General features: G+C 36.7%; 48 protein-coding genes, 1 other RNA gene and 1 pseudogene (2 of these 50 only partly in view). 40 read left to right on the top strand and 10 right to left on the bottom strand.

Going from position 1 to position 57,671, the window contains the following annotated elements; genetic code table 11:
• Positions 1-278, top strand: partial view of an aldo/keto reductase gene (locus CEF19_RS22315; protein WP_100408089.1) — the 3' end only. Its footprint begins 706 nt before the window's first position; 278 of the gene's 984 nt are visible here — the last part of the coding sequence; its start codon lies beyond the left edge, outside the window; its stop codon occupies positions 276-278.
• Positions 279-432: 154 nt separating this feature from the next.
• Positions 433-2,610: a choice-of-anchor I family protein gene (locus CEF19_RS22310; protein WP_100408088.1), complete on the top strand. Its 2,178-nt coding sequence runs from the start codon at positions 433-435 to the stop codon at positions 2,608-2,610.
• A 204-nt stretch (positions 2,611-2,814) separates the two neighbouring features.
• On the opposite strand, the gene CEF19_RS22305 is transcribed toward CEF19_RS22310, so the two are convergent.
• Positions 2,815-3,471 (bottom strand): PDDEXK family nuclease, encoded by a 657-nt coding sequence (locus tag CEF19_RS22305; RefSeq protein WP_100408087.1) that lies wholly within the window; start codon positions 3,469-3,471, stop codon positions 2,815-2,817.
• Positions 3,472-3,632: 161 nt separating this feature from the next.
• On the opposite strand from CEF19_RS22305, the gene CEF19_RS22300 reads away from it, so the two are divergent.
• The 12 genes from CEF19_RS22300 to CEF19_RS22245 all read left to right on the top strand — a co-directional run bounded on the left by CEF19_RS22300 (position 3,633) and on the right by CEF19_RS22245 (position 17,156).
• On the top strand, positions 3,633-4,556 hold the full coding sequence (locus tag CEF19_RS22300; protein ID WP_100408086.1) for a DNA adenine methylase: 924 nt from the start codon (positions 3,633-3,635) through the stop codon (positions 4,554-4,556).
• 57 nt (positions 4,557-4,613) lie between these two features.
• The gene (locus tag CEF19_RS22295; RefSeq protein WP_100408085.1) at positions 4,614-5,414 is read left to right on the top strand and encodes a DNA-methyltransferase; all 801 of its coding nucleotides are present in this window, start codon (positions 4,614-4,616) and stop codon (positions 5,412-5,414) included.
• A 361-nt stretch (positions 5,415-5,775) separates the two neighbouring features.
• On the top strand, positions 5,776-6,645 hold the full coding sequence (locus tag CEF19_RS22290; RefSeq protein ID WP_100408084.1) for an ATP-binding protein: 870 nt from the start codon (positions 5,776-5,778) through the stop codon (positions 6,643-6,645).
• Between the two features lie 21 nt (positions 6,646-6,666).
• Positions 6,667-8,589 carry a vWA domain-containing protein gene (locus CEF19_RS22285; protein ID WP_100408083.1) on the top strand — a complete coding sequence of 641 codons (1,923 nt, stop codon included), beginning with the start codon at positions 6,667-6,669 and terminating at the stop codon, positions 8,587-8,589.
• 60 nt (positions 8,590-8,649) lie between these two features.
• Positions 8,650-10,593, top strand: coding sequence for an ATP-dependent DNA helicase (locus tag CEF19_RS22280; RefSeq protein WP_227522062.1), 1,944 nt, complete (start codon positions 8,650-8,652; stop codon positions 10,591-10,593).
• Between the two features lie 304 nt (positions 10,594-10,897).
• A complete protein-coding gene (locus tag CEF19_RS22275) occupies positions 10,898-11,149 on the top strand; it encodes a sporulation protein (protein WP_100408082.1) in 252 nt (83 codons plus the stop codon).
• Between the two features lie 107 nt (positions 11,150-11,256).
• On the top strand, positions 11,257-13,593 hold the full coding sequence (helD, locus tag CEF19_RS22270; protein WP_100408081.1) for an RNA polymerase recycling motor HelD: 2,337 nt from the start codon (positions 11,257-11,259) through the stop codon (positions 13,591-13,593).
• A gap of 17 nt (positions 13,594-13,610) precedes the next feature.
• Positions 13,611-14,453 (top strand): pirin family protein, encoded by an 843-nt coding sequence (locus CEF19_RS22265; RefSeq protein WP_100408080.1) that lies wholly within the window; start codon positions 13,611-13,613, stop codon positions 14,451-14,453.
• Between the two features lie 102 nt (positions 14,454-14,555).
• Positions 14,556-15,317, top strand: coding sequence for a TatD family hydrolase (locus CEF19_RS22260; protein WP_100408079.1), 762 nt, complete (start codon positions 14,556-14,558; stop codon positions 15,315-15,317).
• A 92-nt stretch (positions 15,318-15,409) separates the two neighbouring features.
• Positions 15,410-15,979: a nitroreductase family protein gene (locus tag CEF19_RS22255; RefSeq protein ID WP_100408078.1), complete on the top strand. Its 570-nt coding sequence runs from the start codon at positions 15,410-15,412 to the stop codon at positions 15,977-15,979.
• A 15-nt stretch (positions 15,980-15,994) separates the two neighbouring features.
• Positions 15,995-16,294, top strand: coding sequence for a 4a-hydroxytetrahydrobiopterin dehydratase (locus tag CEF19_RS22250; RefSeq protein WP_100408077.1), 300 nt, complete (start codon positions 15,995-15,997; stop codon positions 16,292-16,294).
• 70 nt (positions 16,295-16,364) lie between these two features.
• Positions 16,365-17,156 (top strand): HAD family hydrolase, encoded by a 792-nt coding sequence (locus tag CEF19_RS22245; RefSeq protein WP_100408076.1) that lies wholly within the window; start codon positions 16,365-16,367, stop codon positions 17,154-17,156.
• Between the two features lie 202 nt (positions 17,157-17,358).
• Here the strand turns inward: CEF19_RS22245 and CEF19_RS24060 are convergent, their stop codons facing one another.
• A complete protein-coding gene (locus tag CEF19_RS24060) occupies positions 17,359-17,490 on the bottom strand; it encodes a hypothetical protein (protein WP_264755149.1) in 132 nt (43 codons plus the stop codon).
• A gap of 228 nt (positions 17,491-17,718) precedes the next feature.
• On the opposite strand from CEF19_RS24060, the gene CEF19_RS22240 reads away from it, so the two are divergent.
• Both CEF19_RS22240 and CEF19_RS22235 read left to right on the top strand, forming a co-directional pair.
• Complete coding sequence (locus CEF19_RS22240; protein WP_100408075.1) at positions 17,719-19,218, top strand: alpha-L-arabinofuranosidase C-terminal domain-containing protein; 1,500 nt, start codon at positions 17,719-17,721, stop codon at positions 19,216-19,218.
• 65 nt (positions 19,219-19,283) lie between these two features.
• A complete protein-coding gene (locus CEF19_RS22235) occupies positions 19,284-19,685 on the top strand; it encodes a VWA-like domain-containing protein (protein WP_100408074.1) in 402 nt (133 codons plus the stop codon).
• Positions 19,686-19,957: 272 nt separating this feature from the next.
• On the opposite strand, the gene CEF19_RS22230 is transcribed toward CEF19_RS22235, so the two are convergent.
• Positions 19,958-20,221: a DUF6154 family protein gene (locus CEF19_RS22230; RefSeq protein ID WP_100408073.1), complete on the bottom strand. Its 264-nt coding sequence runs from the start codon at positions 20,219-20,221 to the stop codon at positions 19,958-19,960.
• Between the two features lie 156 nt (positions 20,222-20,377).
• On the opposite strand from CEF19_RS22230, the gene CEF19_RS22225 reads away from it, so the two are divergent.
• Positions 20,378-20,674, top strand: a complete 297-nt coding sequence (locus CEF19_RS22225; RefSeq protein WP_100408072.1) for a hypothetical protein — start codon at positions 20,378-20,380, stop codon at positions 20,672-20,674.
• Between the two features lie 67 nt (positions 20,675-20,741).
• Here CEF19_RS22225 and CEF19_RS22220 read toward each other — a convergent pair whose 3' ends face one another.
• Positions 20,742-21,239 carry a metallophosphoesterase family protein gene (locus tag CEF19_RS22220; RefSeq protein WP_100408071.1) on the bottom strand — a complete coding sequence of 166 codons (498 nt, stop codon included), beginning with the start codon at positions 21,237-21,239 and terminating at the stop codon, positions 20,742-20,744.
• Between the two features lie 106 nt (positions 21,240-21,345).
• Between CEF19_RS22220 and CEF19_RS22215 the strand changes: the two genes are divergently transcribed.
• Positions 21,346-21,693, top strand: coding sequence for a hypothetical protein (locus tag CEF19_RS22215; protein ID WP_100408070.1), 348 nt, complete (start codon positions 21,346-21,348; stop codon positions 21,691-21,693).
• 82 nt (positions 21,694-21,775) lie between these two features.
• On the opposite strand, the gene CEF19_RS22210 is transcribed toward CEF19_RS22215, so the two are convergent.
• Positions 21,776-22,204 (bottom strand): hypothetical protein, encoded by a 429-nt coding sequence (locus tag CEF19_RS22210; protein WP_100408069.1) that lies wholly within the window; start codon positions 22,202-22,204, stop codon positions 21,776-21,778.
• A 291-nt stretch (positions 22,205-22,495) separates the two neighbouring features.
• On the opposite strand from CEF19_RS22210, the gene CEF19_RS22205 reads away from it, so the two are divergent.
• The 4 genes from CEF19_RS22205 to CEF19_RS22190 all read left to right on the top strand — a co-directional run bounded on the left by CEF19_RS22205 (position 22,496) and on the right by CEF19_RS22190 (position 25,896).
• Positions 22,496-24,043 carry an acyl-CoA carboxylase subunit beta gene (locus CEF19_RS22205; protein ID WP_100408068.1) on the top strand — a complete coding sequence of 516 codons (1,548 nt, stop codon included), beginning with the start codon at positions 22,496-22,498 and terminating at the stop codon, positions 24,041-24,043.
• 63 nt (positions 24,044-24,106) lie between these two features.
• Positions 24,107-24,547 carry a methylmalonyl-CoA epimerase gene (mce, locus tag CEF19_RS22200; protein WP_100408067.1) on the top strand — a complete coding sequence of 147 codons (441 nt, stop codon included), beginning with the start codon at positions 24,107-24,109 and terminating at the stop codon, positions 24,545-24,547.
• 260 nt (positions 24,548-24,807) lie between these two features.
• Complete coding sequence (locus CEF19_RS22195) at positions 24,808-25,353, top strand: P-loop NTPase family protein (RefSeq protein WP_100408421.1); 546 nt, start codon at positions 24,808-24,810, stop codon at positions 25,351-25,353.
• Positions 25,354-25,473: 120 nt separating this feature from the next.
• Positions 25,474-25,896: a GNAT family N-acetyltransferase gene (locus tag CEF19_RS22190; RefSeq protein WP_100408066.1), complete on the top strand. Its 423-nt coding sequence runs from the start codon at positions 25,474-25,476 to the stop codon at positions 25,894-25,896.
• Between the two features lie 157 nt (positions 25,897-26,053).
• On the opposite strand, the gene CEF19_RS22185 is transcribed toward CEF19_RS22190, so the two are convergent.
• The gene (locus CEF19_RS22185) at positions 26,054-27,661 is read right to left on the bottom strand and encodes a DUF2339 domain-containing protein (protein ID WP_198510347.1); all 1,608 of its coding nucleotides are present in this window, start codon (positions 27,659-27,661) and stop codon (positions 26,054-26,056) included.
• A 161-nt stretch (positions 27,662-27,822) separates the two neighbouring features.
• Here CEF19_RS22185 and CEF19_RS22180 point away from each other — a divergent pair, with 161 nt between their 5' ends.
• The 13 genes and pseudogenes from CEF19_RS22180 to CEF19_RS22120 all read left to right on the top strand — a co-directional run bounded on the left by CEF19_RS22180 (position 27,823) and on the right by CEF19_RS22120 (position 41,469).
• Positions 27,823-30,096, top strand: a complete 2,274-nt coding sequence (locus tag CEF19_RS22180; protein ID WP_100408064.1) for a DEAD/DEAH box helicase — start codon at positions 27,823-27,825, stop codon at positions 30,094-30,096.
• 13 nt (positions 30,097-30,109) lie between these two features.
• Positions 30,110-31,372 carry a ribonuclease H-like domain-containing protein gene (locus tag CEF19_RS22175; protein WP_100408063.1) on the top strand — a complete coding sequence of 421 codons (1,263 nt, stop codon included), beginning with the start codon at positions 30,110-30,112 and terminating at the stop codon, positions 31,370-31,372.
• A 395-nt stretch (positions 31,373-31,767) separates the two neighbouring features.
• A complete protein-coding gene (locus CEF19_RS22165) occupies positions 31,768-32,274 on the top strand; it encodes a spore coat protein (RefSeq protein ID WP_100408061.1) in 507 nt (168 codons plus the stop codon).
• Between the two features lie 64 nt (positions 32,275-32,338).
• Positions 32,339-32,902, top strand: a complete 564-nt coding sequence (locus tag CEF19_RS22160) for an SLOG family protein (protein WP_100408060.1) — start codon at positions 32,339-32,341, stop codon at positions 32,900-32,902.
• Between the two features lie 86 nt (positions 32,903-32,988).
• Positions 32,989-33,300 carry a cell division regulator GpsB gene (gene gpsB, locus CEF19_RS22155; protein WP_100408059.1) on the top strand — a complete coding sequence of 104 codons (312 nt, stop codon included), beginning with the start codon at positions 32,989-32,991 and terminating at the stop codon, positions 33,298-33,300.
• Between the two features lie 26 nt (positions 33,301-33,326).
• The gene (locus CEF19_RS22150; RefSeq protein ID WP_100408058.1) at positions 33,327-33,722 is read left to right on the top strand and encodes a reverse transcriptase-like protein; all 396 of its coding nucleotides are present in this window, start codon (positions 33,327-33,329) and stop codon (positions 33,720-33,722) included.
• Positions 33,723-33,786: 64 nt separating this feature from the next.
• An RNA gene (rnpB, locus tag CEF19_RS22145) (RNase P RNA component class B) lies at positions 33,787-34,175 on the top strand.
• Between the two features lie 231 nt (positions 34,176-34,406).
• Positions 34,407-35,549 carry a THUMP domain-containing class I SAM-dependent RNA methyltransferase gene (locus CEF19_RS22140; protein WP_100408057.1) on the top strand — a complete coding sequence of 381 codons (1,143 nt, stop codon included), beginning with the start codon at positions 34,407-34,409 and terminating at the stop codon, positions 35,547-35,549.
• Positions 35,550-36,088: 539 nt separating this feature from the next.
• Positions 36,089-36,352, top strand: coding sequence for a DUF2564 family protein (locus CEF19_RS22135; protein ID WP_100408056.1), 264 nt, complete (start codon positions 36,089-36,091; stop codon positions 36,350-36,352).
• A gap of 141 nt (positions 36,353-36,493) precedes the next feature.
• Complete coding sequence (locus CEF19_RS22130) at positions 36,494-38,011, top strand: carboxypeptidase M32 (protein WP_100408055.1); 1,518 nt, start codon at positions 36,494-36,496, stop codon at positions 38,009-38,011.
• Positions 38,012-38,264: 253 nt separating this feature from the next.
• Positions 38,265-39,242, top strand: a pseudogene (locus tag CEF19_RS24450) (cache domain-containing protein); the annotation flags it as partial.
• Between the two features lie 132 nt (positions 39,243-39,374).
• Complete coding sequence (locus CEF19_RS24445; protein WP_454429352.1) at positions 39,375-40,460, top strand: methyl-accepting chemotaxis protein; 1,086 nt, start codon at positions 39,375-39,377, stop codon at positions 40,458-40,460.
• 124 nt (positions 40,461-40,584) lie between these two features.
• Positions 40,585-41,469, top strand: a complete 885-nt coding sequence (locus tag CEF19_RS22120; protein WP_100408053.1) for a LysR family transcriptional regulator — start codon at positions 40,585-40,587, stop codon at positions 41,467-41,469.
• A gap of 64 nt (positions 41,470-41,533) precedes the next feature.
• Here the strand turns inward: CEF19_RS22120 and CEF19_RS22115 are convergent, their stop codons facing one another.
• The gene (locus CEF19_RS22115) at positions 41,534-41,797 is read right to left on the bottom strand and encodes a DUF1292 domain-containing protein (protein WP_100408052.1); all 264 of its coding nucleotides are present in this window, start codon (positions 41,795-41,797) and stop codon (positions 41,534-41,536) included.
• A gap of 228 nt (positions 41,798-42,025) precedes the next feature.
• Between CEF19_RS22115 and CEF19_RS22110 the strand changes: the two genes are divergently transcribed.
• From CEF19_RS22110 to CEF19_RS22090, 5 genes are all read left to right on the top strand, one after another.
• Positions 42,026-43,018, top strand: a complete 993-nt coding sequence (locus tag CEF19_RS22110) for an aldo/keto reductase (protein ID WP_100408051.1) — start codon at positions 42,026-42,028, stop codon at positions 43,016-43,018.
• 75 nt (positions 43,019-43,093) lie between these two features.
• Positions 43,094-43,501 carry a CoA-binding protein gene (locus CEF19_RS22105; RefSeq protein ID WP_406565375.1) on the top strand — a complete coding sequence of 136 codons (408 nt, stop codon included), beginning with the start codon at positions 43,094-43,096 and terminating at the stop codon, positions 43,499-43,501.
• Between the two features lie 325 nt (positions 43,502-43,826).
• A complete protein-coding gene (gene parE, locus CEF19_RS22100; protein WP_100408049.1) occupies positions 43,827-45,797 on the top strand; it encodes a DNA topoisomerase IV subunit B in 1,971 nt (656 codons plus the stop codon).
• Between the two features lie 3 nt (positions 45,798-45,800).
• Positions 45,801-48,245 (top strand): DNA topoisomerase IV subunit A, encoded by a 2,445-nt coding sequence (gene parC / locus CEF19_RS22095; protein ID WP_100408048.1) that lies wholly within the window; start codon positions 45,801-45,803, stop codon positions 48,243-48,245.
• 140 nt (positions 48,246-48,385) lie between these two features.
• On the top strand, positions 48,386-48,736 hold the full coding sequence (locus CEF19_RS22090; RefSeq protein WP_100408047.1) for a hypothetical protein: 351 nt from the start codon (positions 48,386-48,388) through the stop codon (positions 48,734-48,736).
• A gap of 342 nt (positions 48,737-49,078) precedes the next feature.
• Here the strand turns inward: CEF19_RS22090 and CEF19_RS22085 are convergent, their stop codons facing one another.
• From CEF19_RS22085 to CEF19_RS22075, 3 genes are all read right to left on the bottom strand, one after another.
• Complete coding sequence (locus CEF19_RS22085) at positions 49,079-52,912, bottom strand: TIM-barrel domain-containing protein (protein WP_100408046.1); 3,834 nt, start codon at positions 52,910-52,912, stop codon at positions 49,079-49,081.
• Between the two features lie 73 nt (positions 52,913-52,985).
• Complete coding sequence (locus CEF19_RS22080) at positions 52,986-56,249, bottom strand: TIM-barrel domain-containing protein (protein WP_198510345.1); 3,264 nt, start codon at positions 56,247-56,249, stop codon at positions 52,986-52,988.
• A gap of 88 nt (positions 56,250-56,337) precedes the next feature.
• On the bottom strand, positions 56,338-57,671 hold the end of the coding sequence (locus tag CEF19_RS22075; protein WP_100408045.1) for a glycoside hydrolase family 31 protein. It continues 2,017 nt past the right edge of the window; 1,334 of the gene's 3,351 nt are visible here — the last part of the coding sequence; its start codon lies off the right edge, out of view; the stop codon is at positions 56,338-56,340.

The raw sequence follows: 57,671 nt of genomic DNA, 5'->3' as shown, positions 1-57,671 counted from the left end.
GTGAAACCTTCGCAGGGCTTCCTTTTGAAAAAGCGGTTGAATTAAGTGATGAATTGAAATGGATAGCAGACGGAAGAGGAAGTATGACTTCAGCGGCGTTGCGTTGGATTTTAGATCAACCTGAAGTTAGCTGCGTCATTCCAGGTTTTAAAAATGTGAAACAAGTTGATGGAAATTTGGAAGCTATAGACACCCCAAGTTTTTCAGAAGAAGAACTTAAGAAGTTAAGTCAATTTTACAAAAGTGACATTGTTCAACATATACGCGGAAAATATTAAGGAGAGAAGTCGAGCCAATGCGCTCGGCTTTTTTTGATTGTGGCTTCATAGTACCCTTTTACAAAGAAAACATATTATTTATAAATCCACTTTACTATTCCTTCACATTGAATATATATACTTTACCTTGAATGAATTTATAGGAGGGGAATATATGAAGTTTAAAAAGACATTACTAACGAGTCTTGCTTTTGGATTTGCATTTACTCAATTTCCACTGAACTCAGTACAAGCTACATATGAAACGCCATTTTTCCAATACAAAGGAGATACATTACAGATTAATCAAGTTGCTCAATATGACAGTCAGGTTGGAGAGGGCGGCACGGAAATTTTAGCGTATGACGAATTGCGCAAGAAAGCCTTCGTCACCAATGGAACGGATGAGGCACTGGATATTCTATCGTTTGAATCATTAAAGTCAGGTGAATTTCAAGAAATTACAACCTCAAAAAGAATTTATTTAAAAGATTTTGGAATATCAAATGTTGATGATATTACCAGTGTTGCCTCACATCCAACAGAGAACCTCATTGCCCTTTCAGTTGTAAGCGTTCCGAAAACGGACCAAGGGTACATATTATTTTTAACAAAAGACGGTGACTATATAACGAAAGCAGAGGTAGGTTCATTACCTGATATGGTCACGTTTTCTCCAGATGGTAAGAAGGCTATTGTTGCCAATGAAGGTGAGCCTAGTGACGATTACCTTGTTGATCCAGAGGGGACAGTATCAATTATCGATATTGAAAAGGATATGAAAGAAGACATGTCATTAACAGTACGTACACTTTCCTTTACTGAAGATATGCTTGATGACGAAGTGCGTGTTAGTTCTAAAGGGTCTGTGTTGCAACAGCTGGAGCCTGAATACGTGAGCGTAACTCCTAATAGCAAAACTGCCTATGTTTCCTTACAAGAAAACAATGCGATTGCAACGATTGATTTAGAGAAAGAAGAAATTACAAGTGTGAAGGGTTTAGGTGTAAAGGATCATTCGGTTGCTGGAAATGAGTTAGATGGGAAAAGAGACGGCGAAATAACTATTGAGAAACTGCCACTGCTTGGATTCTATATGCCTGATGCGATAGAGACCTTCCAAGTAGGGGATAAAACGTATATTCTTACACCAAATGAAGGTGACGCAAGAGATTACGATGGCTACTCCGAAGAAGCAAGTATTAAGGATATCTCAGACAACATTCAATTGAATGCTGATAATTACGAAGGGTATTCTCAAGCTGAATTAGATCAACTAGTAGAGGAGGGGTTGCTCGATACGTTGTCTAAAACTAAAATCACTTTAGAGGACGGACTCGTTGAAGGTAAATATGAAGCGTTATATTCCTATGGTGCAAGAAGCTTTTCGATATTTGATGCTGAAACCATGGAGCTCGTTTTTGATAGTGGTTCTGATTTTGAAAAACTAATTGCCGATGCGTTACCTACTTACTTTAATACTACGAACGATGAAATTGATTTTGACAAACGGAGTTCTGCAAAAGGACCTGAACCAGAAACTGTGGTGACAGGGCGCATTGAAGGAGTTACGTACGCTTTTATTGCCTTAGAGAGAATGAGTGGAATTATGGTTTATGACTTAAGCAATCCGAAACAACCTACTTTTGTTACATTCATATCTAGTCGTGATTTCACCGAGGATGTAAAGGGAGATGTTTCTCCTGAAGGATTAAGATTTATCACAGCAGAAAATAGCCCTACTGGCCATGCCACTCTAGCCGCCACTCATGAAGTTTCCGGAACAGTAGCAGTCTATGAATTCAAGGGAATTCCGTCATATACTGATGTGGACGAGTCATTTTGGGCCTATGATTATATCCACGATTTAACTCGTCAAGGTATCGTCACAGGGAAAGAAGATATGAGCTTTGCTCCTCATGAATCGGTAACAAGAGGACAGTTTGCTATTATGATTTCAAGAGCGCTTGGATTAGAGGCGACTTCACCTAACTATCAGTTCTCAGATGTAGGGGAATGGGCAAGAGACGAAGTGCAAGCTGCCTATGACGCTAATATCACAAAAGGAAGATCGTCTGGTTTGTTCTCCCCAAATGATCCCTTAACAAGAGAGCAAATGGCTACGATAGTTGTTAGAGCCATTGAACATAAGACTGGGACAAAGGTAGTTGTAGAAGGTGAGAATGAATATAAAGACAAAGATAAAATTGATGATTATGCAGTAAATGCAGTTCAAACACTTTATCAATTAAGTATTATGGAAGGCTCAAAAGGGTATTTCTTACCTAAACATACAGCTTCGAGAGCTGAAAGTGCAAAAGTACTTTCTTTGCTTTTACAAGAGATAAAATAGGTAAAACTATAGAGGCCGCTGAAAAACCCTTTGAAAGCATTTCGAGGAAGCAGTAATGGCTTCACTCGTTGTGCGCCCTGCTATGAGAAAACCACTCATAGCAAGGCTTTTCAAAACCGGGCAACGGCTCCGCGCATTACTAAGAGGGCACTGAAATGGGGAAATCCCCCTTTTTTCAGTGTCCTCTTAAGCTCTCGCGGCGTTTTAAATATCAGGATAGTCCACAGATTTTTTTAAGAGATCGGTCATAAAGGATTTTTTAAAATAAAATGCAAAATTCTTATTTGAGATAGGAGCGTTGTAAACGTGTGAATAGATAGGCCTATAGGGTTTTGAATCTTTCGTTCGGATTTGAATGTATTTTCCGCTTGACGTATGAAGCTGACCGTCTGTTTTAATATGATTTTTCATTTGTTCGATGATGGTATGGAAATCTTCTTCTAGTTGATGATAAAAGGCGTCTCCTTTTATCATTTCGAAATAAACTGGTTTTTTAAAGAACCAGTCAGTTGGTTCTCCCATTTTAACGACAGGGATATAGATTAATCGATTTATTTTCTGATATAATCGAGATTCCTCAAAACCTATATTATTTAATAAATCATCAACTTGGGTTGCCAGTTGGGTGATAAACATCGTTTCAATTGGAAGTCCATTTACCTTTGCTTTATTTGTTTTTAATTCTCCGTCTTCAAAATCGGTTAAGCTATTGCCATTCTGTAAACCTAAAAGAATTTCGAGAAGTTGTCCAATTCTTCCTTTATTAATCAAATCAATTGAGATATCCTTGAATAAAGTTTCAAAGGGGATATCATTGATAGTTTGATTTTGCATTTTATCTAATGCATCTAAAAGTTTCATTTATAATCACCTCATATTTTTTGACCAGACACTAAGTAATGAATATAGTTTTGTAGTACGTTTTTTTTGAAAATATCCGAAAATTAATTTCCCAATATAATTATATAGGTTGTAGGAGATTATAACTAGGGTTTATTTGTGATAAATGGAGGTTTGTATAGATGATAGCTGATACAAGTAAACTAGCTCGTCCTGTTTTAAAATGGGCTGGTGGGAAGACACAACTGTTAAATACCTTTGAAACATACTACCGGGACCTATTAAAAGAAAGAAATATTAAGAAATATGTCGAGCCGTTTGCCGGAAGCGGGGCCGTATTGTTCGATATTGTGCAAAAATATGAGATTGAAGAAGCCTATATTTGGGATATTAATCCTGAATTATATACAGTATATGAAGTGATAAAAAGGGATGTCGCTAGTCTTATCAGCATTTTAGAAAAATTTGAGCTAGAGTTTATTCCACTGGACAAGGAAGCTAGGAAAGAATACTATTACCAAATTAGACAGGATTTCAACTCAGATTTGTTGGAGTTTGATTTTAGGTCTTATCATGAAAAAAAGATGATACGTGCAGGGCAGTTTATTTTTTTAAATCGAACTTGCTTTAATGGATTGTTTAGAGTGAATAAAAAAGGATTATTCAATGTTCCGATTGGAGATTATAAAAACCCAAGAATTTGTGATGAAGATAATCTTCAATTAGCTCATCAATTCTTGCAGAGGGTTCACATCCATTTGGGGGATTATAGAGAAAGTAGAGACGTGATTGATACGGAAACGTTTGTTTACTTTGACCCGCCATACAGACCTTTAAATACATCGTCTAGTTTTACGGCATACAGTAAATTCGACTTTACTGATAAAGAGCAAGAAGAGCTTGCTACATATTATAGAGAACTACATGAAAGGGGTGCCTTATTAATGCTTAGTAATTCCGACCCCAAAAATGTGGATGAAGATGACAACTTTTTTGATGATTTATATGAGGGTTTTACGATTGAGCGAGTTAGTGCTAGAAGAAATATAAATTCAAAAGGCGGTAGTCGCGGAACAATAAGTGAGTTATTAATTACCAATTTCTAAAAAATAACTGAGACTAGGTATCGGACGTATTCAAGTACTTTACTAGGAGTTGGAATAATGATTGAGATTTTTCATGAACTAAATAAGGAGAATATCTTTTTTAAAGATGATGAGTTTCTTTTAGTGAAAGAAGATAGCTTGCAGTTATTAAAGAAAATGAATGATGAATCTGTTGATATGATTTTTGCGGACCCACCTTACTTTCTCTCTAATAACGGGATAACCTGCAGCTCTGGAAAAATGGTGTCCGTAAATAAAGGGAAATGGGATACGTTAAATTCACTTGAGGAAATTCATACGTTTAATACAAGTTGGCTGAAAGAATGTCAAAGAATTTTAAAAAAGGATGGGACGATTTGGATTTCTGGAACGTTTCATAATATTTACTCCATCGGCATGGCGTTAAATGAATTACGCTATAAAATATTAAATAATATTACGTGGTATAAAAGAAATGCTTCTCCTAATTTAGCCTGCCGATATTTTACCCACTCGACAGAAACCGTTTTATGGGCAAAGAAGAGTGAGAAAGCTAAGCACTACTTTAATTATAGTTTAATGAAAGAAATTAATAATGGTAAACAAATGAGAGATGTTTGGGACATCCCCACTACGAAAAAAAGCGAAAAAAAACATGGCAAACACCCAACACAGAAACCAATTGCTTTGTTAGAAAGAATTATCTTAGCCTCCACAACAGAAAATCAATTAATTCTTGACCCTTTTAATGGGAGTGGAACAACAGGCATTGTGGCAACAAAGCTAAACCGAAAGTATATTGGAATTGATTTGGAAGAAGAATTCTTATCCCTTACTGAAAAAAGGTACAAAGACGATGTTCAACTCAGTATTTTTTAACATAGACATTGTATTAGGCTAAAACTAAATGTAATGATAGATAAGATAGCATTAAGGCCACTGAAAAAGGACGATTTTCGAGGCCACTGAAAAACCCTTTGAAAGCATTTCGAGGAAGTAGGAATGGCTTCACTCGTTGCGCGCCTTGCTATGAGAAAATCACTCATAGCAAGGCTTTTTAAAACCGGGCAACGGCTCCACGCATTACTAAGAGGGCACTGAAATAGGAAAGCACTCTTTTTCAGTGTCCTCTTTCAAACTTCTCCTTCTAGACGAATAAGCAGCAAACGCATGTAATTGAGAAAAATATGGTACGATAGACAGTAAAGCGTTTGAACAATAAAGGAGATTATGGATAGCAATGGAACATATATTATCTAATGAAATTTTAACGTTAATTTCGGAAGAGAGATTGAAGTATTCCGATGAATATGAGCATTTAGTTGGAAAAGGTGGCTATGTGTCGCCTGATTCTGATTTGGTGATAGATGCTGTTGTCGCCTTAACAATGGGGAAGAATGTTTTGTTGAAAGGTCCAACAGGTTCAGGCAAAACGAAATTTGCAGAAAGCCTATCAAAACTATTTCAAAGACCGATGCACATGGTGAATTGTTCCGTCGATTTAGATGCAGAAAGTTTATTGGGCTTTAAAACATTACATTCCGTGGACGGTAAACAGACCATTGAGTTTGTATCTGGACCTGTAGTAGAAGCAATGAAAAAAGGGCATTTCCTCTATATTGATGAGGTCAATATGGCAAAGCCTGAAACATTACCATTAATTAATAGTGTGCTTGATTATCGAAAAACGTTAACCAATCCTTTTACTGCTGAGGTTGTTAAAGCTGAACAAGGCTTTGGTGTTATCGCAGCAATAAATGAAGGTTATGTCGGAACGGTCCCATTGAATGAAGCCTTAAAAAATCGTTTTGTGATTATTGAGGTACCTTATGTTGAAGGAACGTTGCTTGAAGGACTGATACGTGTAGAAACGCGATTAATAGATGAAAAAACGATTGAACAATTTGTTCGTTTGTCAAAAGACTTAATTTTAGCATCAAAACAAGGTAAATTGTCCGAGGATGCAACGTCGATTCGTGCATTACTTGATGCGTGTGATCTTGCCTCAATCATTCCACCATTAAGAGCAATAAAACGGTCTATTATTGATAAATTGGACGAAGATAGAGAAAAGGAAATCGTAGAAAATTTAGCAGATACTTTATTTTAAGCTTTGAGAAGAGGAGAATAGATGAAATTTATCTTGTTTAATGACTCAAAAGTCGATACAAACCTTTTTCTCCAGCTTCAGGATTTAGCCGGAGTGCTAGCAGAAAATGAGGAATTAGAATTTGACTATCATTTCGGGCACTATATTGACCAAGCTAAAAACCGAATAACAGCGAGTCACTTTTGGGACAATCGAAATAATTTGGAGATGGTTGCCGGTTATAAAACCGACCTTATTTTACGTGCGATTGGCACTAGAAAATATACGAATGAAGATGTTTTAAATAATTATAAAAAGTTAATGGAACCGACTCATCTTAAAAAATTTGCACAACAGCTGTTTACATTATTTGAAGATATTCGAATTGAGGAATTATGCAAGAAAGAACGACCTGGAACTGAGAAGTTATTTACGATTCGCAGAGAAACTTTAAAAAAATATTATCGCAGTCAAGCTCTAACCAATAAGACGATGAGCTATTTCATCGATGAGCTTTTTTGTTTGATTTTTTTAACGGTAGAAGCGACGACGTTTCATGAGAATTTCCAAGAGGCAAACGAGAAGCAATGCCAGTTACTTGATGTTCTTAAGCCGACTATATACGAAGTGTTTGAAGCAAGTAGCACGTCAGATATTGCACGAATTTGTGAAACCATTGTATTTCGTTTAACGTCAGATTATGAACGAGACTCGATGAATGAATATTTTGTCTATCCGTTTTATGAACAAAATAATATCTTAAAAAAAGAGACAAGCTTTGATGATTTAACGAGAAACGAAGAATTAAAAAATGATGATGAGGCAGCAGGTGACCAACAAGATAATGATAGTTCCGAGCAATCCTTTTCAACGTGGCACAGGGAAATTGAAGCAGATGAACAAACAAATCAAACCTTTCTTCAATTTGAACTAGAGAGTGGGACAAAAACAAATATGCTCGGGGATGGTGCACGGGAGAGTGAGGACGGTGACCAGGCCATGGCGTCAATTCAAGGAGCCTCCGGGAAAAGTAAGGAGAAAGATTATTCTTCTCTTGAAGCCTTGCAAGAAACGGAATCGAAGGAGCAAGCTGGTGCTTCTTCGAAATACGGTGAGGAAAACAAGTATGCAATAGGAGTCGATAAGCATGTGACCACACTGACAATGGACGAAATAAGTACGTATCAATCATTTGTAGAGGAGATCGATGGTTATCGTCGAAAGTTAGCATCAACGATTGAAAAAACGTTGGAGCATAAAAAAACGAATCCTAAGCGAGACTTACTCTATGGACGTCTCTCAAAAAAACTGTTACCAATTACATTTGAGGCCGTGCCGAGAGTCTTTTATAAAAAAAACAGTCCATCATCTGATATTGATGCGGTATTTACCTTATTGGTCGATTGCTCTGCTTCTATGCATAATAAAATGACGGAGACAAAAAAAGGAATTACATTATTTCATGAAGTCCTAAAAAAACTTAGAATCCCTCATGAAATTATTGGTTTTTGGGAAGATGCGAACGAAGTAAAAAAGGGATTTCAACCTAATTACTTTCATCGGGTTATTTCCTACGAACAGTCGATTCATAGCATAGGTGCGGAAATTGTTCAGTTACAACCTGAAGAAGACAACCGTGATGGCTTTAGCATCCGCGTTGTAACAGAAGAACTTATTAGACATCCAGAAAAACATAAGTTTTTGCTAGTGTTTTCTGACGGTGAACCAGCTGCAGACTCTTATGATCAGAACGGAATTGTCGATACACATGAGGCAGTGTTGCATGCTAGAAAGCAAGGGATTGACGTAATCGGCATGTTTTTAGCAGATGGGGACATAGAAGAAACCGATGAGAAAACAATGCGTAATATTTATGGGAAAGAGCATGTTCTCATTCCGAGTGTTGATAAATTACCTGAGCAATTTGCCCCTTTATTAAAAAAGTTGATTTTAAAGTCGTTATAGTCGAAACAGATGATTTATCTGATGAAGCAATTGCACATAGTAGATATGGAGGAAGATTGAGTGAGCAATTATGAGAAGTTACCTTTTAATTTTGACCCGAAACGTCCATTCTTTGAACAACTAAATGAATGGATTGGGGATGTGTTTTATGATATTTTACCCGAAGCAGGAATGGAACTGCGTGATGAGCAGATTTTTATGGCCTTTCAACTTGAGAAAGCATTTATTGAAAATAAAATAATGTTTGCTGAAGCAGGTGTTGGAACAGGGAAGACGATTGTCTATTTATTATATGCATTATGCTTTGCACGATATAAACGTAAACCTGCGATTATTGCCTGTGCTGATGAATCATTAATTGAACAGCTCGTAAAAAAAGAAGGGGACATTGCGAAAATCTCTAACTTGTTAGGATTGTCGATTGATGTACGACTTGCTAAGTCAAAAGACCAATATCTTTGCTTACAGAAACTTGACCAAGAAAGAGAAACAGAAGATTATCATGAAATTTATGACGATATGTATGTTTCATTACCACCATTCGTACATTCAAATCAAACGATGCAATCATACTATCATTATGGCGATCGGAAAGAATATCCAACGCTTACGAATGAGCAATGGAATAAAGTAGGTTGGGATTCGTTTCAAGACTGTTTCGTATGTGAGCAGCGACATCGTTGTGGCCAAACCCTTTCACGGGAACATTACCGGAAGTCAACAGATTTAATTATTTGCTCTCATGATTTTTACATGGAACATGTATGGACGTATGAATCAAGAAAACGAGAAGGACAGCTCCCGCTTCTACCTGAGGCAAGTTCAGTTGTGTTTGATGAAGGACATTTACTAGAAGTTGCCGCACAAAAGGCATTAACATATAAATATCGACATGACGTCCTAGAAGAACTTCTGACGCGCTTACTTGAAAATAATGTACGTGAAGAATTTGCTGTTCTTGTTGACGAAATGATTTCGCAAAGCCTTCATTTGTCATTTTTACTGCGTGATCATTCAAAAGTGGTCCAAGGTTCCAATCGAAGGGAGCTTGTCAATGAAGAGATCGTTATCTCTGAAGCAAGTCGTTTTGTCTCGTTAATCTCGCGACTAGAAGATGAGATTGTTTTTGAAAGTGAACTTTATACGATTAATGAGTATCAATTAAAAATTGTAGAAGAACATTTAGATATGATTCAACATGCGCTTTCTATTTTTGTGAAAAGAAATAATGTTATTTCTTGGGTGACTGAGGATAAGCAAGGCTTCACGCTAGTTATTATGCCACGTCTAGTTGAAGAAGTATTAAAAGAAAAAGTATTTTCAAAACATATTCCGTTTATCTTCTCTTCAGCAACATTATCAACAAATGAATCGTTTTCCTACTTAGCTGAGAGTTTGGGAATTGATAAGTTTCAATCATTTACTGTGGAATCACCGTTTGATTATGAAAATCAAATGAAGCTTTATGCACCAAATATTCAAAACGAGAAAGCTTTTGAACATAAGCTTGATTATACGTATAGTGTGTTGAAAGAAACCAATGGTAAAGCCTTACTTCTGTTTACAAGTGAAGAAGAATTAGTACAATTCAAAACTGCGGTAGGAAATACGGCATCTTTTAATGAATGGCGCTTTTTATTCGAGGGGGAGCAGGAAATTAGTGAACTTATCTCTAAATTTCAAGAGGACATCAATTCTGTCCTTTGTGCGGTTAGTTTATGGGAAGGTTTAGATATACCTGGAGAATCTCTCTCAAACGTTATTATTTGGTCATTGCCATTTCCTCCTAAGGATCCAGTGTTTGAAGCCAAGCGAAATGCAGCAAGCTCTGCCTATTGGGACGTGGATGTTCCGTACATGATGCTTCGTTTACGTCAAGGGATCGGTCGCTTAATTCGTACTCACGCTGACCGAGGAATCGTTTCAATTTTAGACGAACGAATACATGAAGATGAGAAGCTTTTAGGATTAATTAAAGAGATTGCCCCAGTGGGGATTTCTTAAATGTCTTAAAGACGAATAGTAATATTTAGAGGCCAATGAAAAAGGTGCGATTTTCATCTTTTTTCAATGGCCTTTCAGCAATGAGCGCAACGTGTGGAGCCATTAATTTGCTAAAAGGGACTTTTTTAGTGCCCCTCTAAGCAGTAAGTATCGCTGTATCTCTTCCAGAATTGGTTTCTATCTGAATTATTTTTTTCTGTTTAGTTATGTGGCGAAAAAGCAGTTAACTACTCCGATGTATATTCAAGATTAGATGTTCCATCCTAATGATGTAGGGATATAATAGCTGAGAGGATGGTATATATTGGACACGAATTTAGCTTATTTACGTGAATCATTATCAAACCATGTAGACAATCACGAAATCTGTCAACGAATCTATAACAGATTGGAGCAGCACTCGTACGAGAATGAGGAAGCTTTTGTAAATGGATTAGATGATGGAGAAGCAGAGATTTTAAATTTAATTCTAGAGAAAGAAATAGGTTACGCCCGTCAGGAAGAGGATGAACAAAGAATTGCGCAATTAAGTGGAGTTTATGAATTATTAATTTAAGGTATGAGTATAACGGAAATCGGGGCATTGTTTTTTTTGAACAATGCCCTTACTCTTAATGTAAGGAAATTTCCATTTCTATAAGAAGCAGAAAAGGGAGTTGACATATGGATAATAAAGATAGAAATTTGCAGGAGGAACAGGAACGGGTAGACAGCGTCGTTGCTCAAATTGGGGAACGAATAGAGGAACTAAAAGTGAAGGTCGGGGGAGTAAAAGAAGATGTTGTTGATATCCGAAAAAAGTTTTGGGATGATGTTACCGTTAATTTAGAGAATGCGGAAGAAACAGCTGAAACAGTTGCTAGTATTAAGCAACAGGCAGAAGTGTTATCTGAGCAGGAACGTCGTCATCAGCATGATGTGAAACAACTGAGAAGTTTACATAGGCTCAAGGATAAGCCATATTTCGGTAAAATTATATTTACCGAAGAGGATGAAACAGCAGGAGAAGCTATTTATATTGGAACGGCATCATTTGTGGATCGAAATGGCGTCGACTTTTATGTTTATGATTGGAGGGCACCTATCTCAAGTTTGTATTATGATTCAGGGCCTGGGACTGCAAGTTACGAGACACCTGTTGGGACTATTTCCGGTACGATTGATGAAAAACTGCAGTTTATCATTCGGCAAGCGAAGATAGAGCATATGTTTACGACTGGCATTACAATCGGTGATGAAATGCTTCAGGAAGTATTGGGAGAACAGGCTAATTCGCAAATGAAGAGTATTGTTGCAACAATACAGCAGGAACAGAATCAAATTATTCGTAATGAACGTTGCCGTATCTTAATTGTTCAGGGCGTTGCTGGAAGTGGGAAAACCTCAGCTGCTCTCCAAAGAGTGGCCTACCTTCTCTATAGGTATCGGACGACGTTACAAGCCGATCAGATAGTTCTATTTTCACCTAATCCAATGTTTAATAGTTATATTGGTAGTGTCTTACCCGAACTTGGGGAAGAGAATATGCAACAAACAACGTTTCAAGATTATATAGAGCATCGTTTAGGAGACGAGTTTTCTTTAGAAGATGGATTTTCTCAAATGGAATATGTCTTAACTGATTCGGAAAAACCAGAGTATTTTGCTCGATTAGAAGGAATTAAATTTAAATCATCGATTCGGTTTATGGAAGAGATGGATGTATTTGTGGAGAAATTAAATGAGGAAGGCCTTGCTTTTAAAAAGATAAATTTAAAAGGGGAAGTCTTGTTCTCAAATGAGATGATTGAAACTTGGTTTTATGAACTTGATCCAACTCTATCGATCCCAAATCGCATCAACCTTGTCTGCGAACGCTTACTTAAAGAGCTTAGAGAAATGGAAAAGCAAGAACGCAGAAAGGAATGGGTAGAAAGGGAAATAGAATTACTTGATAAAGAAAGTTATCTTTATGCGTTTAACAGAGTGAGTAAACAAAATGAAGACCTTAAAGACGATAGCTTTTATGATTACGATCGTGAGGAAGAAATCCTGAAAACGATGGTTATAAAAAGACATTTTAAAAAAGTCCGACATGCAATAAAAAAGATTCGATTCTTGGATGCCCCAAAAATATATATGACTTTTCTTAAAGAGATTAGTCAACTTTCAGATTTAAAAGATGGTAGGGAAATGTTTAAGCAGGCGACAAGTCAGATTGAAAAAGGTGTATTACCTTTTGAAGATGCCACGCCATTCTTATATTTAAAAGGGAAGATTGAAGGGTTCGAAATGAATACTATCATTCGGCATGTCTTTATTGATGAAGCACAAGATTATTCGCCATTTCAGTTTGCCTTTATAAAGAGCATGTTTCCTAGAGCAAAAATGACGGTTTTAGGAGATAAGCATCAGTCGATTTATACGCATTCACTATTATCTTCTTTTCAGTCATCTTTACAGTCACTATTTAAACACGAAGAGATAGAATCGTATGAGTTAACAAAAAGCTATCGATCAACAAAACAAATTACCGAATGCACGAAATCCATTATTGATGCGGACATTGAACCTTTTAATCGTGAAGGAAATAAACCTATCATTACACGTATTAAACAAGATGGTGATTTATATCAATGGTTGGTGAAAAGAGTAAGCCAATTAAGAGACGAACGAAAACGTACAGTTGCAATTATTTGTAAAACAGCACAAGAGTGCGTGCAAGCTTATGAACAATTAAAAGAATTGTTGTCAATCAGGCTCATGACAAAAACCTCCACCGGCTATGATGAAGGTACTCTCATCATTCCTTCCTATTTAGCAAAAGGAGTTGAGTTTGACGCCGTCATCGTCTATAACGCTTCGAGCTATGTCAAAGAAAGTGAGCGTCATTTATTCTACACGGTATGTACGCGAGCGATGCATAATCTAGATATTTGCTATAAAGATGTTTTCCCGTTTTTAAAAGATATTCCAAAAGAAACATATATAGAGGATACAAAACATGGTTTTACGAGTTAAACATCAAGGAGGTAACGATGGATAAGTTACAAAAAAATGAGCGTTCAATTAAATTTGTAAAGCGTGTAGAAATTCAAAAAAATAGTGAGACTCATTCATCAGGACTTGTGCTCGAACCGGGTAATTGGGGGGAATACGATCCGTTTCTTCTTTTAGCAGAAGATTATTTCAAGCGAGGAACGTTTCCGTTACATCCACATCGTGGAATGGAGACGTTCACCTACGTTATTGACGGAGTCCTTGAACATTCAGACAACCAAGCGGGTGAAGGAGTTCTTAATCCAGGGGATGCCCAGCTTATGACGGCTGGAAAAGGAGTCCTTCATAGTGAGGATCCTCTCGAAGGAGAAACTGTTCATTCACTTCAGCTTTGGTTAAATTTACCTAGTGGATATAAAATGACAGAACCTCGTTATCAAAACCTAGTAGGGGAAGAGATGCCAACAAAAGAAGAGCATGGAGTCAAAATCCGTGTTTTCTCGGGAAGGTCGAATGGTCTTGTGGCAGAGACGAAAAATTATATTCCATTTAATATGGTTGAAATTACAATGGAGAAAGGAACAAATTATATCCAAGATATCCCACCTGCTTACAATGGATTTGTATATGTCCTTAGTGGAAAAGCCGAAGTTGGGGAAAGCGGGCAAATGGTTCAAACAAGGGATGTGGCACTGCTTGATTCAGTAGAGGATACGACTTCAAGTCAGCTTACTATAAATGCGCTGGAGACAAGTCAACTATTGTTTTATGCCGGTAAGCCAATTAATGAACCCGTGGTTGCCAGAGGTCCTTTTGTCATGAATACAGAGGAAGAAATTTATCAAGCATTTGCTGATTATCGGGATGGGAAATTTAAGTAATGTTAATGTGAGTTATGATTACCCCTGAAGATATTTCCATCTAAGGGGGGAGGTTGATTAATTTGATTCTGTTCTAGCATGTGAATAAAATAGGAGGTCAAAATGATTGATGCACATCTTCATTTAGATCAATATAAGGTAGGTCAAATACAAGAGTGGGTTAAAACATGGCAAGAAGCAGGTGTTGAACGTGTTATGGCTGTTTCAACTAACTTAGCTTCTTCCTACAAAACATTAGAACTGCAACGATGTTTTCCTTCTTTTGTTCATGCTTGTGTGGGGTTTCATCCAGAATATTCACTTCCGCCGGAAAAGGATGTCCTAGAGTGGGAAAAGCTTCTTCAAATAGAGCGTAATCGGATTACTGCAATCGGCGAGATTGGCTTACCCCACTATTCGCTGGAAGCTAACTCATTAGAGAAGCACATTGATCTCCTTAAACATTATCTTGATATAGCATCCGCTCAGGAATTACCCGTTGCTCTGCATGCAGTTCATGAAAAAGCGCATCTCGTCTTACAACTAGTAAAAAAGAAGCAAATACAAAAAGCACATTTTCATTGGTTGAAAGCACCTAGAAATGTTGTACATGCGATCGTTGAAGCTGGATATTATTTATCTGTGACCCCTGAAGTTTGCTACCGAGAGCGTGATATGGAGCTAGTGAACGACGTCCCTTTAGCAAATCTACTGACTGAAACAGATGGACCTTGGCAGTTTGAAGGTCCGTTTAAGAACAAACCGACTTCACCATTACTATTACGTGATGTTTTGTTTAGCCTCGCAGAAATCAAACAAATGAATGTTCATGAACTAGAAATGCAACTTACATTGAACACGAAGAACTGCTATCAGCTTAGATGAAAGTGTTTTTCTTCTTAAGAGAAATAAGATGAAGTGGTTGCCATTAAGGAACCACTCTAGTTAAATAAAGTAAGATAAAGGAGTTGAAGCATATGAATGTTATGAAACTATTAAAATCGAGACGTGCGATTCGAAATTATGAACCTCGTCACGTAGAAAAAGAGAAAATTGAGCAATTATTAGAAGCAGCAACATTGGCACCAAACGACCGAATGAGAGAGCCTTGGAGCTTTTATGTGATTCAGGGTGAAGCCAAAGATAAGTACGTACAACTAGCGAAAGATTATTTAGAAGAACGATTCCAAGCAAAACCTAAATTAGTAGAAAGTTCATTAAAAGTAGTGACAACAACACCAGCCATGATCGTTGTTGCTTCGGATATTGTAGAAGGTGACGACGAAGCTACGAGAGATAATGAGTATGCTGTTTGCTGTGCCATTCATTCCATGTGGCTTATGGCGATGGATTTAGATTTAGGTTTCGTTTGGAGAACAAGAGGAGTCGGACTTGTCAGCGACGCACGCATGAATGAATTTATAGGCTCACTTCAAAATAAGAAAATTATTGGAACAGTTTACATAGGGTATCCTGATCAAGAAGCATTAGACAAATTAAAACCTAAAACTAGGATCCCATTTTCTGAAAAAACAACATGGTTATAATAAGGGGTGGTAGACATGGAGAGGCTTAACATAGAAGTTGTACAAAAACATCTTTCACAACTTTCAGGATGGGCAGTATCAGATGAAAAATGGCTTGTTAAAAAATATCGCTTTCGTTCGTATCTTAGCGGAATTGAATTTGTAAATAAAATTGCGAATCTTTCGGAAGAAGAAAATCATCATCCGTTTATTTCGATTGATTATATTTTGGTAACGATAAAGCTTTCTTCTTGGAAGGCAAACGGCATCACGAATCTAGATTTGAGATTAATAGAGGAATATGACCAGTTTTATGCTGAAAGAAAAGAAGGATAGACTATTTACTTATTGTTTAATTCCTTGTAATCTTTACATTGTGGGAATTTGAAAAAAGGGGACACATGAAATGATAAAAGCTGTTTTTTTTGATTTGGATGATACACTTTTATGGGATCAAAAAAGTGTCAAAGAAGCCTTCGTTGCAACGTGTAAGGTGGCACAGGAGAAGTATGGTTTTGATTTAGAAGAATTCGAAGAAGCTGTACGCCAGGAAGCGAGAGAACTATATGCTTCGTATGAAACCTATGATTTTACACAAATGATTGGAATTAACCCATTCGAAGGGCTTTGGGGAAATTTTAATGATGATGATGACAATTTCAGAAAAATGAAGGATATTGTCCCTACATATCGTAAAGAAGCATGGACAAGAGGATTAAAGGCGTTAGGAATTAATGATGAAGCATTTGGTGCTGAACTGGCTGAACGCTTTCCGAAAGAACGTCGCAAAAAGCCATTCGTGTACGAGGAATCATTTAGTGTGCTCAACAAATTAAAAGGGACGTATCAATTACTTCTACTTACTAATGGTTCACCAGATTTGCAAAATACGAAGCTTGATATTACACCTGAGCTTGTTCCGTATTTTGACCAAATCGTTATCTCAGGTGCATTTGGAAGAGGTAAGCCTGACGCAACAATCTTTGAACACGCGCTTTCTTTAATGAATATTGATAAAAGTGAAGCGATTATGGTTGGTGATAATTTAATGACAGATATTCTAGGTGCGTCAAGGGTTGGAATGAAGTCTGTTTGGATTAATCGTCATAACAAAGAAAGAAATGAAGTAATTCCTGATTTTGAAATTACACATTTAGATGAATTATTTCCTATTTTGGATGCGTTAAACCAGAAATAAGATTGTGGGGGTGTGTCATGACTTTATGGCACACCCTCCTTTGGAGAAAATCCAAGGTTGATTAGTTAATAACAAACCACATAAGAATGCACCCTTTATATATATAATTTCACATACCTTAATGTCTTCTTGAAGTTTAATTTAATTTATTTAGAAATTTCATTTAGAAATGGACAAAAAAAAGCCCATACTTATGGACTTTTTAGCTAGCTTCTTTATATCGATTTTCCCATTTATTTCTCCATTTATCTCGGCGTTCACATCGATTTCCTTTGTATAGATGCTTATATTTTTTCCAATGAGTTTTCCATTCATCTCTTCGTTTAGTTCTCATTCATCCAAACCCCTTTGCTGTCTTTTTTCGTCTCCTTCTAAGTATTCACTTTATAAGTCGTCGAACCCTTTGATAGATTTTAGCTAGTTCTGTCTTCTTTCGTCTAATGAAGATGAAAACAGGTTTTTTTGGATTTCCACTTTAAAAGGCAGGAGTTTGAAAGCGCTTTATTGAAACCGTAATAAAATACTAATTAAGTCTATTATATCTCAGAGAGGGGTAGTCATTATGAAAGCGCAGATTGAAGTTAATGCACACCGTGCCTTAGGAGTAAGAAATGTAATGATTTATGGTCATTTTATTGAGCACTTTCATCGTCAAATTTATGGTGGAATATATCAACCTGGTCATAAACTTTCTAATGAAGCTGGCTATCGAACTGATGTGATCGATGCGTTAAAAAACATCAATGTTCCAGTAATGAGATGGCCAGGTGGATGTTTTGTTTCGAATTATAACTGGAAAGAAGGTATCAGCATAAATCGAGTTCCTTTTTTTGATAAAGCGTGGCGGGTTGAAGAGAGCAATCAATTTGGAACAGATGAGTTTGTTGATTACTCTCAGCAAATTGGTGCCGAACCATATATTTGTACAAATGCTGGAACAGGTACCGCAGAAGATATGAGTGATTGGGTGGAATATTGTAATTTAGAAAACGAAGGAAAGTGGGCCTCTTTGCGGATAAGTAATGGAAATATTGAGCCATACAACGTAAAATATTGGAGCATTGGTAACGAGAATTATGGTGATTGGGAAATCGGGGCGAAATCATTAAATGAATGGGGACGTTTCGTTGCGGAATCAGCAAAAATGATGAAGCGTGTTGATCCTTCGATTGAATTATTTGCAGCTAGTATCCCCGATTTAGATTGGAACATTAACCTTATTCGAGAAGCAGGCAAGTATTTAGATTGGATTTCAATACATGGCTATTGGGATGTTTTAAACGAAGAAAATAATTTATCTGATTTTGAAACCTGTATGGCGTATACACTAGATATTGAACCGCCAATCTTACAAACAAAATACATTCTTGGTTCACTCGGATACCTTGATAAGATTCGGATTTCATTTGATGAATGGAATTTACGCGGTTGGCATCACCCACATGTAAATTCTTCAACAGAGGATTATTTATCTCCAAGGGACTTAAATGATGCAAATGAGAGCTATACAATGGCCGACGCTATCTTTTCTGCTTGTTTTTTAAATCAATGTTTAAAGCATTGTGATATCGTGCAAATGGCAAATTTCTCACCCACTGTAAATACGAGAGGAGCTATTTTTACCCATGAAGATGGGATCGTCCTACGATCAACCTATTTTGTATTCCAATTATATACAACATATATGGGAGACGAAGTAATTGATTCTTACGTAAGTGGTGGCGATACATTTCGTGTTGATAAAAAAGGAATAACCGTTGAAGTCCCTAGTTTAGACGTTATCACAACGCGTCATTCATTGACCGGAGATATTGCCATAGCGATTGTGAACAGGCACCCGAATGAGGCAAAAGAATGTGAACTCAACATCCGACAATATGATAGGACCAAGATTACTTTATATAGTCTCCAATCTGATTCCAAGGACGCCTATAATGACATTGATAACCCAACACGAGTTAGTATTAAAGAACAACAACTAACAGTCAATCGTCAACCCCATCTCATTTCTGTACCTCCTCACTCTGTTAATATGGTTTATTTAACCAGAAACAACTCATAACATAAAGTCGTTGCTTTTGAAGCATAATAATTCTTGCTTTTAACTATTTACTAGGAGCTGAAACGATGAAATGGCAGAAATCCTTATTATCGATGATTCAAAAGCAAGAGGGCAAAATAGTTTTGGCAATTGATACATCAACAAATGATACGGAAGCTCTTATTGAAAGCATAGTAAAGCTTTTTAAAGAAGTGAAACCAGAAACAACGTTAGTTCAGTCGGATTTTAAAATTAGAGACATTTCCCCAATTGAGAAACCGAACATTCACTATTTTACACATGGAAAATCGTCATATACAGAGGTGCTGGAATGGGGGAATGAAAATAAAATTGACACACTCTTCTATATTACAGATGTAACAGGCTACTTCTATGAAAACATTCTTATCGATTATGAAGTCGTCTGGCTTGTTCCAAACGATTTTATTCCTAAAGTACCTTTTGGAAAAACTTTAAAAATTGCATAATTTAAAGAGTCTAGGCCCTGTCTAGACTTTTTGAAAGTAACTGTTTTGTCTTGTAATCTTTTTATATGATGGATACATGAATGACAATAACCAATCTCCCCGTCAAATTCATACCAAGATTCACATCTTAAACATCGCTTATGTAATACATGGTTAATTACGAGGTCGTACCCATAGTATCTTGGTTTTCGTTCTATTCTCATAAGATAACCTCCATACATTGGCATAATTTATTTTATGCCATGTATAAAAAAAGGTGTGCCAATATTTCTTTAATGAAAATATTTGATGTCTCCTTGGTCATCTGCCATTTTTGTTTGACCAATGCCTTCTTCCGCCACTTTTAGTCTGAATTTCTCATACAAATATAATGAAAACATTTCAAATCGTTCGTGTTCACTCATGTCTTTCATTGTTTTTTCAATATCATTATCACTGAACTCTAGGAGGATTCCACGAATAATTACATAGGCATCTTCTTCGTCTCCAGTTAAATGGTTTTTGTATAATTTATATAAATCGTCAACAAATCGCATTCAAAGCACCTCTTATTCTAATATAGATATAGTTAGTTTGACTCCCTTAAGAACTTTTATGAAAAAGTTGTCCATGTTTCTCTACATATATATATAAAGAATGGTTACTCTATCCTTGTACTACAAAATTAACCATCTTTAGGAGGATGAAGTCGAATGTATCAAAACACAAATCTTAGTGGTCAGCTGCAGCAAATGCTTCAACAAATGCAACAAATGGAACAGCAACATGCATCTCAATTAAAGCAAGTAGCTAACCAGCTTCAACAAATGGGTCAACATGAAAATATGGCTGGTCAACAAATTCAACAGTTATACACAATGTGTAACCAATTAATTCAAGAAAATCAACATCTTAAACAAAGTCAAATGATGATGCAACAACAGTCTCATCAGCAACAGTCGCACCAACAAGGTCAATACCAACAACAGTCGCCCTCACAATTTCAATAATAGATAACAAGGGATCTCTTAAAGGGTTTATACCTTTTAGGGGGTCCCTCAGTATTCAAATCAAGATTTAGCTCTTATCGTCGTAAAAAATATGGTTAACACCAAGAGAATCCTCTATTGTAAGAATGCAATAAGAGAAGTAGGGCTGCCGACGTTTATCAGTAGCAGATCCAGGATTGATTAGGAGGATTGATTCAGCCTTTTTTAACTGAGGGATATGTGAATGACCATATATAATACAGTCAACCTGTTTGGAATCAAAGGCCCTTAAAGCGCGTTTCTCCGTTGTAGATTTCTCTCCATGACCATGGATTACCCCAATATTAAAACCATTTAAATGAAGCAATAATGTTTCCGGGAAATTATCTTTTATCTCTTGGGAATCTGTGTTTCCAAAAACTCCTTTTACTTCCGTATAACGACTCAGTTCATGAAAGACATCAAGTGTATTCCAATCACCTGCGTGAATGAGTAAGTCACAATTGGTTAAATCACGGAGCACTTGTTTTGGAATGGCCTTAGCTTTCTTTGGATAATGAGTATCAGATATAATCATCACTTTCATAAACTCATCCTTTTTGTTTCCATTATTAGATAGGTAAAAAGTTATCATAATTTCAGTGTAACGGAAAATACTAACATATAACAATGGTTTGCAAAAGGAGATGCTTATGAGGACAACGTCATATGTGCTATTAATACTCATTATATTGCTCACTCTTGGTGCTTGTCGGATGGACAATGCCGATCAAACAATTCCTACAGAGATTCAAGGAACATCCCTACAATCCATGCGTCCAACTACCGTCGCCGAAGAGCATGGACAATATTCCATACAACAGTCAGAAAACAATGTTCAGTTTTATACAAGACTAGAGATTGCGCAATTATTACCTGAAGGTGTAGAAGAAATGACGATTGAAGAGATTATGGCCTTAATTCCCAAAGGATCCATTCATTTGACTGAGGAAGAAGTTATTGAATTAATTCAAGAGGGTGGGGAGCCTCTTCCTTTTTAAGATGAGGCTCGCTTATAATCAAAAGCTGCTACAAGGTATCTATAGAATTATCCTCCCCAAATGTTTGTTGGGGGAGGAATTCTCAGCTTGATGAAACGAGATGTTGGAGGACTTTTTTGGTTTCGGTAATTTTTTGTTGATTTCCTACTTGCATATACCGATGTAATTGTATTAGATAGTAATCAATCTCATTATACTGTTCTTCTTTTTTGATCTGTTTTAAAGAAAATTCTTTTGTTTGGATGTAATAGCTAAATTGAATAGACTGGTCAAGTATGTCAATCACCTGCTCACTTTGTATTTCTGCTAAAATTAATTCTAGAAATCCTTTCTTGCGAATGAACATTAATTTATTATTCATTTTTTCATTATAAATATTTAAAATCATTTTCCCCCGATCAAATCCCCAAAAAATCGCAAACTTTTCTTTATATACATCCTGGATGATTCTATTTAATTGCTTCTTTGTGACATGAAAGGATAATGAATCATATTTATACGAATTTACCATAGATGCTCACCTCTTTTAGGATTCGAAAAGAATTAACAGAAATCAAATGCAGATAATGTAAGCGCTTAAATGAATTTTAAAGTGTAACTCCACTCTCTGCAATATTTAATTATAGAATGTTAATGGTAAAAAAATACTTTAAACGACTTTATATTTATATTGCGGTAAGCATATATATAGTATCAAATATTATTTGGACTACACCCATATTTTAACCGGCGAAAAAACCGAAAATTTCTTTCGTCTTTTTTCTTTATAGATAGTGAAAAAGATGGGGGGACTCTGAAACCGATGGACATCTATGAAAAAATCGAAGAAATGGAGTACCAACGAACGAAGATTCAGTCTGGAGGAGGAGAAGAGCGAATTCAAGCTCAGTATGAACGAGGAAAGCAAACAGCAAGAGAGAGAATTACAATATTACTTGATGATGATAGTTTTGTTGAACTGAATCCATTCATTCACGGTAAAAATGAGGAGGGTCATTCTGTTGGTGAAGGAGTCGTAACAGGCTACGGGAAAATAGGAGGCAGACTTGTCTTTTTATTTTCCCAAGATTTCACGGTATATGGTGGTGCGGTTGGGGAAATGCATGCTTTGAAAATTACCAAGGTTATGGATTTAGCAGTGGAGAACGGTGCTCCTATCATAGGTTTAAATGATTCTGGAGGAGCAAAAATCCAAGAAGGTGTGCTTTCACTAAATGGGTATGGACAGATTTTTTATCGCAATTCCATTTATTCTGGTGTCATTCCGCAAATTTCAGTCATTATGGGTCCTTGTGCCGGCGGTGCAGTATACTCTCCTGCTCTTACCGATTTTGTATTTATGGTTGAAAACACGAGTCAGATGTTTATCACTGGGCCCAAAGTTATACAAAGTATGACGGGGGTAAATATTGATGCGGAAGAATTAGGAGGGGCCAACGTGCATTCAACATTGAGTGGAAATGCACATTTTACGTCTCCCTCAGAAGAAGAAGTATTAAATAAAGTTAGACAGTTAGTTTCCTTTTTACCTCTAAATTACAAAGAAAAACCCCCACAAAAACATGTTAGTTTAAAAGAGACACAACTAGAGGTTGACTGCGCACGTCGATTGATTGATGTTGTTCCAATGGATGGAAAGAAACCGTATGATGTCCGAAAAGTTATTGAGTTAATTGTTGATGCAGGGGAGTTCATGGAGGTTCAAAAAGATTTTGCGAAAAACATTGTTGTTGGGTTTGGGCGAATACATGGTCGACCTATTGGGATTATAGCGAATCAGCCAAAATACATGGCTGGAGGATTAGATATTAATGCCTCAGACAAATGCTCAAGATTTATACGCTTTTGTGATTGTTTCAATCTTCCTTTACTAACATTTGAGGATGTGAGTGGATTTATTCCTGGAATTACCCAAGAACACCTCGGGATTATTCGACATGGCGCAAAAATTATCTTTGCATATTCCGAAGCAACGGTCCCTAAAATTACAGTTATACTAAGAAAGGCTTATGGTGGGGCGTATGTGGCCTTAAATAGCAAAGCCGTCGGTGCTGATCAAGTTTTCGCTTGGCCAAATGCAGAAATTGCTGTTATGGGACCTGAAGGGGCAGCATCCATTATTTTTAAAGAAGAAATTGACCATAGTGAGAATTCTGCGGAAACTAAATCCGCTCAAGTTGAAGAATATCGTAATAAATTTGCAAATCCATATATTGCTGCTGCGAGCGGGATGGTAGATGATATTATTCATCCATCTGAAACAAAAAAACGAGTAGCTAGTGCATTAGAGATGCTTCAACACAAACGAAAAACCTTACCTGAGAAAAAACATGGAAATATCCCTTTTTGAACAGGAACAATGCATAAGAGGAAGGGATTGGGTGGAGCAAATTGTGAAAAGAGGCGAGCATAAATGAGCGAGAATGCAATTCCAACTAGAATTGACCATATTGGTATAGCCGTTGCATCCATTGAAGAGGCTCTTCCTTTTTATGTGAATCACCTGCATATGAGATGTGTTTCGATTGAAGAGGTTAAATCAGAGGGAGTCAGGATTGCTTTTCTTTCTGTTGGTGAATCGTTTATTGAATTATTAGAACCTCTTACTTCGGAAAGTCCTGTTTCTAGCTTTATTAAAAAATATGGTGAAGGCATTCACCATATCGCTTTAGGCGTCACCAGTCTCCAAGCAAGATTAAAAGAATTAAATCAAAATAAAGTTTCTCTTATTCATGAACAATCTAAACAAGGGGCAGAGGGCTTAGATGTTGCATTCATTCATCCTAAGGCTGCAAATGGGGTGTTATATGAATTATGTGAACGTAATCGTCCAGTAAGGGATTGTGACAATTAACTTTTTATTGTTCCTTTTACTATGTATAAAATATGCTCTTCTATTAGAGATAGTCAACCTTACTTTGAGGGTAGGGTGGCTATTTTTTTTGTTTAGATAGTCAATTATTGTGATAAATAGTGTTTACTGCTATTAGCACTAATCTAAAATGAGCGAGTTGAACCGATACCGACTTTAACTTTCATAAGGATAAACATGGAAAACGCCTTAAAAATCTGTTAGACTATTATTCCACTAATTAGGAGAGAGGTAGGGTGGGGATGAAGCGAATTATGGTTATGGGAGTATCTGCAGGTGTTGGGAAATCAACATTTGCCAAGCGATTAGGTAAAGAGCTTGGCATCAAAGCGTATCATCTAGATACAATGTTTTGGAAGCCAGGTTGGATTCAGGCGTCTCTAGAAGAATTTTCAGGAGCCCAAAATGAAGTCGTAAAAAAGGAACAATGGATTATTGACGGAAATTATAGCAGTACCGTTAATCTCCGTGCCGCATATGCGGATGCTATCATTTACTTAGAGCTTCCCCTAGGTGTTTGCTTGTTCCGGGTTGTAAAAAGATGGTTGATAAACTTTGGTAAAACACGTGAAGATATGACTGTTGGGTGTGAGGAGAAATTAGATTGGGCGTTTATCAAATTCATCTGTACTACCTATTATCCTCGGAAACACTCCGCTGAGGAAAGGTTAGAAAAACTACAGAAGCTTGGACCCCGAAAAACAATAATCATCTTAAAGAGCAAACGTGAAATGGAAACTTTTCTTAAACAGCTACAATTTGAAAGAAAACAAGCTACATATTTATGAAATAACATTGTTGGTATAGTAGAGTGATGAAAGGATTATTGACTAGGGCCATCCCTTCATAGAAAGAGCGTTACCAAATAAATGTACCTTTGAAAATATCAAAAGTTAGGGGAAAAACTTATGGAAATTGCTTATGAACCATTCATTATTAGTGATAATAAGACTAAATTACAAGAAGAAACGATTTATCAGTTTTTAAAAAGGAGTTATTGGGCAAACAAACGTTCTAAAGAGAAAATCAAGAAATCAATTGAGAATTCTCTATGTTATGGAGTCTATGATGGTGAACGGCAAATTGGTTTTGCGCGAGTGATTACAGACTGGGCAACGATGTTCTGGCTATGCGATGTATTTATTGATGAGGACTATCGTGGAAAAGGTATTGGAAAAATGCTAGTTAAATCAATTGTTGATTCAGAAGAATTAAAGAATTTAACAGGGATCTTGGCCACTTTGGATGCGCACCAACTTTATGAACAGTATGACTTTTTTGTAGAATCTGAAAAATGCATGCGCAGATTACCAGAATTTCTCCGCAAATAAGAGGGTTGTTAAAGACGTCCTTGCCAGATAGCGGTACCTAACTTTAAGACAGTAGTGCTGTTTTAAAAAGGGGTCAAATATCCTTTCTGAAACAACATTTTTGTTGAGGCCACTGGAAAAGGTGAAAATCGTACCTTTTTCAGTAGCCTTCTTTTTGTTATTGTTTTCGGTAAAACAGCCGAGACACGATAATTCCAACAGCTCCTAAGCCTAGAAACAATATTGCTCTGATGACAATCGAGACATTCGGCAAATCAACAAAAATAATTTTCATTAACGTAAAGAAAATAAGGCCGATTCCAAATAAACGGACACCTTTATGCTGCCGAAGGACACCATATAACACGACCGCTACAGCGAATAATGTCCAAAGAGCTGATATGGTTAGGCTTGTGAGATTACCACTACTGTTTACTGTTATTGATTCCCCAACTATATTTAGAAAATGAAGCATAAACAAAGCATGTGAAACAAATAAAAAGCCAAGTAATCCACGTATGTTAAGAGATTTCTCTATTTCTTCCTGATGCTCGTTTATTAATATCCTTACAAAGAAGACACTAATAAACATAAAAACCCATGCGACAGCTTGTTCGGAAAAAATGTCCTCTAATCCATTAAAGAGAATCAACAGTATAGAGAGGGTATATGTCAATGTTCCAATAAATTTTTGAAGCCAACTCTCAACCTTAAATCCGGTGTATAACGCTGCACAGGAAGTTAATAAAAGAATTAAACCAATTTGTTCATATTTCACTAAATCAATAAAAAGTAAGCTTATTGAAATGGTTACGATCGGCAATGTGAGGGTGAGAACCCTTGGCCATTTTTTTTGGGAATAAATAGTTAAGATTCCATATAGGAGTATAGAGCTAAGTAAAAAAGGTACGTATAAATCTGATTCCAATAAGGCCACCCATGACAGACAGAGAACGAAGCTCGTTACAACCATGGCATATTGTGGCTTTAACAACGATCGCGCTAAGAAGGAAGCAAGTAAAGCTAGGTGTTGAATAATAACGGCACTTGCAACAACATAAGGAACTGATTCGGTGTTAAAAACAAAAACAAATAAAGCTAAGTGAAAGAATAGAATAGAGCTTGTAAACAGATAGACGTATCTCTGCCGTAAGGAGAATAGCAATAGCAATAAATAAAAAAGTAATTCATAACTAACAAAAAGATACACGTTTGCTCCATCACTATTTACTAAGAAAGGAGCTAATAAGCCCGCGGCACCTGCTAGAAGCGCAATTGGCTGCGAAGAGAATCGCTTTGCCAACATAATTCCGAGTAAAGACCAAACCAAGTTTAAGAATAAGGCCAGAACGGAAGGGATATAACCATAAAGAGTACCAGCAAACGTAGATAATATTAAGATAATGATTGCTCCAGCTAGTACCACTTGACCGAGGCCAAGACGCTGCCGCTGCATTTGCGTATACCCGATTAAGAGGGCTATTACTGCAGTGATATAACCCAAACACATTCTCGCTAACTCGTTAAGTAACCCCATATCAGAGGCTGCTTTAAATCCCCAAATAAGTCCAATAAGAAAGACAAACAAGAAAATTCTTGGTAACCACACTTGCCCAAGCCTTTTCTCCCAATCAATTTGTTTAATTGGTTTTGGTTGAGATAGTGGGTCTTTAACTTTTACGACATTAATTGGTTTCTGCTGTAATGTTCCTTCTTTTAATTGCTTAACCTCTTCTTCTAGATATAATATTCGCCTTTCTAATTGTTCATATTTCCGTTCATCCAACCGTTTCCCCCTCCTAACTTTCCATAATCTTACTATACATGAAAAAGTCTCAATTTTATAGCAAACTTTTTTTAAGATAATTGTTGATTTTAAAGGATTAATCATAGAAAAACAAACAAACATTCGCTACAATGAAAGAAGATAAAAAAGAGGTGGAACGGATGTTTAAAGAAACGTTACAAGATATCTTATCAAATTTAAAAACCGATGAAAAGTATCGGGATTGTATTGTTCATTGGCAAACGATTGAACCAAAAGAGGCAAAGGTTCAATCGTTCCCAAAAGCAATGGATGACCGAATAAAAGAAGGTTTAATTCGAAGAGGAATACATGAATTATACACTCATCAAGCTACTGCATTTACCTTAGCATCGACTGAGGAAAATGTTGTTGCTGTTACACCAACTGCTTCCGGTAAAACACTTTGCTATAATTTACCTGTTCTTCAGCAGATTACAAAGGATAAGGAAAGCCGAGCGCTTTATCTCTTCCCAACAAAAGCGTTAGCGCAGGATCAAAAAAGTGAGTTAAATGAATTTATTGAGGAAATGGATATTAATATAAAGTGTTTCACATACGACGGGGATACCGCACCAAATATTCGTCAGGCTGTTCGCAAAGCAGGACATGTTGTTATCACGAATCCCGATATGCTTCATTCAGCGATTTTACCCCATCATACGAAATGGGTCGCTTTTTTTGAAAACTTAAAATATGTCGTTGTAGATGAGCTTCATACGTATCGAGGTGTTTTCGGGAGTCATGTTGCAAATGTGATTAGACGTTTAAAAAGGATTGCAGCTTATTATGGAAGTTATCCTACCTTTATATGTACGTCAGCTACGATTGCCAATCCAAAAGAGTTAGCAGAAGAGCTAACAGGTGTATCCATGCGTCTCGTTGATAACAACGGAGCACCAACTGGTCGTAAGCACTTTGTTTTTTATAATCCACCAATCGTTAATCAGGCATTAAACATTCGAAAGAGTACGACGGTTGAAGTGAATGAGCTTGCAAAGCGGTTTTTAGAGAATAAAATTCAAACGATTGTCTTCGCTAGAAGTCGTGTACGAGTCGAAGTGATTTTAAGTCACTTACAGGAAATTACACGGAAGAAAATCGGTCCACAAACGATTCGTGGCTACCGTGGTGGTTATTTGCCGAAACAGCGACGTGAGATAGAACGGGGTTTACGAAATGGCGAGATTATTGGTGTTGTCAGTACAAATGCCTTGGAGCTTGGGGTCGATATAGGCCAACTTCAAGTTTGTATTATGACCGGCTATCCTGGATCCATTGCAAGCAGCTGGCAACAGGCTGGACGAGCTGGAAGAAGACAACATGAGTCAGCCATTATTATGGTAGCGGGTTCGACACCGATTGACCAATATGTTATCCAGCATCCCGACTACTTTTTTGAGAAATCACCAGAATCTGCGCGAATTAATCCAGATAATCTTGTCATTCTCGTGGACCACCTCAAATGCGCAGCATACGAACTACCATTTAAGCGTGGAGACACCTTTGACGGGGTTGATATTGAGGATATTCTTGAATTTTTAACCGAGGAGCATGTGCTACACCATCGTGTGGATAAATGGTACTGGATGAATGATGCTTTTCCTGCACATGGAATTAGTCTACGGTCTGCGTCTCAAGAAAATGTTGTAATTATAGACCAATCTAATGTAGCAAAACCATTGGTTATTGGAGAGATGGATAGATTCAGTGCAATGACCTTGCTTCATGATGAGGCCATCTATCTTCATCAAGGCGTTCAGTATCAAGTAGAGTATTTAGATTGGGAGGAAAAGAAAGCTTTTGTTCGTGAAGTTGCGGTTGATTACTTTACGGATGCCAATTTAGCTGTTCAAATGCGTGTATTAGAAGAAGACGATAAAAAGTCTACTCCATCAGCAGCCATTTCCTTTGGTGATGTGATGGTCAATGCAAAGGCTACTTTATTTAAAAAAATTAAGTTAACAAGTTTTGAGAACATAGGTTCAGGACCCATCCATTTGCCTGAAGAAGAACTTCATACAAATGCGATGTGGATTAGTTTTTCGGAAGAACTTATCCATGCATTCGGAGAAGACCCCCTTGATCAAGCGTTGATTGGCCTAGCGCATTTGTTTCAACATGTGGCTCCGGTGTTTGTGATGTGTGACCGAAGTGACCTCCACGTGATTCCACAAATGAAGGCGGAGCATTCCGAACAACCGACGATTTTTATCTACGATCGGTATCCTGGGGGGATTGGTCTTTCAAAAGAATTGTACAGTCATATCGATGTAATTCTTGAAAATGTGAAGCATTTACTCGCTTCATGCTTGTGTGAGAGTGGGTGCCCAGCCTGTGTCGGTGCATCTAGTGAACTTACAGGAAATGTGAAGTTTGTTGTAAATAAATTAATTCGCTTGCTTGAGAAGCGGTAAAGGGTGACGCGTCATGGCATTAAAAAGTAAGTTGAATTTACTTAAAAAACATATGAGCCTCGAAAAGGATGTAAAACCTTTCGTTGGAAAAGAAATGAAACATCCTTCGCCTCAGCTTATGCCTTTTGAAGAGAAATGGAACGAGTTAGGAGCGAGTCCATATTGGTTCGAAGGGAATTATACGATGGTTCGTGATGTCTATTATCCTCTTGATTATCAACACGGAGCGTATAAATTTATAGAGTTAAAGAGAGCCGTGGAAAATTGGCAGGACCATATTGCTTCACATCCGCTGTCAACTAAAAATATGCAAGCGAAAGAATTGCTTTTTTTTGATACTGAAACAACAGGGTTGAGTAGTGGGGCTGGTAATACGATTTTTTTACTTGGGTATAGCCAGGTTCGTGAGGAGGACGTCCATGTTAGGCAATATTTTTTGCCTGGTCCTGAGGCAGAAGTCGCTCTCTACCATCATTTCTTAACAGATGTAGGACAAATGAAAAACTTAGTTACTTATAATGGTAAGGCTTTTGATTGGCCTCAAGTGAAAACGAGACATACGTTTGTTCGAGATCAAGTGCCGAAGTTACCGCAGTTTGGTCATTACGATTTACTACATGCCTCAAGAAGGTTATGGAAAGATATCTTACCTTCATGTAAATTATCTATAGTGGAATCTGACATTTTGAAGTTTAAACGAGAAGAAGATACACCTAGCTATTTGGTTCCAATGCTTTATTTTGATTTTATGAACGAGCAGAATCCTGAATTTATTAAAGGTGTTCTTCAACACCATGAGTGGGATGTTTTATCTTTAATTACACTGTATACTCATCTATCTTTCACAATTATGTCAAAGTCCCAAGCAAGCCTTCATCCAAAAGAACGTTTTGAGCTTGCTAGATGGTATGAGTATGTAGGCGAAAAGGATCTTGCTCTACTGATGTATGAAGAGCTGACGAGTATCAAAGACTCACTTGCTTTTGATAGTTTATTTGCCTATGCGAACTTAGTTAAGCAGAAAAAAGAAACAAATCTTGCATTGCAGGCTTACTTATCTTTGATGAATAGCAACTCCTTTGTATTTGATAGTGCAATTGAATGTTCAAAAATTTATGAACATCAACTAAAGGACATCGAAAAGGCATACCACTATGCGGAAGTAGCAAAAAACTTTTTTGAAGAAAATAAAGGGTTAATACAAGGTTATAACCAACGAAAAAAAGGCGAACTTGAAAAACGCTTAAATCGACTCGAACAAAAATTAAAGAAATAGTATGAGAGCAATATTTCCTGGGTAAGCGCAATAATACCATGCTTTCAACAAAAAACAACAATTGTGTGAACGAACCAAATGAAAACGTTGTAATATTTGAAAAGAAATTGTCAGATGCGCTGAAAGATTCTACAATGTGGAAAGGAATAGAGAATAAGAGAAAGAGTGAACTAAATGAATCGTACATTATTAATTTTGTTTTTTGTTATGATAGGACTAACGCTTTTTATATCGAATGAATTAAGAGATAGCCCAGATTATAATATTCATATAGTCGAAAACCCAAACTCTTAATTTTTAGGATAATTGCGGATAATTAGGTTAAACAACTAGTACACTAATCGGGTTTGCGACATAGATTAATATTGACTCAACTAAAAAGGAGGAAATATTTTATGTTCGGTAAACGACCCGCAAAATGTCAGGTGATGCCAGCAGTGGTTCATCCAACGAAGTGTAATGTTGTTCAAAATACGTGTGAATATGTGGTACCGGAAATTCATCCGTCTCATACAACAAATGTGACAAACCATGTATACAAACATGTTCACAGCTTCCCACATACTCAATCATTTGCTCAAAACATTACTAACCAGCAATTTGTTGCCCCTACCCCACCACCGTTTCCATCTCAAGTAGCAGGTGCTGCAACGCCACCTTATGCTCCTGGAATGGGTGCTGGCCCGATGGCTCCAATGGGACCAGGAATGGGTGCAATGCCAGGCACAGTAGCTGGTGCAGCAACAAACGGTCCAGGTATGGCTGGATACGGAAAAGGCATGAAGCCATATCCAGGACCAGGTGCAGGTATGGCTGGATATGGAAAAGGCATGAAGCCGTTCCCAGGTCAGGTTGCTGGGGCTCATACTAAAGGCTTTGGTCACAAACCTTGTGGATGCTAATATTGTTTAGGGAGCGAACTAGTTAGTTCGCTCCTTTTCACCAAATGGGTCGAGGGGGGATTTCTTGAAAACAATAGCTATCACTGGTTATAAAGCACATGAATTAGGAATATTTGATCAGAAGCATCAAGGAATCCGTTTTATAAAAAAAGCGTTAGAACAAAGAATAAGAGAGTTGGTTGATGATGGTATCGAATGGTTCATTATCAGTGGTCAGCTTGGAGTAGAATTGTGGGCAGCCGAAGTGGTAATAGACTTGAAAAAAGAATATCCACATATACAGCTTGCGGTACTTACGCCATTTTTAAACCAAGAGGAACGATGGCAGGAAACAACAAAATTATTTTATACAGAAATTATTAATCAAGCTGATTTTGTAGATAGTATTACGAAAAGACCCTATGAGAACCCTACACAGCTTCGTTTGAAAAACGAATTCATTATTTCAAAAGCCGATGGATTGCTTATCTTATTTGACGAGGACAAGCCTGGTTCTCCTTTGTATTATTTGGATATTGCTAAAAAGAAACAGGAAAAAAATGACTTTCCCATAATCTTAATAACTCCTCAAGACTTAGACCTTTTGGTACAGGACGAAATTCACGAAAATCCAAAAAATTGGACTTAGAAATAAATCAAATTGACATTCTCACTAACTTTTGAAAAAATAAAAGAGAATAACAGTGTTCTTATCCGTGATTGAGGTGATTAATTTTGCAAAATCAAGAAATTCGTTTATCAGCAAAAGACATTTTAAATAAAGATTTTAAATCAAGCATGAGAGGCTATAATCCTGATGAGGTAGATAAGTTTTTAGATGCGATCATTCAAGATTATGAAGCGTTTCAACGAAGCATTGAACAACTAGAACTTGAAAATCAACAACTTAAGCGTGAAGTGAAGAAGCTTGCTGAGCGTCCGCAAAGACAAGCCGCAGCACCGACAGTTGGTAGTACGAATTACGATATACTTCAACGCTTATCAAATCTTGAAAAGCAAGTATTTGGGAGCAAGTTGTACGAGTAATTGTTTTGGAGTAAGGAGTGGATTGCTTGATTGAGGTGTATGTTGATGGAGCTAGTGCAGGTAATCCAGGTCCTTCTGGTGCAGGAGTCTTCATTAACTTTAAAGATGGCCGGGTTGAACGACATGCGATTCCTTTAGGTGAGATGTCTAACCATGAAGCAGAATACGAGGCCCTTATTAGAGGTTTGGATTTATGCCTCCAGCAAGGGGTAACAAAGGCGTCCTTCCGTACAGATTCTCAGCTAATTGACGATGCAATTGAACGACGGTATGTAAAAAACAAACGGTATCAAGAATATTTAGAACAAGCATTAGTTCTCATTGATCAATTCGAACTGTTTTTTATTAAGTGGATCCCAAGTAAACAAAACAAAAATGCGGATGAATTAGCTCGTCAAGCAATTAAGGACTCTAAAAAATAATCTGTCCTATTGATTCTGAGCGTGTTTACAGTTATAATTGAAATTGTCGCTTTTGACTAATTAAGCATTCAGGTAATCGCTGCATGCTTTGCATGTAGAGGAAAGTCCATGCTCGCACAGGCTGAGATGCCCGTAGTGTTCGTGCCTAGCCAATTCATAAGCTAGGGTAGTTTGGTTTCGACTGGACTAACGGCAAGATAAGCACCTACGTCTTTTTAGATATGGTGTGATGTCTTTGAAAGTGCCACAGTGACGTAGTCCGTTTGGAAACAAACGGAGTGGAACGAGGTAAACCCCTCGAGCGAGAAACCCAAATTTGGTAGGGGAATTTTCATTATCGGAATTCAACGACGATGAAGGACAAGGAAACATCCTTGTAGATAGATGGTTACCACCGGAGTACGAGGTTCATCACCGTTTGCAGTACTAAGGAACAGAACATGGCTTATCGAATGTTTAATGATGATATCAATGCGACACGAGAAATCCCCTCAAAAGGGGTTTTTTTCATATAGTCGACAACTCGTTGGCGACGACAGCCGAACGAAGAGAGGCTTATCTTTCATATAGTCGACAACTCGTTGGCGACGACAGTTTATAAAATAGTTGACAATGTTGAAGATTCTTATAAAAACGGGTTACACTTATAGTAATAATGCATATCTACATAAGGGGTTTTATTTTATGGAAAAAGTAACGTTAATAGCAACAGCAACAATGGGATTAGAGGCTCTAGTGGCCCGTGAGGTTAAAGATTTAGGGTATGAAGAGGTTCAAGTTGAAAATGGCAAAGTGACGTTTACAGCTGATGTTAGTGCGATTCCACGCGCCAATTTATGGCTAAGAACAGCAGACCGAGTCAAATTAAAAATTGGTGAATTTAAAGCTTATACGTTTGATGAGCTATTTGAAAAAACAAAAGCTCTTCCTTGGCCTGACTTTATTCCTGTGGATGCGGAGTTTCCCGTAATAGGTAAATCGGTTAAATCACAGCTTTTTAGTGTTTCTGATTGTCAAGCCATTGTAAAAAAGGCAGTTGTGGAAAGCATGAAAAAGCGTCATAACATCGAATGGTTTGATGAGGACGGGCCCTATTATAGAATTGAAGTGGCCCTGCATAAAGATGTTGCTACGTTAACCCTTGATACAAGCGGAGTAGGTTTACATAAAAGAGGGTACCGTTATTTGCACAATGAGGCTCCATTAAAGGAAACCTTAGCCGCGGCGATGATTATGTTAACAACTTGGAAACCAGAACGTCCATTTGCAGATCCGTTCTGCGGTTCAGGGACTCTTCCAATTGAAGCAGCAATGATTGGTCAAAATATTGCCCCGGGATTTAATCGCGAATTTGTTTCAGAGAATTGGCACTTTATTGGACAAGCCAAGTGGGATTTAGCTAGACAAGAGGTTGAAGATATGGCTAACTACGATCAACCCTTAGATATTCTTGGAACTGATATTGATCATCGCAGTGTGGATCTTGCTCAAAATAATGCAAAAGAAGCAGGTTTTGGAGAACTAATAACATTTAAGCAAATGCAAGTAAAAGATTTTAGACATAGAGGAAAATATGGCATTTTGGTTGGGAATCCACCATATGGTGAACGTATTGGTGAACTAAATGAAGTCGAACGTATGTACCGTGACATGGGAAAAACGTTCCAACAGCATCTCGACACATGGTCCGTTTATATCTTAACGTCACATGAGGGTTTTGAGAACGTGTATGGCAAAAAGGCAACCAAAAAACGAAAACTGTATAACGGAAATTTAAAAACAGACTATTATCAATACTTTGGTCCACGCCCACCACGTCAAGAGTAAACCAAATACACCATAACCCTAGATGGTTATGGTGTTTATTTTATATTTTAAATTTTCGAAAGATTGTGATTTAAAGAGATATTTAAAGAAAAAGAGAAGTTTTTGTACAAAAAAAGCCCAAAACGCAATATTTAGAATATTTACAAAAGATAAATATTTTATTAAGATTAACTTATCTTAAAGAAAGGAGAAAACACAAGTGGAAATGCACGTATACTTAGTTGGTTGCGCATAAGTGTTACACACGAAAGGACGTGATTCCAATGACATACGTAAGCGAAGTGTACCTTATATAAGTCGAAGACGGGTACATGGGGAATTCAAAAAATAAAACATATTGTATTGTAGAAGGGATTAAGAAAAAGTATGATTGATGAAATAGGGTAGGCGGCCTTTTATCCAAATAAGGATAAGAGGTCGCTTTTAATTTGCATAAAAATTTGTTAACAATAATAAAGTTATGTAAACATAGAAACGAATATTAAATATTAAAATACATAAACTATTGTGGAGGTTAAAAGAAAGGGGGAGGTCAAACCATGTTTAATCATAATGTAAACACAGGTTTTAATGACTTAAAACAAGTTGAGATGGCGATTAAGTCAGCCGAACATATGGTTGGTCAAGCTACTATGAGTATGGATGGTGACCAATTAAAGGCTGCTACCGATGCACTAAACCAAGCCAAGCATCGATATCAGGAAGCGGTGACTCATCAAACGGGTCTTGATGAACAATTTCTAGAGTTAGCTGAAGAAATAATTGAGAGAACGGATCATCAACTAAAAGAAGCTAAAAAATAGAAAAAGCGCCCACTTAGGCGCTTTTTATCATAGGGTTAAGTAGATGAATCCTAAATGGTAGATAAAAATTTTAGTTAATAAAGAAGGATTCTCACTATTGTAGTCAAACTTTAGAAAGAGAGATGAAAGGTGGTTACATTTATGAGTACAAGAATGAGTAAAATGGAAAAAAGCTTCTTAGATTATGTGAAAAAAATAGAAGACTTTAATGAGGCTTTATCTTTACTTGCTTGGGATTCTCGAACTGGAGCTCCCAAAAAGGGAATGGCACAGCGCTCTGAAGTCATCGGAACGCTGTCTTCAGAAGTTTTTCAATTATCGACGTCTGAGGAAATGGCTTCCTATTTAGGGGAGCTCAGAGAGGAAAGCAACCATGAAGAACTATCTGATCGCACAAAGAAGACAATTGAAGAGTGTCATAGAGCATTTGAACGAAATGTGAAAATTCCAAAGGAAGAATACAAAGAATATGTAATTTTGCAATCGCAGTCTGAGACTCTTTGGGAAGAAGCTAAAGATAAGTCAGATTTTAGCCTGTTCCAACCAAATCTTGAAAAATTAGTAGCATTTAAAAAACGTTTCATTAGCTATTGGGGCTATGAACATCATCCTTATAACACATTGCTAGATGATTACGAACCAGGAGTCTTTGTAGACACTTTAGACAGTGTATTCGGTGAATTACGGGATCAGCTCATTCCTCTAGTCAAAGGGGTTATGGAAGCTTCAAAACAACCCCAGACTGACTTTTTATTCAAACATTTTCCTAAAGAAAAACAAAAAAGCTTAAACATGGCGATTTTAAAAGATATTGGTTATGATTTTAACGCAGGTCGATTAGATGAAACGGTTCATCCATTTGCAATTGGGTTAAATCCAAATGATGTTCGTATCACGACAAAATATAATGAACATGATTTTAGACTTGCTCTCTTTGGAACAATTCATGAATGTGGTCATGCACTTTACGAACAAAATATCTCACAAGATTTAATAGGTACGCCTTTGTGCGACGGCACATCAATGGGGATACATGAATCACAATCATTATTTTGGGAAAAGTTTGTCGGTCAAAATCGACGGTTCTGGGAGAGACAATATCCACTATTAAAAGAATATTCCACTGGTCAATTTGATGGAGTGAACCTTGATGAATTTTACTTTGCTATCAATGAAGCTAAGCCATCTCTAATTCGCATTGAGAGTGATGAATTAACCTATTGTTTACATATTATTTTACGTTACGAATTGGAAAAAGCTCTATTAGAAGGACAAATTGAAGTTAAGGATTTACCACATATCTGGAATGAAAAGATGGAAGAGTATTTAGGTATTCGTCCTTCGCATGACGGAGAAGGCGTATTACAAGATGTTCATTGGTCCTTCGGTGCTTTTGGTTATTTCCCTTCCTATGCACTTGGTTATATTTATGCCGCTCAATTAAAAGAAGCAATGATTAGAGATTTACCAACATTTGATGAACTAATTTTCAAGGGGGATTTTAGTCCTATTCGTAAATGGTTAACTCGAAATGTTCATCAATATGGCAAAACAAAAAAACCCGCAGAAATCATTAGAGATATTACTGGTGGTGGAATAAATTCAAAGCCACTTGTTCAATATCTTGAGAAAAAGTATAAAGGTTTATATCATTTCTAGTAAAAAAGGTTTGTAAAAAAATTTAAATGGTGTCATAAAGGCTCAATTAATGAGTTTTTATGGCATTTTTTGTTTGATAAGTTCTTAAAACGTGTTATAAAAAGTCTAAAAAAAGATGTAAAAGTAAAAAGAAAATATGATATAGTATTTATTAATTAGTTATTTCAACCTATAATTCTAAAAATTACTATGAATCTTTTATTTACTAGATTTATAGTATTTTAATAAAATGGCGTAAGCGGTTACTTTATGTATGCGCTTCCATCTTATCATCCTATACTGCACAGAAAGGAAGTTCCCATTGAAAAAGAAATTATCTAAGTTTTTTACATCATTTACCAATAAATTAAAGGTAAAAAAAGGGCTCATAGCTAACAAAAAGAAAACCGGACCCAAAAAAGCGAGGTTAAAAGAAAGAAGAAATGCAGCATTCAAAGGATCGAAAATTGGTCGAAAACTTTTAATTATGTTCTTACTATTCTCGATTGTCCCAGTCATTGTTATTGGCTATATTTCTTATAATACTTCTGCAAGTATAATTAGTAGTAAAACGAGTGAAGTGACTGAAGAACTTATTGTTCAAGTCAGTAAAAACTTTGCTAGCAATATCAAGGAAATAGAAAATTTGAGTTTATCTATCGTTACTTCTCGTGATATTTATGAGGGACTAGCAAACTTAAATAAAGCAGAAAATGATTTTGATATGTTTTCGCAAAAACGAGAGATACAAGAGTATTTAACACATCTTGTAAATACAAGAAAAGATTTATCCGGCCTATCACTTATTACAGAAAATGATATTTATAAGACAGTTCAATCTAATCTTAACTTTGAGTTACCAGAGGTTCAAGCTGGAATTGAACAAATTAAAAATAGTCGCGGTCGTTTGCATTGGTTCACGTTAGAAAATGAAGCAACTCCGAATGACAAGTTTATTCTTGGTAGAATGGTAAATAGCGTTACTTCGGGTGATGAACTAGGGGTTTTATTAATTGAAGTGAATGACTCGATTCATAACAGTCTTCATGGAATCAGTTTAGGAGAAACAGGTTATGTGTCCATTGTAAATTATCAAGGAAACCTACTTTCAAGAAGCCGTGCACTTAACGAGGGTGAAGATGAGAATGCTCAATATATTAATGAGTTAATTAGTATGGAACTTCCTGAAACTAGGACTTTTGTATCGGAAAACAACGAATTAATTACAGCCACACTTCTTGAAGGAAGCGGTTGGATTTTATCTTCAAATGTTCCCATTGAAGAATTGACGACAGAAACGAAAGAAATTGCTACAATTACTGTACTCATAGGACTAATTACGGTTATTGTTTCACTTGTTGTGGCTTTATTTTTTTCAGCGGGCATGACGAATGCCATAAAGCGAGTAACCAATGTTATGCAGGAAGTTGAAGTTGGTAATCTTGCAGCAGTCCGGGAACTAACAGGCGGGAAAAAGAAGCGTAAAGATGAGCTTGGCGATTTACTAACGTCTGTGGGTAAAATGGTAGAGGGAATACGAACGATTATTGTAAGTGCATCAAGTACAGCGGAAGTCGTTTCAAAGTCTTCCAACAAGCTTTCTGAGAACTCTGCGTATAATAAAGAACTGTCGATACAGACGAAGGAAATTATTAATGAAGTGGCACAACTATCTCGTGAAACAGCAGCTAGTACAGAGGAAAGTGTAGTAGCCATTGAATCGATTACAATGGATATTCAAAAAATTGCGGAGGTTTCTTCAGACGTATCGAATAATTCAATGAATATGATTGATGAAGCCAAGCAAGGGCAGGAATATATTACACATGCAGTTAAGCAAATTGGTCAGGTAAATAAAGTTGTAAATGAATCAGCTGAAATGATAGAAGAACTTGATGAACACGCCACACAAATTGTTAAAGTGACAGAAATTATTAGCGCTTTATCTGCGCAAACAAATTTACTTGCTCTAAACGCGGCAATTGAAGCAGCAAGAGCAGGAGAAAAAGGCTTAGGTTTTGCGGTTGTAGCGGATGAAGTTCGTAAATTGTCACAGCGCTCTCAAAAAGCAACAGAAGAAATCGGTGCACTTGTTTCAAAAATTCAACATTCAACTAAGCTGACTGTTGAAAAAATTATAACAGGAAAGCAGGAAGTAACGGAAGGAAATCAACGGGTAGAGGATGCAGGCCATAAATTTAATGAACTCGTTGGTTTAATTGATAGTGTCGCAGACCAAGTTCAAGGGGTATCCGCAATCATTCAACAGATATCTGCAAGCTCAGAAGAAGTGTCAGCTACAGTTCAAACGATGAGCGGACATGCGCTTAAGAGTACGGAAATGGCACAACGTGTTCAAACAGATATTAACAAACAATTAGAATCTATTGATCAGGCTTCTCAGTCTTCAGAGGAATTGGAAGGAATTTCTAAAGATTTAATGAAAGATATTCAAGTATTTAAAATCTAGTGACTAAGGTTGCCGTGAATAAACGGCAACCTTTTCTTGATAGTATGAATAACATAAATGCATTCTTGTTATTCTAATCATGAGATAATTTTATGGTAAAATAGAAATAGAAAGGAGTGATTGTATGATTGATTATTTGAAAACATTTGTTACTGTTGTTGAACAACGTCATTTTTCAAAATCAGCTAAAATTTTAAATTTATCACAGCCTAATGTAAGTTTACATATACGCTATCTCGAACAAGAATTTGATACCAAGTTGCTAATTCGTTCTCCAAAGCTTGTTCAGGTGACGGAAGAGGGCGAAATTCTTTATATTCGAGCAAAAAAGATGCTTTCTCTCCTAGAAGAAGTAAAACAGGAATTAAATGACCGAATGGAGGTTGTCAAAGGCACGTTAAAGATTGGGGCTAGTTTTACCATTGGCGAGTATATTTTGCCACTAGTTCTTGCTGATTACGCAAAAGAACATTCACTCGTTAAAGTGGAAGTTATGGTTGCTAATACGGAGGAAGTGATTGAACAAGTTCGTTCTGGTTCCCTTGATATTGGACTCGTGGAAGGGGAAGTAACGGGAAAAGGCTTAAAGGTAGAACCATTTATGGAAGACGAAATGATTATTATTGCGCCACCACATCATCCTTTATCAAATATTGAAAGGCTTAAAATGGAAATGATCCATAATGAAACATGGATTTGGAGGGAGAGTGGCTCTGGAACACGAGCGTATAGTGATCAATTCATTTCTGAGTTTGATATTAAAGTAAAACATTTTTTTATTTTTAGTAGCAGTCAAGGTATAAAAGAAGCGGTAGCTGCAGGTCTGGGTATTGCAATGATTTCACTGTGGACGGTTCGGAAAGAATTAAATGCAAATGAAATAAAGAAACTAAAGATCAGCAACCGGACGTTTACAAGACCTTTTTATGTTATACAAGCCAAGGACTCTTCTTTATCAAAAGCTCAGCAATTATTTTTGCGAATGATTGAGAAAGTCAAAATGAAATGAGTAAAACAAGGTGTCCTATAGAGGTTCCGAAAACAACCCCAATAGGAACACCTATCTAGTTATTTTAATGGATGATATTATTTTCATCTGCATCTAATGCGATTTCGTACGCTGCTAATATATTCTCAATTTCCTGTTCACTAACATCAACTAAATATTGCTCATTATCTTGTTCCACTTCTACCCTCATTAGGAGCATATCTTCTTCAGCTGATAAAAGTGCGTAAGATTGACCCTTCATTTCAAAAAGAGCCTCAACTAGAAAATCTTGTTCTAAACCCGTATCATCAACAATCGTGATTTGATCATTGGTTTCATACGTTGACATTAGATTAACCCCCTTTTTTTGTTCTTTTTATTTTTAACTGAAGTGAAGAAGCTTACCCCTATCTGAGCAAATTTCTTTGTTTTTTTGAGATGGGAGGGGTAAAATGATAACAAAATGAGATGAAATTATTCGCTCATTCATTTGAGTGGTTAAAAGGCAGGATTTTTAAACATTTAGTCGAATTAATATTAGTATAACTTTTTATTTACAAAAGGAAGGAAGAAAACGATGAAGTATAATGTTTTGGGGAAAAGTGGACTATTAGTTTCTGAGCTATGTTTAGGAACGATGACATTTGGTAATCAAATTAATGAGAAGGATTCCATCAGAATGATTCATCAGTTTCTTGATCAGGGTGGGAACTTTATCGATACGGCGGATGTATATGTAGGGGGAGAATCTGAGCGAATTGTTGGAAAGGCAATTAACGAACGTCGTTCAGAGGTTGTGCTTGCTACCAAAGTTCGTATGAAGGTTGGGCCACATCCGAATGATTTTGGATATTCGCGTCGTCGTATTTTAGAAGGAATTGACCAAAGTTTACGACGTTTAAATACCGACTATTTAGATTTGTATCAGTTGCACGTGTGGGATAACTTAACCCCAATTGAAGAAGCGATAAGAACCTTAGACGATCTTATATCTTCGGGGAAAGTACGTTATATCGGCTGTTCTAACTTTTTAGCGTGGCAGATAATGAAGGCGCTATCTTATAGTGATTTCAAACGTTATGCACGTTTTATCTCAGTTCAACCACAATATAGTCTTGTGAATCGCGAAATGGATCGTGAAGTGATGTCACTTTGTCGAGAAGAAAATGTTGGCGTGATTCCATGGGGACCTCTAGGTAGTGGATTTTTGACTGGTAAATATAAGCAAGGAGAAACCCCTACAACTGGTCGATTGGCAAAAGGAGGTGGTGAATCGAGTTGGGAGAAATATAATTCTAATCAGAAAAATTTCGATATTTTACATACGGTGCAAGATATTGCATTGGAAATAGGGAAAGCACCATCGCAAGTTGCTCTTAACTGGTTAATTGGTAAAGAAGAAGTGACTTCGCCTATTTTCGGGGCAACAAGCCTTTCTCAATTTGAAGAGAATATGGGAGCAACAGGCTGGAGCTTAACTGAAGAACATTGGAACCGTTTAGACGAAGTTAGTAAGCTACCTGAAGAGTACCCACAACGATTTTTAGATAAATTTTCTCGAACAATTTAAGGATTGGTTACAAATTATACATAATTGGGTCGATCCTTTATAAACCAAAGCAATCATTCATAGGGGGCACTGAACATGAAAAACCCGTCAAATGAAAGAATTAAAGAAATATTTCAAAAAAGTAAAACAATTGCCGTAGTTGGTTTGTCGGACAACCCAGAACGAACTTCGTATATGATAGCTGAAGCTATGCAATTAGCCGGTTATGAAATCATTCCGGTTAATCCGACCGTTAATGAAGTTTTAGGTAAAAAGGCTTTTGCGTCGCTAAAAGATATTAATAAACATGTTGATGTGGTCAATGTATTTCGTCGAAGTGAATATTTACCTGGAATCGCTGAAGAAACCGTGGCAATTGGGGCGAAGGTGTTCTGGGCGCAGCTGGGTGTTGAAAATGAAGACGCTTATCAATACTTAGTAGATCATGATGTTACTACAATCATGGATCGTTGTATCAAAGTGGAGCATGCAAAATTTAAATAAGAAATATAAATGGGATTCTCGGTCCGTTTTAATAGGTCTCTACCGTCTCACAGTGGGTTGTGGGATTGAACTTCCTAAAGATGTATATTGTTGCTCATTGATTAAGAGGAGTGTCTCAAAGGTCAAATTTAGCCTTCAGAGATGCTCCTTTTTGTAAGAACATCTACTTTCTGCATTGTAAATTTCTTCTCAGAAAAATAAAGGATTCCATGAAATAGGTTGCGAATAATGAAATAACAGATACAATAGTAAAAGCGATTAGAAAATGAAACGGAAACGTGCGTTTGTGCTACAATACATGTAGCGAGTGAAAGGAGTACCTGTCTTGGCAAAGAACCAACACCTTGAATATAACGATGATGCAATACAAGTATTAGAAGGCTTAGAAGCTGTAAGAAAGAGACCAGGTATGTATATCGGGAGTACAGACTCACGAGGTTTACATCACTTGGTTTATGAAATCGTCGATAATTCTGTCGATGAAGCTTTGGCGGGTTATGGAACAACAATTAAAGTAACAGTCCACCGTGATAATAGTATTTCAGTTTCGGATGAAGGACGAGGGATGCCAACTGGAATGCATAAGCTTGGTAAGCCGACTCCTGAAGTTATTTTAACCATTCTCCATGCAGGAGGTAAATTTGGTCAGGGCGGTTATGCAACAAGTGGTGGCCTTCATGGCGTTGGTGCATCCGTTGTAAATGCTCTTTCTGAATGGTTAGAAGTTGAAATTAAGCGTGATGGCCATGTTTATAAACAGCGTTTTGAAAATGGAGGAAAGCCGGTTACAACATTAGAAAAAACTGGCACCACTCGTAAAACGGGAACGACCATTCATTTTAAGCCGGATTCGACTATTTTTAGTGTGACATCATATAACATTGAAACATTAACAGAACGAATTAGAGAAGCTGCTTTTTTATTAAAAGGATTAAAGATTGAACTAATAGATTTACGTAATGGGGGTTCATCTGAATCTTTTTGTTATGAAAACGGGATTGAAGCATTTGTTGAATATTTAAATGAGGATAAAGAAACACTTAATCCTGTTGTATTCTTTACTGGTATTCAAAACGATATCGAGGTCGAATTTGCTTTTCAATTTAACGATGGGTATACAGAAAATGTACTTTCCTTTGTTAACAATGTTCGGACAAAGGATGGGGGAACCCATGAGTTAGGGGCAAAAGCAGCGATGACACGAGCCGTTAATGACTACGCTCGTAAAATTAAGCTACTAAAGGAAAAAGATAAAAACCTAGACGGTTCAGACATTCGAGAAGGGTTTACAGCGATTATTTCTGTTCGAGTCCCTGAAGAAAAACTACAGTTTGAAGGACAAACAAAGAGTAAGTTGGGAACAACTGAGGCAAGATCTGCGGTTGACGGACTTGTTTCTGAAAAACTCTCCTATTTCTTTGAAGAAAATCCTGATATCAGTGGAATGCTTATTAAAAAAGCAATTAAAGCATCTCAAGCTCGTGAAGCAGCTAGAAAAGCACGTGAGGATGCTCGAAATGGAAAGAAAAGCAAACGTAAAGATGTACTTCTTAGTGGGAAGCTAACCCCTGCGCAGTCAAAAAACCCTCAACGTAATGAATTGTACCTTGTAGAGGGCGATTCTGCTGGCGGTTCGGCTAAACAAGGACGGGATCGTAAATTCCAAGCCGTTCTTCCACTTCGAGGTAAAGTCATAAATACAGAAAAAGCAAAATTAGAAGATATCATGAAAAATGAAGAAATACGAACAATTATCCATACGATCGGCGCGGGTGTCGGTTCTGATTTTGATTTAGAAGATGTTAATTACGATAAAGTGGTCATTATGACAGATGCGGATACCGACGGTGCTCATATTCAAGTCTTACTTTTAACCTTCTTTTTCCGTTATATGCGTCCTTTAATTGAAGCTGGTAAAGTCTATATCGCACTTCCACCACTCTATAAAGTTAGTAAAGGTTCTGGAAAAAAAGAAGTTATAGAATATGCATGGGATGAACGCCAGCTAGGTGATGCAACAAAAAAGGTTGGTAGAGGTTATGCATTGCAGCGCTATAAAGGTCTAGGTGAGATGAATGCGATTCAACTTTGGGAAACTACAATGGATCCTGAGACACGAACATTAATTCGTGTTAATATTGATGATGCTACTCGGGCAGAAAAGCGCATCACTACACTTATGGGTGATAAAGTTGAACCAAGACGAAAATGGATTGAAACAAATGTTGCGTTCGGTTTAGAAGAAGAAACAAACATACTAGAAAATGAAAATTTAGCCGTAGTAGAGGAGGAATAAAAAGTGGCACAATTAGAGCGTTACTTAGACCTTCCTTTAGAAGATGTAATAGGCGATCGATTTGGTCGTTATAGTAAGTATATTATTCAGGAGCGTGCTTTACCTGATGCAAGAGATGGGCTTAAGCCTGTCCAACGACGAATTTTATATGCAATGTACCGAGATGGTAACACAGCTGATAAGCCGTTCCGTAAATCAGCCAAAACAGTTGGTAATGTTATTGGTAACTACCATCCACATGGTGATTCATCCGTTTATGAAGCGATGGTTCGCATGAGTCAAGAATGGAAAGTTCGTAATCTACTCATTGATATGCATGGGAACAACGGTTCAATAGATGGGGATCCACCTGCAGCGATGCGTTATACAGAAGCTCGGCTTTCCGCAATTGCAGCTCAATTATTACGTGATATAGAGAAAGAGACCGTGGAATTTATTCCGAACTTTGATGATACTGAGAATGAACCAGTTGTCTTACCAGCAATGTTCCCGAATTTACTTGCTAATGGATCGACGGGGATTTCAGCGGGATACGCGACAGATATCCCACCTCATCATTTAGGAGAAATTATTGATGGTGTCATTATGCAGATGGAGCGCCCTAACACAACTCTTGATGAAATCATGAAGGTGATAAAAGGTCCAGATTTTCCTACTGGTGGTATTGTTCAAGGCATTGATGGAATTCGCCAAGCATACCGTACAGGAAAAGGAAAGATTGTTGTCAGAGCAAAAACGGAAATAGAGGAAGTAAGAGGCGGTCGTCAACAAATCGTCATCACAGAAATTCCATATGAAATTGTTAAATCAAATCTAGTAAAAAAAATGGACGAACTGCGTTTCGATAAAAAGGTTGATGGGATTGCCGAAGTTCGTGATGATACAGATCGTACAGGACTTCGAATCGTCATTGAATTAAAAAAAGAAGCAGATGCAAATGCTATTTTAAATTTCTTTTTAAAAAATACTGACCTGCAAATAACCTATAACTTTAATATGGTTGCCATACATAATAAAGCACCTAAGTTAATGGGCTTACAAGCATTAATTCAAGCCTATATTGATCACCAGAAGCTTGTCGTTTCTAAAAGAGCAGAATACGAATTACGTAAAGCAACTGACCGTCAGCATATTGTAAAAGGTTTAATTAAAGCAATCTCCATTCTCGATGAGGTCATTTCTACTATCCGGTCATCGAGTGATAAAAAGAATGCGAAGGATAACCTAATTGCAAAGTATGAATTCACTGAAGCTCAAGCAGAAGCAATTGTGACGTTGCAGTTATATCGTTTAACCAATACAGACATCACAACCCTTGAAGAAGAAGCAGCAGGGCTTGAACGTCACATTCATGAGCTCGAGGCAATTCTAGATAGTGAAAAGAAGCTGATAAATGTTATAAAGAAAGATTTATTAGCAATTAAAAAACAGTTCGCTGATTCACGCCGCACAATTATTAAAGATGAAATTGAAGAAATCAAAATAGATATGGATGTTCTTGTTGCTTCTGAAGACGTGATGGTTACTGTTACAAAGGAAGGCTATGTAAAGCGTACGAGCATTCGTTCGTATACAGCCTCAAATGGAGAACCACCAGGTATGAAAGAAGGGGATTATCTTCTTTCATGTCGAGAAGTTAATACCACAGATACATTACTAATCTTCACAAAGCTCGGAAATTATCTTTATGTACCAGTGCATCACTTACCTGATATACGCTGGAAAGACAATGGGCAGCATATTGCAAATATCGTTAGCATCGATCGTGACGATGAAATTATTGATGCGATGTCTGTAAAAGAATTCAACGAAGAAGAATCCTTGTTATTTATTACTAAATCTGGGATGGCCAAACGCTCTCAGCTCTCTCTTTATAAAGCACAACGCTATTCTAAACCTTTAGTGGCTTTAAGGCTTAAGGAAAAAGATGAAGTTGTTTCTATCATGAGAACAAATGGACAGCAAGAGTTATTCTTAGTTACCCATTTAGGATTTAGCTTATGGTTCAATGAAGAGGAAGTGACTCTTGTTGGACAACGAGCCGCTGGGGTTAAGGCTATTAACCTTAAAGAAGATGATTATGTTGTTAATGCAATTACCTTTCCTTTAAACGCTAAAGTAGAGTTTATGATGATTACGCAACGAGGTTCTGTTAAGAAAATGTCTATCGCTGAATTTGATAAATCTTCTCGAGCGAAACGTGGTTTAGTCTTGCTTCGTGAATTAAAATCAAATCCGCATAGAGTTATTGGATTCATGAGAATTCTTGATAAGGTAGATACATTCATCGTTAAAACATCAAAAAACAAAGAAGTGATTGTAGAAGCTAGTCTCTATCGTAATAGTGACCGCTATAATAATGGTTCCTTTGTTATAGATGCAGAAAAAGACGGAGTTGTAACTGAATTTTCACGAAAAAAAACTGAAGTGATAAAAGGCGAGTCTTAGGACTTGTCTTTTTTTTATGAAAACTAAATTCTAGAACACACCAAACTCACAGTTTACATAATAATATTATAAGTCGATAATATACCTGAATAATTCAGCCAAGTTCTAGGAAGAATATTGTTAAAAAAAGAGGTGGAAAGATGGTTTACGACCAATTCCTAACAGAAATTGCAATTGACTTTAACTCACTTTATGAAGACTTCGAATTGCAATTAACAAAAGAAAAAGTAGTTCAATCGTTTGATCAATATTTTGAAGAAACAATAAGTAATCAAGATATTATGGAAGAGATTTACCGAGAAGCTCAGCATTTTGGCATGTCACAAGAAAAATTTATCAACGATTTATACAAGCATGTCAAAAATTTTGACGGACAAATTGAAAAAAGAATTGAGAGACTTAGTGTTGGGATTAATCAAGGGAAATATAAACCAAATCAAATTTTTTATGCGAAGATGAAGAAGAATATATTGGAACAATCTCTAGCATAGGGTTTTAGTTTAAATAAATGTCTGGTTGAACTCCTAAAGTCTCGAAAGAAATAACATAATGAATTGGTTGAATAATAAAACTCAAAATTCATTTTCCGTCTCAAAACTCTGAGTATACTTTGTTATTGAGACTATAAATATGTTTCTCTTTATTGGTTCCGATAATATATATTATGTAAACTAGGATAAAGCTGTAAAGGAACATAACTATACTCTGACTTCCGGTGATAAACTATCATGTCCTAAAGTCTCCCTTCCTGTTACCAAATTTGAACCAGAAGTGAGCGATAAATAAAGATTCCGCATTCATTATTTATCGCTCTTTCATTTACTCATTTAATCTTAATTCTTTACAACTCTAACGTCATCAATGTGTAAAACTGTGCCTCCTGGTGAATCTATATAGAAGCCAATATCAATTTGACCATTCGTTACAAATACATCTTCTCCAGATATATATGTCCATTTTCCGTTTGTTTGTAACTCTATAAATTGATCCTGTCCACCATACTGAGTTATTTCAGCTCTTGCAGTTGTTGGGGTGGTATTCTTTAACCTTACCCAGGCTTCGAAGCGATAAGACGCATTATTTGTTGGGACACTGATTTTTTGATGAATACTTTGTTTGTAAGCATTATTGCTATGAAAGTATGCCCTTTTATCCGCATGAATAGCAGACTCTGGAGGGTTAATATTACTTCCACTATCCACTCCAAAAGCGACTTCTTGATCACTTGGATGCCATTCTATCCAATTATCATTAAAAGTTAATTCACGCTCAAAACTTCCATTGTCTAATAAATTATTATCATATGAAGCATCAAAGTCATTTTGTCTGGTCACAAGGAGACGGTCTAAATTCACATTCCCTGTGTCGCTGTTTTCATAGGATATTGTGATAGTATTCATACCTTCCTGTAAGTTTACAGTTTGGTTATTAGTTAACCATTCATACCAATTATCACCTATGCTATTCAAAGATATTTGACTTACGTAACTCCCATTAACAAAAGTACTTAAAGTTTGAGTAGCTTGTGTTCCATTTGCATATCTCAGTTCAATATCATGAGCTCCTGCCTGTTCAGCAAATACATTAAATGTAGCTTTCGCTCCACCGGATGTAAAAGTATCTACAAAACCAGTACCTTTATAAAACCAATGGTTTTGATTTTTCTTTGCGCCACCACTTAAACTTGCAGCTTCTGCTTCATATACTGCAATTACAGGTTCATAATCGATACTCCATTCATCTAAATTTACATTACCTGTATCACTTGTATCTTCAAATCTTTCTACTGAAACTATATTATATCCTGCTGTTAATGGTAACTTTAAATCCAGAGTACTCCAGTCATCCCATGAAGGCGTTGCTGGTAGGGTTATTTTCTTGTAATATTTACCATTTACGAAAACACTCAAAGTTTGGTCGTTCCCTGTTCCGTTTGAATAGCGTAAAGATGAATTATAGTCTCCTGATACTGTTACATTCGGATAGATGGTAGTTTCTGCTCCAACATTATGATACCCATCAACAAAACCTATACCTTTATAGTTTAAATGATTAGTATTTTTAGATGCTTGAGTACTTTCACTAACACCAGATAAGGAACCCTCTTCCATCTGATAAGTCATGTGTGATTGGTTAATAGTTTCGTTCCCGCTAATGTTTATTGTTACATTTGATAATTGTAATGCAGTAACTTTAATATACGTTACATCTCCATAAATATCTGTACCGTTAGCCCAACCTTCTTCTTGTAAAGATATTAATGAGGCCAGATTACTCTGTTGTGTTAGATTTTGTCCATCTACCTCAACTGTAGCCCCCGCCTTCCCGTGAACTTTGAGAATATAATGGCTTAAATTAGAATCATATGCACCTGTCTTTGCAGTTAAAGAAACTTGAGTATTTTCTGCATCTAAGATTTGAGCAGAGATAACTTGTTCTAAATAATCCCCGTTTTCATAGTTATATGTTGAACTATCATCATCGTAATACGTAAATTCATTTAGGCTAGTGTCAGGAAAGATATCCAAATAAATTTCTTTAGTAGTTTCTTGGTCTACAAAATCCTGCGGTGATTGAGATGGAATAATCGCACCTTTTTTAATAAATAATGGCACATCAGTCCACGTGTCACCATCAATTTCATAATGGATAGTTTGATTTCCGTTATATTCAATACCTCTGAAATAATCAATCCATGTTCCAGGTGGTAGATATATATCACTTGAATTAACTGTAGACTCTAAAACAGGAGCTACATAAAGGTACTCACCAAACATCCAACCATCAGTATAATCTTTCACATTTTCTTCATTAGGAAATACCTGCATTAGTGGTCTAACTAACCCAGTTCCAGTTTTATATGCGTCTCTTTCATAACTATACATATATGGTAACAAACTGTATCGTAAACGAATTATCCCTTTAGAAACTTCTTCTGCTGTTTGACCATAATACCATGGCTGCCTTTGGTGATAGTTATTGCCATGAACTCTAAATACTGGTGTGAAGGCCCCGAATTGCATCCAGCGCGTGTATAATTCAGGACTAGGATTACTAGTTGTTCCATCTTGTTGGTTAAACCCTCCAATATCCATTCCCCACTTAGGTTGACCATTATTAATTGATGAAAGCATGACCGAACGTTGATCTTGCATTCCTGCTGCCCAGTTAATTTTTTCACCTTTATAAAATTGAGCGCCTATATCTCCAGACCATAATGTAGTCGCATACCTTTGTGCACCTGGATAATAAGTTCGAGCAGTCTGCCAGACACGCTTACTGTCATTTGTATAACTACGTTGACCTTCGTAAAGCGCTTGAGATAAATGAGTCGTTGTAAAGTTCCCAAACCAATATTCAGCCCCATTAGATGAAACCTTATCAGTTTCATCATTCCACCACCCACTAATTCCTTTATCAAATGCTTCAATTGAGTTTTGCCATAACCAATCTCTCACGGATTCTTTATAGGGGTCAATACTCTGAACCAAGACAGGAATGAAATAATCTTGGTATTCGTCATGACCTGGATAATAATAACCATTATTTGTGGCATCTTGATATTGAACAGTTCTATTTCCGTTTGTCTCTTGATTAACTATTCTTGGTTTTGTTATCCCTATCATCTTAATACCTTTAGAATCCATGTAATCTTTTAAGGCAGACGTAGAAGCATCAGGAAAATTATCCGTATGCCATTTAAACGACCCATAATTATCTTCACCATATCGTTTCCAATCATAATCCAGACCATAACTATCAATAGGAATATCCTTGGCTCTGTATGTTTCAACAATATTTTTAAGCTCGGTTTGGTTTGTATTCCACTCATAATTTGAGAAACCTAATGACCATTTTGGCATCAGAGGGTGTTTCCCTGTGATGTCAGTAAAAGATTCCATAATATTCTTTGGGTCCCCCACCATCACATAATATTGAACATCTTTTTTTGTATATCTTCTTCCTTCTTTTGGGGTACCACCATAATAAAACTCAAGCTTGCCACTAATCTCATTAGTATATGGAAACCCACCATCACTATCAACAAGTACTCCATATCCTTCAGTAGACCAAATAAAAGGCCCTCCTGAATCTCCTTGTTGACCAGCATGTGCTGGGTGTTCGTTATTATTCCGTAATAACCCTCCCGCATCTTCAAAGGCATTAAAGCTTCTAATTCCATAAATTGAATCAGTATTGTTATGTTCAAATCTAATTCCATCATAAAATACTCCGCCAGAACTTGATTCCCAGAGAAGTCTTGTCTCATCTACCTTTTTGATGGTCATTCTGGCTGGACTTTTTGAAACTTCTACTATGAAATCCTCTGTTGTAATTGTAATAGGATCTGAAGAAGTATTTATGGTTGCACTATTATAAGTCCAGCTTTTATTAGGGTCTATCATTGGAGTATCAGGGCTTTCTGCTTCTCCATTTGGCAAATAATTTACTTGTACAATATCTGAATCTAGGACTTGCAACTTCAGTATGTCATCATTGGGTTCAGATCCATTATCGATAGTCAAAGTTAATAGATTATCCTGAACCGAAGTATCAATGACATTACCGATAGTTTCTACATATGCATCAACGGAATTAAGACTAAAAGATAAAATTAATAATGCAAAAAATGTTATATAAATGGATGATTTTTTAAAAGATTCCATATATATTCCTCCTTATTTAGTTGATAATGTCACAAAAAGCATGTGTCTTTTGTGACATTATCTTAAAATTCATTTACGGGCGAATCCTTAATGAATCAACATTTATTCCTAACTCATTAGTTGAATCATATTGAATCGTTATAGTATTTTTACCTTCATTTAAATTCTGAGAAGTTGATGCGACATTCCAAATGTCCCAATCAGCTGTACTTGGTAAATTTATATCTGTTACCTTTACACCATTGATATATATCGCTCTAGAAGCATTTCCACCTGCCGATGAGTATCGAATGTCTAATTCGTAAGCTTTAGAACTAGGAACTTGAACATCAAAACTAATACTATCTCCAGATGTTTCAAATCCGTCTACAAATCCTGTTCCAGTATAACCAAAATGATTTGTATTAGTTGTAACGTTTGTTTGTTCTGCATATTCAGCTTCATATGATGCTTTCTTCACACCTTCTAATACTACAGTTTGAGCTTGTGAGTTTTGATTTAACTTCATATAAGTAAGTTGCATAACTGAGTCGTAATACCAACCATTTAAAGCCGAAGTAAGTTCACCAAGACTACTATACTGAGTTAGAGATGTTCCATTGCTTAATACCGAAGTAGGGATAGACGCAAAAACTTGTAGGGTTGTATCCTCGTTCGTTCCTGGAACTTCAATAGTTATTTTTTCATTTACAAGGTCTTCATTTGAAGAGATTGTTTTGTATGTGCTACTTAAATCATCATACCAATTATAACTAGAAGAACCCTCAGGGTAGATTCTAAATACAAGATTATTAATCTTGTCTACATCGTTACCAATCGTCCCACCAATTTCATAGTTACTATTTAAATTCATAGGAATAATTGAACCCGATTGAACAAAGACCGGTATACTATTTACATCTGCTTTATAACTAATTGTCTGATTACCAGGTCGTTTTGCATGATAGAAGAAGTCAATCCATTCACCTTCAGGAAGATAGATTAATCTTTCATTAACTCCCTCATTAACAATAGGGGCTACTAGTAATTGACCACCAAACAAATATTGATCCCATAGTCCCTTTACATTACTATCATTCGGATACGATAATCCCATAGAACGCATCATTGGAATTCCTGTATCGCTTGTATATTTAGCTTCACTGTAGATATAAGGTAATAAATTCATTCTCAGGTTTGCATAGTATGAAGATGTATCTAAGACAGTCGAGTCACCAGTTCTGTCCGCCACATTCCATGGGCTACGTTCTTCGGATATACTTGGATCAGCTTTTTCAGAATGGAACTGCATTATAGGTACAAATGTTGAAAAACTAAATGACCTTTTATACAATTCTGCACTAGGAAATTCACCAGTAAATCCTGCTAAATCCCATCCCCAATAAGGAACACCACTTATACTTGATGACAATCCTGCTCTTAAAGCATCTTGAAACGCTGAGTATGTTGATGACTGATCCCCAGCCCAGAAAGCCCCATAGCGTTGAACTCCTGTAGTTCCTGCTCGACTAAATGTGAAGGCATCACTCTTTTTTGATTTAGAGAAGTCATGATAAGCTCTTATATATTCATTTGGATATTGGTTTCTCATCTCATCTTTTTTACTTCCATTATAAAAAGTTGTATCCCGTCCCCAGACCATTTCACCACCGTCTGTCTTTATTCCATCAATCCCAATATCATCAAAAAGATATGCCCTTTTAGACATCCACCAGTCAGTGGCTTTAGGATTTGTGAAGTCGAGCAATAAGCCGTTCCCAAACCATTTATTTGCTGGGATTCGATAACCGTTTCCGTTCCCATCTTTTACAGCAAATCCTTGTTGTAACATAAAATTTTCATCATTATCGCGTTGCTCATAGCTATAGTCTGTATATTTCATAACAGGTATTTGCCACATTAAAACTTTTGTATTATTCTGGTGTGCATAATCTACCATTGCTTTGGGATCATGCCACTTTCCACCAAACGAAAAGTCACTAGCACTAAACGCTTGATCTCCTGACTTAGCAGTATATTGTGCATCATTAAAGATATAAAATGTATGTTCATCGCTCCATTGTTCCAAAACCATTGATGTCATAGGGATATCATATTGTTTCGCATTATCAATAGCAGCTGTTACTTCGGATTGCCTATCCCATTCATTTGCTGACCCCCAAAGACCAAAAGCCCATTTTGGGAGCAATGTCGGTTTTCCTGAAACTTCTGAATAATTTTGAGCTACTTCTTCTAACGTATCACCGGAGAATACGGTATAGTCTAATATTGAACTTGATTTACCACCAGTATTATGGGTAAATGTATATTTATCATTCTTTTCTGAAGCTAACTTAAATTTAGCATAATAGGTTGTATTCAATAATAACCCATAGTTATTGGAGCTTGAGAAATAAGGAACAGCAAGGTACGTTCGGTCTCCTTGGTCTCTATATTGGTTGTAAACATAAGAATCGACCTCTAAACCTCGTTTACCAAACTGGTTATACCTCTCCCCAAATCCATAAAACTCTTCTGAGCTAGGGGTAAAAAAGCTATTCTCTACCTTATCAATAATAGAAGTGCCATCAGTAAGGAAAGACATAGTACTTGAAGAGGCGGGGTCATATTCTTCTGTAATTAAAGAAGAGTCGCTTGTTTTTATAAAGGACATTTTATAAGGGTTTTTCTGAATGTTAATAATTAAGTCAGAGGTTTCAATCACAATGTCTGTAGGGGATTCTGTTATACTATAGTTACTTTCTCCTGTATTAAAGGTTCCATTACCAGTTGGAGACATCTGAATTCTGGCTGTTTTGGAATCTTTGAATGAAATGTTAATTTTTGGAGAAAGATTCGGATGACTACTCTCGGTACTTAATATTATGTTGTTCCCTAAGTCAGAAAACGATGTTACTTCAGTCACACTCTCCCAATCTGTTACAGTGAACGTAAATGATCCAATTACTTTTTCGTTAGAACCATCTTTATTTGCATGAACGTTATACTCGATTACATCACCCTGTTCAAAACTTCCAAGGTTCGCTTCCCAGTATGTGTTATTTCCTTCATTATATTTATACTCTGCACCAACAGATGGTTGAGAAACTCCATTCTTTGTCCAAACTACCCACGCTGATTGGCCAGGCTCAACAGGCCATGTTGTAATATTGACAGATACATTCTCTCCAGCTATAGGATCTCTAGGTGCTCGTTCCGTAGCCTGAACACCGTACAATGCATCATCCCCATATGGGTTGTGATATACCCCATCAATTGCAAATATATTAGAGCTAAAAGATGTTACTACTAAAATGAAAATCGCTAAAGAGACAATGGGCAACCGCACTTTTTTCACATTAAATCCTCCTTTAATTATAAATTTCTACTGATTGGTACCTTTCATTTATAAAAGAAAATCACCTCCTTTTAAAAGGGCTACCAGTTTATATTTCTGAGGTGTTATTAGTTCCAACGATTATCACTTTATCTAATCTATTAATTTGTACTTTTTTATCTACATCAGATGTATTTGTGAATTTAATTGAGTACTCATTTCGATTTGAAAAAACATTAATAACTACTTTGTCTTCTCTATTTCCAACTGTGATTTTCCACACTTCTCCTAAATGGTCTGTTCCACTATAATCAAATGATTGATCCGAAGCGATATGAATAACTGGATAGGCATATGAATCGATTGAGTTTCCGACAAAACTTCCTAACTCTCTATTGTCTTTTGGTACATTCGTAATCAGAACGCTATTATTTCTTTGTAATACAGGAATTTCCATCAACGGTACATCAAGCTCAATATAGCGATCACCGTTATGAACCTCTTTATTAAACAAACCTATCCATTTCCCTGCCGGTAAGTAAACTGAACGTTTTTCTGTGTTTTCTTTAATGACAGGCGCAACAAGTAAATTTTCACCAAAGAAGTATTGGTCATACATAGTAAACGTTTTAGGATCATCTGGACATTCTAGCATCATCGCTCTCATTAATGGGATTCCTTGTGAGACTGATAGTGTTGCTTGCTCTGTGATATAAGGGAGTAAATTCATTCGAACATTCGCAAAGTATCGATACCCAGATATAGCACGTTCATCCCCTGTCCGTTCTGCAATATTCCAAGGTGTACGGTCTTGATTAAATTCAGCTTTACTTTCTGCATGATACTGCATGATTGGACAGAAGGCTGCCATTTGAGCAGAACGAATGAATAATTCTGCAGAAGGAATATCCCCATTAAATCCAGCCAAATCCCAACCCCACATAATAACACCACTTAAACCGGATGATAGACCTGCTATTAAGGACCTCTTGAACGCATCAAATGTAGAACGTTCATCCCCAGCCCAATGTGCAGGGAATTTTTGTGCACCAGTATATCCCGATCTGCTAAAAGTCATGGCATTATTAGGTCGATGTTTTTGGGCAAAATGATAATACGCTTCTATATAATCATTTGGATATTCATTTCGCATCTCAGTACCTAATCGACTATCTGCAAACTGGAGGGTATCTCCAAATACCATTTCACCACCATCGGTTTTAAATCCAGCTACCCCGATATCTAACAAGTATTGTCGTTTATCAAACCACCACTTTGCCCCTTCTGGGTTGGAAAAATCCATTAATAAACTTTCTTTAAACCAACCTTCAGGCATTCGATAGGGTTGCATGTTTTTGTCTTTAATATAGTAGCCTTTCTCTAACATGTAAGACTCATCATTATCCTTTTGCGGGTGATGTTGTCGATTTAAATACTTCATAA

Origin of the sequence: Bacillus solitudinis (assembly GCF_002797395.1) — a bacterium.
In the GTDB taxonomy this organism is placed as follows: domain Bacteria; phylum Bacillota; class Bacilli; order Bacillales; family Bacillaceae_D; genus Halalkalibacter_A; species Halalkalibacter_A solitudinis.
Note: the sequence above shows the minus strand (reverse complement) of the source record. Positions and strands in the feature narration are given on the sequence as shown.

Coding starts and splice junctions, on each gene's coding strand:
- CEF19_RS22310 (WP_100408088.1), top strand. CDS start 433: ATGAAGTTTAAAAAGACATTACTAACGAGTCTTGCTTTTGGATTTGCA.
- CEF19_RS22305 (WP_100408087.1), bottom strand. CDS start 3,471: ATGAAACTTTTAGATGCATTAGATAAAATGCAAAATCAAACTATCAAT.
- CEF19_RS22300 (WP_100408086.1), top strand. CDS start 3,633: ATGATAGCTGATACAAGTAAACTAGCTCGTCCTGTTTTAAAATGGGCT.
- CEF19_RS22295 (WP_100408085.1), top strand. CDS start 4,614: ATGATTGAGATTTTTCATGAACTAAATAAGGAGAATATCTTTTTTAAA.
- CEF19_RS22290 (WP_100408084.1), top strand. CDS start 5,776: ATGGAACATATATTATCTAATGAAATTTTAACGTTAATTTCGGAAGAG.
- CEF19_RS22285 (WP_100408083.1), top strand. CDS start 6,667: ATGAAATTTATCTTGTTTAATGACTCAAAAGTCGATACAAACCTTTTT.
- helD (WP_100408081.1), top strand. CDS start 11,257: ATGGATAATAAAGATAGAAATTTGCAGGAGGAACAGGAACGGGTAGAC.
- CEF19_RS22265 (WP_100408080.1), top strand. CDS start 13,611: ATGGATAAGTTACAAAAAAATGAGCGTTCAATTAAATTTGTAAAGCGT.
- CEF19_RS22260 (WP_100408079.1), top strand. CDS start 14,556: ATGATTGATGCACATCTTCATTTAGATCAATATAAGGTAGGTCAAATA.
- CEF19_RS22255 (WP_100408078.1), top strand. CDS start 15,410: ATGAATGTTATGAAACTATTAAAATCGAGACGTGCGATTCGAAATTAT.
- CEF19_RS22250 (WP_100408077.1), top strand. CDS start 15,995: ATGGAGAGGCTTAACATAGAAGTTGTACAAAAACATCTTTCACAACTT.
- CEF19_RS22245 (WP_100408076.1), top strand. CDS start 16,365: ATGATAAAAGCTGTTTTTTTTGATTTGGATGATACACTTTTATGGGAT.
- CEF19_RS24060 (WP_264755149.1), bottom strand. CDS start 17,490: ATGAGAACTAAACGAAGAGATGAATGGAAAACTCATTGGAAAAAATAT.
- CEF19_RS22240 (WP_100408075.1), top strand. CDS start 17,719: ATGAAAGCGCAGATTGAAGTTAATGCACACCGTGCCTTAGGAGTAAGA.
- CEF19_RS22235 (WP_100408074.1), top strand. CDS start 19,284: ATGAAATGGCAGAAATCCTTATTATCGATGATTCAAAAGCAAGAGGGC.
- CEF19_RS22230 (WP_100408073.1), bottom strand. CDS start 20,221: ATGCGATTTGTTGACGATTTATATAAATTATACAAAAACCATTTAACT.
- CEF19_RS22225 (WP_100408072.1), top strand. CDS start 20,378: ATGTATCAAAACACAAATCTTAGTGGTCAGCTGCAGCAAATGCTTCAA.
- CEF19_RS22220 (WP_100408071.1), bottom strand. CDS start 21,239: ATGAAAGTGATGATTATATCTGATACTCATTATCCAAAGAAAGCTAAG.
- CEF19_RS22215 (WP_100408070.1), top strand. CDS start 21,346: ATGAGGACAACGTCATATGTGCTATTAATACTCATTATATTGCTCACT.
- CEF19_RS22210 (WP_100408069.1), bottom strand. CDS start 22,204: ATGGTAAATTCGTATAAATATGATTCATTATCCTTTCATGTCACAAAG.
- CEF19_RS22205 (WP_100408068.1), top strand. CDS start 22,496: ATGGACATCTATGAAAAAATCGAAGAAATGGAGTACCAACGAACGAAG.
- mce (WP_100408067.1), top strand. CDS start 24,107: ATGAGCGAGAATGCAATTCCAACTAGAATTGACCATATTGGTATAGCC.
- CEF19_RS22195 (WP_100408421.1), top strand. CDS start 24,808: ATGAAGCGAATTATGGTTATGGGAGTATCTGCAGGTGTTGGGAAATCA.
- CEF19_RS22190 (WP_100408066.1), top strand. CDS start 25,474: ATGGAAATTGCTTATGAACCATTCATTATTAGTGATAATAAGACTAAA.
- CEF19_RS22180 (WP_100408064.1), top strand. CDS start 27,823: ATGTTTAAAGAAACGTTACAAGATATCTTATCAAATTTAAAAACCGAT.
- CEF19_RS22175 (WP_100408063.1), top strand. CDS start 30,110: ATGGCATTAAAAAGTAAGTTGAATTTACTTAAAAAACATATGAGCCTC.
- CEF19_RS22165 (WP_100408061.1), top strand. CDS start 31,768: ATGTTCGGTAAACGACCCGCAAAATGTCAGGTGATGCCAGCAGTGGTT.
- CEF19_RS22140 (WP_100408057.1), top strand. CDS start 34,407: ATGGAAAAAGTAACGTTAATAGCAACAGCAACAATGGGATTAGAGGCT.
- CEF19_RS22135 (WP_100408056.1), top strand. CDS start 36,089: ATGTTTAATCATAATGTAAACACAGGTTTTAATGACTTAAAACAAGTT.
- CEF19_RS22130 (WP_100408055.1), top strand. CDS start 36,494: ATGAGTACAAGAATGAGTAAAATGGAAAAAAGCTTCTTAGATTATGTG.
- CEF19_RS24445 (WP_454429352.1), top strand. CDS start 39,375: ATGACGAATGCCATAAAGCGAGTAACCAATGTTATGCAGGAAGTTGAA.
- CEF19_RS22120 (WP_100408053.1), top strand. CDS start 40,585: ATGATTGATTATTTGAAAACATTTGTTACTGTTGTTGAACAACGTCAT.
- CEF19_RS22115 (WP_100408052.1), bottom strand. CDS start 41,797: ATGTCAACGTATGAAACCAATGATCAAATCACGATTGTTGATGATACG.
- CEF19_RS22110 (WP_100408051.1), top strand. CDS start 42,026: ATGAAGTATAATGTTTTGGGGAAAAGTGGACTATTAGTTTCTGAGCTA.
- CEF19_RS22105 (WP_406565375.1), top strand. CDS start 43,094: ATGAAAAACCCGTCAAATGAAAGAATTAAAGAAATATTTCAAAAAAGT.
- CEF19_RS22090 (WP_100408047.1), top strand. CDS start 48,386: ATGGTTTACGACCAATTCCTAACAGAAATTGCAATTGACTTTAACTCA.
- CEF19_RS22085 (WP_100408046.1), bottom strand. CDS start 52,912: ATGGAATCTTTTAAAAAATCATCCATTTATATAACATTTTTTGCATTA.